Origin of the sequence: Cognatishimia sp. WU-CL00825 (assembly GCF_040364665.1) — a bacterium.
Taxonomy (GTDB): domain Bacteria; phylum Pseudomonadota; class Alphaproteobacteria; order Rhodobacterales; family Rhodobacteraceae; genus Cognatishimia.
In genome coordinates, this window is the sequence record NZ_BAABWX010000001.1 from 1 (window position 1) to 57,671 (window position 57,671).

At 50.0% G+C, this 57,671-nt stretch carries 53 protein-coding genes, 1 tRNA gene and 2 pseudogenes (1 of these 56 running past the window's edge); 36 read left to right on the forward strand and 20 right to left on the reverse strand.

Annotated features, from left to right (window positions below; all coding sequences use genetic code 11):
- The first annotated feature begins 377 nt into the window (after positions 1 to 377).
- Positions 378 to 1,135, forward strand: a pseudogene (locus ABXG94_RS00005) (IS3 family transposase).
- A 103-nt stretch (positions 1,136 to 1,238) separates the two neighbouring features.
- On the opposite strand, the gene ABXG94_RS00010 reads toward ABXG94_RS00005, so the two are convergent.
- The gene (locus tag ABXG94_RS00010) at positions 1,239 to 2,132 is read right to left on the reverse strand and encodes a LysR family transcriptional regulator (protein WP_353531596.1); all 894 of its coding nucleotides are present in this window, start codon (positions 2,130 to 2,132) and stop codon (positions 1,239 to 1,241) included.
- A gap of 189 nt (positions 2,133 to 2,321) precedes the next feature.
- Between ABXG94_RS00010 and ABXG94_RS00015 the strand changes: the two genes are divergently transcribed.
- The 6 genes from ABXG94_RS00015 to ABXG94_RS00040 all read left to right on the forward strand — a co-directional run bounded on the left by ABXG94_RS00015 (position 2,322) and on the right by ABXG94_RS00040 (position 10,172).
- Positions 2,322 to 3,563 (forward strand): ABC transporter substrate-binding protein, encoded by a 1,242-nt coding sequence (locus ABXG94_RS00015; protein WP_353531597.1) that lies wholly within the window; start codon positions 2,322 to 2,324, stop codon positions 3,561 to 3,563.
- Positions 3,564 to 3,566: 3 nt separating this feature from the next.
- Entirely contained in the window at positions 3,567 to 4,523 is a 957-nt protein-coding gene (locus tag ABXG94_RS00020) for a carbohydrate ABC transporter permease (RefSeq protein WP_353531598.1), read from the forward strand.
- A complete protein-coding gene (locus tag ABXG94_RS00025; protein ID WP_353531599.1) occupies positions 4,513 to 5,355 on the forward strand; it encodes a carbohydrate ABC transporter permease in 843 nt (280 codons plus the stop codon). The genes ABXG94_RS00020 and ABXG94_RS00025 overlap by 11 nt, the downstream gene beginning before the upstream one ends.
- Positions 5,352 to 6,896, forward strand: coding sequence for a sulfatase-like hydrolase/transferase (locus ABXG94_RS00030; protein WP_353531600.1), 1,545 nt, complete (start codon positions 5,352 to 5,354; stop codon positions 6,894 to 6,896). The genes ABXG94_RS00025 and ABXG94_RS00030 overlap by 4 nt, the downstream gene beginning before the upstream one ends.
- Position 6,897: 1 nt before the next feature.
- Positions 6,898 to 7,950: an ABC transporter ATP-binding protein gene (locus ABXG94_RS00035; RefSeq protein ID WP_353531601.1), complete on the forward strand. Its 1,053-nt coding sequence runs from the start codon at positions 6,898 to 6,900 to the stop codon at positions 7,948 to 7,950.
- A 686-nt stretch (positions 7,951 to 8,636) separates the two neighbouring features.
- Positions 8,637 to 10,172 carry a sulfatase gene (locus tag ABXG94_RS00040; RefSeq protein WP_353531602.1) on the forward strand — a complete coding sequence of 512 codons (1,536 nt, stop codon included), beginning with the start codon at positions 8,637 to 8,639 and terminating at the stop codon, positions 10,170 to 10,172.
- A 110-nt stretch (positions 10,173 to 10,282) separates the two neighbouring features.
- On the opposite strand, the gene ABXG94_RS00045 is transcribed toward ABXG94_RS00040, so the two are convergent.
- Both ABXG94_RS00045 and ABXG94_RS00050 read right to left on the reverse strand, forming a co-directional pair.
- Positions 10,283 to 11,287: a transketolase family protein gene (locus ABXG94_RS00045; RefSeq protein ID WP_353531603.1), complete on the reverse strand. Its 1,005-nt coding sequence runs from the start codon at positions 11,285 to 11,287 to the stop codon at positions 10,283 to 10,285.
- A 13-nt stretch (positions 11,288 to 11,300) separates the two neighbouring features.
- The gene (locus tag ABXG94_RS00050) at positions 11,301 to 12,227 is read right to left on the reverse strand and encodes a transketolase (protein WP_353531604.1); all 927 of its coding nucleotides are present in this window, start codon (positions 12,225 to 12,227) and stop codon (positions 11,301 to 11,303) included.
- A 93-nt stretch (positions 12,228 to 12,320) separates the two neighbouring features.
- On the opposite strand from ABXG94_RS00050, the gene ABXG94_RS00055 reads away from it, so the two are divergent.
- From ABXG94_RS00055 to ABXG94_RS00105, 11 genes are all read left to right on the forward strand, one after another.
- Entirely contained in the window at positions 12,321 to 14,639 is a 2,319-nt protein-coding gene (locus ABXG94_RS00055; protein WP_353531605.1) for a molybdopterin-dependent oxidoreductase, read from the forward strand.
- Positions 14,640 to 16,148, forward strand: coding sequence for an FGGY-family carbohydrate kinase (locus ABXG94_RS00060; RefSeq protein ID WP_353531606.1), 1,509 nt, complete (start codon positions 14,640 to 14,642; stop codon positions 16,146 to 16,148).
- A 13-nt stretch (positions 16,149 to 16,161) separates the two neighbouring features.
- Complete coding sequence (locus ABXG94_RS00065) at positions 16,162 to 17,223, forward strand: zinc-binding dehydrogenase (RefSeq protein WP_353531607.1); 1,062 nt, start codon at positions 16,162 to 16,164, stop codon at positions 17,221 to 17,223.
- Positions 17,216 to 17,881 (forward strand): class II aldolase/adducin family protein, encoded by a 666-nt coding sequence (locus ABXG94_RS00070; protein WP_353531608.1) that lies wholly within the window; start codon positions 17,216 to 17,218, stop codon positions 17,879 to 17,881. The genes ABXG94_RS00065 and ABXG94_RS00070 overlap by 8 nt, the downstream gene beginning before the upstream one ends.
- Before the next feature lies 1 nt (position 17,882).
- A complete protein-coding gene (locus ABXG94_RS00075; protein WP_353531609.1) occupies positions 17,883 to 18,863 on the forward strand; it encodes a sugar-binding transcriptional regulator in 981 nt (326 codons plus the stop codon).
- Positions 18,864 to 19,069: 206 nt separating this feature from the next.
- On the forward strand, positions 19,070 to 20,104 hold the full coding sequence (locus tag ABXG94_RS00080; RefSeq protein ID WP_353531610.1) for an ABC transporter substrate-binding protein: 1,035 nt from the start codon (positions 19,070 to 19,072) through the stop codon (positions 20,102 to 20,104).
- 55 nt (positions 20,105 to 20,159) lie between these two features.
- A complete protein-coding gene (locus tag ABXG94_RS00085; protein WP_353531611.1) occupies positions 20,160 to 20,882 on the forward strand; it encodes an ABC transporter permease in 723 nt (240 codons plus the stop codon).
- A complete protein-coding gene (locus ABXG94_RS00090) occupies positions 20,882 to 21,637 on the forward strand; it encodes an ABC transporter ATP-binding protein (protein WP_353531612.1) in 756 nt (251 codons plus the stop codon). Before ABXG94_RS00085 ends, ABXG94_RS00090 begins: the two co-directional genes overlap by 1 nt.
- A 314-nt stretch (positions 21,638 to 21,951) precedes the next feature.
- Positions 21,952 to 22,704 (forward strand): 5-oxoprolinase subunit B family protein, encoded by a 753-nt coding sequence (locus tag ABXG94_RS00095; RefSeq protein ID WP_353531613.1) that lies wholly within the window; start codon positions 21,952 to 21,954, stop codon positions 22,702 to 22,704.
- Positions 22,701 to 23,726, forward strand: coding sequence for a 5-oxoprolinase subunit C family protein (locus ABXG94_RS00100; RefSeq protein ID WP_353531614.1), 1,026 nt, complete (start codon positions 22,701 to 22,703; stop codon positions 23,724 to 23,726). The genes ABXG94_RS00095 and ABXG94_RS00100 overlap by 4 nt, the downstream gene beginning before the upstream one ends.
- Positions 23,726 to 24,484 (forward strand): LamB/YcsF family protein, encoded by a 759-nt coding sequence (locus tag ABXG94_RS00105; RefSeq protein ID WP_353533971.1) that lies wholly within the window; start codon positions 23,726 to 23,728, stop codon positions 24,482 to 24,484. The genes ABXG94_RS00100 and ABXG94_RS00105 overlap by 1 nt, the downstream gene beginning before the upstream one ends.
- 63 nt (positions 24,485 to 24,547) lie before the next feature.
- Here ABXG94_RS00105 and ABXG94_RS00110 read toward each other — a convergent pair whose 3' ends face one another.
- From ABXG94_RS00110 to ABXG94_RS00145, 8 genes are read right to left on the reverse strand one after another with little or no spacing between them, the layout of a single operon-like run.
- Positions 24,548 to 25,198, reverse strand: coding sequence for a DsbA family oxidoreductase (locus ABXG94_RS00110; protein ID WP_353531615.1), 651 nt, complete (start codon positions 25,196 to 25,198; stop codon positions 24,548 to 24,550).
- 58 nt (positions 25,199 to 25,256) lie between these two features.
- Positions 25,257 to 26,186, reverse strand: a complete 930-nt coding sequence (locus tag ABXG94_RS00115) for an AEC family transporter (RefSeq protein WP_353531616.1) — start codon at positions 26,184 to 26,186, stop codon at positions 25,257 to 25,259.
- Positions 26,187 to 26,194: 8 nt separating this feature from the next.
- Complete coding sequence (locus ABXG94_RS00120; protein WP_353531617.1) at positions 26,195 to 26,995, reverse strand: MBL fold metallo-hydrolase; 801 nt, start codon at positions 26,993 to 26,995, stop codon at positions 26,195 to 26,197.
- Entirely contained in the window at positions 26,992 to 27,798 is an 807-nt protein-coding gene (locus ABXG94_RS00125; protein WP_353531618.1) for a TatD family hydrolase, read from the reverse strand. Before ABXG94_RS00125 ends, ABXG94_RS00120 begins: the two co-directional genes overlap by 4 nt.
- Positions 27,799 to 27,800: 2 nt before the next feature.
- Positions 27,801 to 28,919, reverse strand: a complete 1,119-nt coding sequence (locus ABXG94_RS00130) for a DNA polymerase III subunit delta' (protein WP_353531619.1) — start codon at positions 28,917 to 28,919, stop codon at positions 27,801 to 27,803.
- A complete protein-coding gene (tmk, locus tag ABXG94_RS00135; protein ID WP_353531620.1) occupies positions 28,916 to 29,545 on the reverse strand; it encodes a dTMP kinase in 630 nt (209 codons plus the stop codon). The genes ABXG94_RS00130 and tmk overlap by 4 nt, the downstream gene beginning before the upstream one ends.
- Positions 29,542 to 30,711, reverse strand: coding sequence for a D-alanyl-D-alanine carboxypeptidase family protein (locus ABXG94_RS00140; RefSeq protein WP_353531621.1), 1,170 nt, complete (start codon positions 30,709 to 30,711; stop codon positions 29,542 to 29,544). The genes tmk and ABXG94_RS00140 overlap by 4 nt, the downstream gene beginning before the upstream one ends.
- Before the next feature lie 26 nt (positions 30,712 to 30,737).
- Positions 30,738 to 31,607 carry an SPOR domain-containing protein gene (locus ABXG94_RS00145; RefSeq protein WP_353531622.1) on the reverse strand — a complete coding sequence of 290 codons (870 nt, stop codon included), beginning with the start codon at positions 31,605 to 31,607 and terminating at the stop codon, positions 30,738 to 30,740.
- 196 nt (positions 31,608 to 31,803) lie between these two features.
- Between ABXG94_RS00145 and ABXG94_RS00150 the strand changes: the two genes are divergently transcribed.
- The 10 genes from ABXG94_RS00150 to ABXG94_RS00195 all read left to right on the forward strand — a co-directional run bounded on the left by ABXG94_RS00150 (position 31,804) and on the right by ABXG94_RS00195 (position 42,751).
- Positions 31,804 to 31,893 (forward strand) — tRNA-Ser (locus tag ABXG94_RS00150).
- Between the two features lie 148 nt (positions 31,894 to 32,041).
- On the forward strand, positions 32,042 to 33,226 hold the full coding sequence (locus ABXG94_RS00155; protein WP_353531623.1) for a tyrosine-type recombinase/integrase: 1,185 nt from the start codon (positions 32,042 to 32,044) through the stop codon (positions 33,224 to 33,226).
- Positions 33,219 to 34,082: a hypothetical protein gene (locus ABXG94_RS00160; RefSeq protein ID WP_353531624.1), complete on the forward strand. Its 864-nt coding sequence runs from the start codon at positions 33,219 to 33,221 to the stop codon at positions 34,080 to 34,082. The genes ABXG94_RS00155 and ABXG94_RS00160 overlap by 8 nt, the downstream gene beginning before the upstream one ends.
- A gap of 116 nt (positions 34,083 to 34,198) precedes the next feature.
- Positions 34,199 to 34,411: a MerR family transcriptional regulator gene (locus ABXG94_RS00165; protein ID WP_353531625.1), complete on the forward strand. Its 213-nt coding sequence runs from the start codon at positions 34,199 to 34,201 to the stop codon at positions 34,409 to 34,411.
- Positions 34,411 to 34,830, forward strand: coding sequence for a hypothetical protein (locus ABXG94_RS00170; RefSeq protein WP_353531626.1), 420 nt, complete (start codon positions 34,411 to 34,413; stop codon positions 34,828 to 34,830). Before ABXG94_RS00165 ends, ABXG94_RS00170 begins: the two co-directional genes overlap by 1 nt.
- Positions 34,831 to 34,937: 107 nt before the next feature.
- Positions 34,938 to 35,960, forward strand: coding sequence for a tyrosine-type recombinase/integrase (locus ABXG94_RS00175; protein ID WP_353531627.1), 1,023 nt, complete (start codon positions 34,938 to 34,940; stop codon positions 35,958 to 35,960).
- Between the two features lie 131 nt (positions 35,961 to 36,091).
- On the forward strand, positions 36,092 to 36,337 hold the full coding sequence (locus tag ABXG94_RS00180; RefSeq protein WP_353531628.1) for a hypothetical protein: 246 nt from the start codon (positions 36,092 to 36,094) through the stop codon (positions 36,335 to 36,337).
- A 382-nt stretch (positions 36,338 to 36,719) separates the two neighbouring features.
- On the forward strand, positions 36,720 to 37,217 hold the full coding sequence (locus ABXG94_RS00185) for a GNAT family N-acetyltransferase (protein ID WP_353531629.1): 498 nt from the start codon (positions 36,720 to 36,722) through the stop codon (positions 37,215 to 37,217).
- Positions 37,201 to 37,800 (forward strand): hypothetical protein, encoded by a 600-nt coding sequence (locus ABXG94_RS00190; RefSeq protein WP_353531630.1) that lies wholly within the window; start codon positions 37,201 to 37,203, stop codon positions 37,798 to 37,800. Before ABXG94_RS00185 ends, ABXG94_RS00190 begins: the two co-directional genes overlap by 17 nt.
- 13 nt (positions 37,801 to 37,813) lie before the next feature.
- On the forward strand, positions 37,814 to 42,751 hold the full coding sequence (locus ABXG94_RS00195) for an SPM autocatalytic domain-containing protein (protein WP_353531631.1): 4,938 nt from the start codon (positions 37,814 to 37,816) through the stop codon (positions 42,749 to 42,751).
- 523 nt (positions 42,752 to 43,274) lie between these two features.
- Here the strand turns inward: ABXG94_RS00195 and ABXG94_RS00200 are convergent.
- From ABXG94_RS00200 to ABXG94_RS00215, 4 genes are all read right to left on the reverse strand, one after another.
- Positions 43,275 to 43,865: a tyrosine-type recombinase/integrase gene (locus ABXG94_RS00200; protein ID WP_353531632.1), complete on the reverse strand. Its 591-nt coding sequence runs from the start codon at positions 43,863 to 43,865 to the stop codon at positions 43,275 to 43,277.
- A gap of 338 nt (positions 43,866 to 44,203) precedes the next feature.
- Positions 44,204 to 44,647, reverse strand: coding sequence for a helix-turn-helix domain-containing protein (locus ABXG94_RS00205; protein ID WP_353531633.1), 444 nt, complete (start codon positions 44,645 to 44,647; stop codon positions 44,204 to 44,206).
- Between the two features lie 6 nt (positions 44,648 to 44,653).
- Complete coding sequence (locus ABXG94_RS00210; RefSeq protein ID WP_353531634.1) at positions 44,654 to 44,860, reverse strand: helix-turn-helix domain-containing protein; 207 nt, start codon at positions 44,858 to 44,860, stop codon at positions 44,654 to 44,656.
- 122 nt (positions 44,861 to 44,982) lie between these two features.
- Positions 44,983 to 45,489, reverse strand: coding sequence for a hypothetical protein (locus ABXG94_RS00215; protein WP_353531635.1), 507 nt, complete (start codon positions 45,487 to 45,489; stop codon positions 44,983 to 44,985).
- A 127-nt stretch (positions 45,490 to 45,616) separates the two neighbouring features.
- On the opposite strand from ABXG94_RS00215, the pseudogene ABXG94_RS00220 reads away from it, so the two are divergent.
- Positions 45,617 to 46,803: pseudogene (locus tag ABXG94_RS00220) on the forward strand (IS3 family transposase).
- Positions 46,804 to 46,985: 182 nt separating this feature from the next.
- Here ABXG94_RS00220 and ABXG94_RS00225 read toward each other — a convergent pair.
- The 4 genes from ABXG94_RS00225 to ABXG94_RS00240 form a co-directional block, all read right to left on the reverse strand.
- Positions 46,986 to 47,945, reverse strand: coding sequence for a PDR/VanB family oxidoreductase (locus ABXG94_RS00225; protein ID WP_353531636.1), 960 nt, complete (start codon positions 47,943 to 47,945; stop codon positions 46,986 to 46,988).
- An 11-nt stretch (positions 47,946 to 47,956) separates the two neighbouring features.
- Positions 47,957 to 48,190: a hypothetical protein gene (locus ABXG94_RS00230; protein ID WP_353531637.1), complete on the reverse strand. Its 234-nt coding sequence runs from the start codon at positions 48,188 to 48,190 to the stop codon at positions 47,957 to 47,959.
- 66 nt (positions 48,191 to 48,256) lie between these two features.
- A complete protein-coding gene (locus tag ABXG94_RS00235; protein ID WP_353531638.1) occupies positions 48,257 to 48,796 on the reverse strand; it encodes a 3-methyl-2-oxobutanoate hydroxymethyltransferase in 540 nt (179 codons plus the stop codon).
- 25 nt (positions 48,797 to 48,821) lie between these two features.
- A complete protein-coding gene (locus tag ABXG94_RS00240; RefSeq protein WP_353531639.1) occupies positions 48,822 to 49,835 on the reverse strand; it encodes a sterol desaturase family protein in 1,014 nt (337 codons plus the stop codon).
- A gap of 559 nt (positions 49,836 to 50,394) precedes the next feature.
- Between ABXG94_RS00240 and ABXG94_RS00245 the strand changes: the two genes are divergently transcribed.
- The 5 genes from ABXG94_RS00245 (at position 50,395) to ABXG94_RS00265 (ending at position 55,507) form a co-directional block, all read left to right on the forward strand.
- The gene (locus ABXG94_RS00245) at positions 50,395 to 51,387 is read left to right on the forward strand and encodes a taurine ABC transporter substrate-binding protein (RefSeq protein WP_353531640.1); all 993 of its coding nucleotides are present in this window, start codon (positions 50,395 to 50,397) and stop codon (positions 51,385 to 51,387) included.
- Positions 51,388 to 51,476: 89 nt separating this feature from the next.
- Positions 51,477 to 52,283, forward strand: coding sequence for a taurine ABC transporter ATP-binding protein (locus ABXG94_RS00250; RefSeq protein WP_353531641.1), 807 nt, complete (start codon positions 51,477 to 51,479; stop codon positions 52,281 to 52,283).
- Positions 52,280 to 53,545 (forward strand): ABC transporter permease, encoded by a 1,266-nt coding sequence (locus tag ABXG94_RS00255; RefSeq protein ID WP_353531642.1) that lies wholly within the window; start codon positions 52,280 to 52,282, stop codon positions 53,543 to 53,545. The genes ABXG94_RS00250 and ABXG94_RS00255 overlap by 4 nt, the downstream gene beginning before the upstream one ends.
- Positions 53,546 to 53,696: 151 nt before the next feature.
- On the forward strand, positions 53,697 to 55,010 hold the full coding sequence (locus ABXG94_RS00260) for an NAD(P)/FAD-dependent oxidoreductase (protein WP_353531643.1): 1,314 nt from the start codon (positions 53,697 to 53,699) through the stop codon (positions 55,008 to 55,010).
- Positions 55,011 to 55,132: 122 nt separating this feature from the next.
- Positions 55,133 to 55,507 carry a cupin domain-containing protein gene (locus tag ABXG94_RS00265; protein WP_353531644.1) on the forward strand — a complete coding sequence of 125 codons (375 nt, stop codon included), beginning with the start codon at positions 55,133 to 55,135 and terminating at the stop codon, positions 55,505 to 55,507.
- Between the two features lie 5 nt (positions 55,508 to 55,512).
- Here the strand turns inward: ABXG94_RS00265 and ABXG94_RS00270 are convergent, their stop codons facing one another.
- Positions 55,513 to 56,295: an IclR family transcriptional regulator gene (locus tag ABXG94_RS00270; RefSeq protein WP_353531645.1), complete on the reverse strand. Its 783-nt coding sequence runs from the start codon at positions 56,293 to 56,295 to the stop codon at positions 55,513 to 55,515.
- Between the two features lie 198 nt (positions 56,296 to 56,493).
- Between ABXG94_RS00270 and ABXG94_RS00275 the strand changes: the two genes are divergently transcribed.
- The gene (locus tag ABXG94_RS00275) at positions 56,494 to 57,489 is read left to right on the forward strand and encodes a dihydroxyacetone kinase subunit DhaK (protein ID WP_353531646.1); all 996 of its coding nucleotides are present in this window, start codon (positions 56,494 to 56,496) and stop codon (positions 57,487 to 57,489) included.
- Between the two features lie 2 nt (positions 57,490 to 57,491).
- Positions 57,492 to 57,671, forward strand: partial view of a dihydroxyacetone kinase subunit L gene (locus ABXG94_RS00280; protein WP_353531647.1) — the 5' portion only. The gene runs 423 nt beyond the window's last position; 180 of the gene's 603 nt are visible here — the first part of the coding sequence; its start codon is at positions 57,492 to 57,494; its stop codon lies off the right edge, out of view.

Here is a 57,671-nt window from a genome sequence, read left to right on the forward strand (position 1 = left end):
CAAAGAGCGAACTAACGGTACAAACCAGACGCGCTGTTGACTGCGCAAGGTAGGCATTCCCAAAAGAGTGAGGACTACGCCGAATGACACGAACGAACCAAAGCTGCCGATCGTGCGAAACGCGACTAACGCTGCGTGGAAGTCGTCAGTATAAGCAGGAATTGTCTAAGTCCGCTTTATGAAGGTGATATCTATTCTCAAGCGGTTGTGCTGCCTTAGAAAATAGCGCTTGAGAATCTGAACAAATTGCAACGTTTAAGGTGGGAAGCTTAACGTTAATGTGCAAATAGGCACACTTTTTTGCAATAATGTGAATTGGCCCAGCAAATTCGAACAGATTGCTAAGATGTATCCAACCTTGAAGACAGGATACACAAATGACGAAGAGACGCAGGTTTTCAGATAAGTTCAAAGTTACGGTGGCGCTCGAAGCGCTGCGTGGTGACAAGACCGCGCAAGAAATAGCAGCGAAGCGCAAGGTTCATCAGACCCAGGTGACGACATGGAGACGGCAGGCCCCTGATGGGCTGACAGACGTATTTTCCGACAATGCTAGGCGAGCGGAAGACGACGAGGCTGAAGTCAAGGAGCTGCATGCGAAGAATGGAAAGCTGCCGTTTACGCGCCCGAACCATGTTTGGTTCGGCGACATTACCTACATTCTAGTGCGCCGTGGGGTCTTGTTCCTGGTGGCAATCATGGACTGGGCGACGCGCAAAGCACTGTCAGGGCCGCTGTCGAACACGCTGGACACCAGTTTTGTGTCGAGGCCTTGCAAGAGGCTATCGCAGAATACGGGAAGCCCGAGATTATGAATACTGATCAAGGACCGCAGTTCACAGGTGCAGCCTGGATCACCACTTTGACTGAGGCAGACATCAAAAAATCGATGGGTGGGCGTGGCCGTTACCTCGACAACATCTTCATCGAACGGTTGTGGCGATCACTCAAACAGAAAGCCGTCTATCCGCGCGAATTGCAGGACGGGCTCCAATCCAAACGCATCGTGAAAGACTGGATCAGGTTCTACAACTCGGAGCGACCCCACACGGCCCTCGACACACGATCACCTGACTGCGCATTCTTGCAACACGCAAGGAGCTCAAAAGGCGGCATGAAACCAAACCAATTATAACTTAGCTAAGCCGCAAAACTGTTCGAGAAGATGGGACCACTTCAATTTGGTTGGTTTCATTTTGTGGCGTGCTGGCGAAATGGAAAGCTTTGTGTCTGTTTGATTAGCTTTTGAATTCTTGAACGAGTTCAATCAGGGTGCTGACGACATCAAGCTCTAAAGAAGATCGCCGGACGTAACCGCCAATAGGAAACCTATCCATTGTTGGATTAAGATCGACCAAACGAATGCCCCGTTGGCCGTAAGTTTGTGCCAGCTGGGTTGCGGCTGGTGTGATGAAATCACCGTCTGCGACTAGGTCTAAGCAAAACTCAAAGCTTGTTGTAACAACTTTAAACTCGGGGGAAGTCAGCCCATGGCGTATAAAGAATGTATCAACCATGCGGGTGGTAAGCGGGTCCTCTGAGTAGATGACCCACGGGTATTCCAAAAGCTGAGCGATGGATTGCGGTTTCTTTTGAGCGAGCGGATGACTTTCGTGAACCAAGGCCCCAAGGTCAACCGTTGTGACTGGAAAGGTGAAAAGTTCGTCTTCGTTTGGGTTGTCAGCCAGGGCTCCAAAAACAACATCCAATTCACCATTCATAAGGAACGGAAGGTTGCGCATGTGGACGTCGACCCGGAAGTCGAGCTTTAGGTCGGGGAACTTTTCGCGCAGTTTTTGATAGAGCGGGCGAATGAAATAGCTGCGTACAAATGGCCCCGCACCGATGCGAATGGTTTCTATTTGCCCGGTTTTGCAGGCATCAACGGCCTCTTTCGCCTGTAAATACTGCCGTTGAATACGCTTTGCATGGGCATATAAAGTGTGTCCCAACTCGGTGGGTTCCATGCCATGCGGGAGCCTTTGAAATAGCTGTCCGCCAAACTCATATTCCAAAGATTTCAATCGCTTAGTCAGCGACGGTTGCGCAAGCCCAATCTTGTTGGCTGCAGAGGTCAAATTGCCTGTTTCAACAACCTGAATAAAGGCCCAAAGGTTTTTATCAATAGCCAAAAGTAATACCTAATCCCCCAAAAAGCGATTATACTTTATACCAACAAAGTTCTAATTTTTCTATAGGAATCGAACACGCCGGTTCTTGGGGGACGGAGCCAAAACTCGGCGATCATTCCTTTTAAAAAAGGTTTTAGCCAAGCCATAGTTCGGCGAAAGGCTATCTAGTTTGTTTGTTGGGAGGACAACATGAAACTGAATTTGACGACAGCGGCCTGCGCTGCTCTGGTGACATATGCGACAGCAGCGACTGCGGCAGATGTCAAACTTAGGTATGCGATTTGGGATCAATCCCAGGCACCGACTTTGCAGAAAATTATCGACGCCTACGAGGCACACAATCCTGATATTGACGTCGAGTTGCAGGTGACACCTTGGGGTAAATATTGGACCAAGCTGCAAACCGAAGCGGGCAATGGTAACTTGCCAGACGTTTTCTGGATGAACCCATTTAACTTCCCGCTTTATGCGTCGAATGGTGTGGTTTTGCCGATTGACGATTTGGCAGAAAAATCCGGTTTTGATGTCGAAGTGATCCCACCGGTGATGCGCAATATCTATTCTTATGAAGGTGAACTGTTCTCTTTGCCTAATAATCGGGATGCAATTGTGGTTTGGTATAACAAGTCGATCTTTGAAGCGGCCGGGGTTGCCGAGCCCGTTGCCGGCTGGACCTGGGCAGACTTCCAAGATATGGCCGCGGCACTGACGGATTCAGACAATGGTGTTTGGGGAACCGCTGCATATTTGAATTTCCGTCAGGTTTGGATCAATACGATTCACCAAGCGGGTGGTTCTATTCTGTCTGAAGATGAGCAAACGGCATTGTGGAATACTGAGGCGGCCGCCGCAGGTGTGAAATACTGGGCAGAAATTGCGCAAGCAGGATCGTCGCCAACTGTTGAGCAGCTTTCTGATACTGACCAATACAGCATGTTCCTGTCAGGAAAGTTGGGCATGATTTATGCAGGATCTTGGTTGGGTGTCGGCTTTGCTGAATCTGAACTGGCCGCGAAAGGCGACATTGGTGTCGCAGTTTTACCCAAAGGTCCCATTAACGGTGCCGCGTCGACGTCGTCCTTGGGTAATATGATTGGTGCTTCTACAAAGTATGTAGATCAAGCCTATGATTTTGTTGAGTTTATGGGGTCTAAGGAAGCGGCTGCGATTTATACTAGCGGCGGCATCGCATTGTCTGCCTATCCTGAGTTTGACAAGAACTTTACCGCGTATTACGCGGATAAGTTTGATGCGACGCCGATCTCTGATCAAATTGGAGATGTCTTTGGACTGCCACGTTCTTTCAACTCACCTGAGTGGTTGAAGCTACAAAATCCAGAGATCGCACCGATCTTTAAGGGCCGTGTTTCGGTTGAAGAAGGCTTGGCTGATTTGCAAAAGGCAATGCAAGCTGCCTTGGACCGCGAATAACTCATGACATCGGTAACTAAACACTCCCAGCGCCCGGCCACTGCCGGGCGCACTCTTCGGGGGCGGTTCCATTTGTCGGAACGGACCCGAGAGGCCTTTACGGGGTATCTTTTGATCCTGCCTTTGTTCTTTGGTGTGACGATCCTGTTTTTCTATCCGATTGCGCGATCTTTTGAGCTTTCGTTTATGAAAACCGGCATCTTTAGCGGCGAAACATTCGTGGGCTTGGATCAATACAAACGTCTTTTTAATGATCCACAAATGTGGGTCGCGACGCGCAATACGTTCTTGTATGCCGCTGTCGCTTTGCTTGAAATTCCCTTGGCCGTGTTTTTTGCAACCTTGTTGCACTCAAAGAACCTGCGGTTTTTATCTGGCTACCGTGTTCTATTCTTTCTTCCTGTTGTGACGCTGCCCTCTGCGATCGGTATGATCTGGGCGCTGATGTACAACGGTGATTTCGGCATTGTTAACCATATCACAGGTGTTTTTGGAGCACCGAAAATCTCATGGCTGACAACGCCTTATGTCGTCATCATCGCGGTTGCTTTTGTGGGCATCTGGATGGGCCTTGGCCGTAGTATCATTCTTGTTTTGGCGGGGTTGCAAACCGTGCCAAAGGAGCTGCACGAAGCGGCAGAAATTGACGGGGCAGGCCCCGTTCGGCAGTTCTTTGATGTGACGCTGCCGATGATATCACCGACGGTGTTTTTGGTTGCAGTGTTAAACGTCATCGCTTCGATGCAGGTGTTTGATTTGATTTTCATCATGATCAACCCTGACACAAACCCAATCTACAGAGATGCGCAAACGCTTGTGGTCTATTTCTATGAGATCGGTTTCATCGACTCTAACCGCGGATTTGCGGCGGCGATCAGCATTATTCTTCTTGTGATCATTATGGCCATCACTGGCCTGCAATTCTGGCTTCAGCGCAGGTGGGTGAATTATGACCGCTAAATCTCGCAGTCAATCCGATAAACACAGGTTGATGCTTGTGCATGCGATCCTGATTATGGGATCGGCAGTTATGGTTTTTCCATTCATTTGGCAAATCATGACCAGCTTCAAAACATCGCCAGAGGCGCTTTTGGTGCCGCCAAAGCTATTGCCTGCGGCCTTTCAGTTTAGCGCTTATGAACGTGTTTTTGCCCGTATTCCGTTTTGGGACATGTTCTATGTTTCTGTTTGGTCTGTTGGCGTGCGCACAATTGCGCAGGTTATCTTTTGTTCGATGGCGGGTTATGCCTTTGCGCGGCTGCGCTTTCCGTTCCGCAATACACTTTTCATCATGTTGCTGGCTATCATGATGGTGCCGCGCGAGATTTATTTGCTGCCACAAACCGAAATCATGAAGGCTTTGGGGTTGCTGGATACCATTGCCGCTTTGACCGCGCCGGGGCTATTTAGCGCCTTTGGAACATTCTTGATGCGCCAGTTCTTCTTGACGCTTCCTATGTCACTGGAAGAAGCCGCGCGAATTGATGGTGCAAGCCGCATACGGATTTTCTTTGAAATCATGTTGCCACTGGCAAAGCCCGGCATGGTGGCGCTGGCAATCTTTACCGCGCTTTGGTCCTGGAATGAACTTCTATGGCCCATCGTTGTGAACTCTGATCCATCAAAGTTGAACCTTGCGGCGGGTATTTCCAGCCTTGCAGGGACGCGAACAATCGACTTTCCGATGATGATGGCAGGGTCGTTGATGGCGCAGTTACCGATGATCTTATTGTTCATTGTTTTGCAAAAACGCTTTGTTGAAGGCATTGCAACGTCGGGGCTAAAGGGATGAATAAAAATCCAAATATTCTGATCTTTATGACCGATCAGCAGAATGGGCGCACGATCTCTGGCCAAAGCCATCACCGTGCCAAGACCCCCCATTTGGACGCATACCGTCAAAAGGCGGTGTCCTTTATCAATGCCTTTTCGCCGTCACCGCATTGTTGTCCATCGCGGGTTAGCTTTTTTACCGGGCGATATCCATCAGAACATGGTGTTTGGAATAACGTGAATGTTTCCAACGCGTTGACCCGTGGGCCACGTGACAAAACCCCCTTTTGGTCAAACGACCTAAGGGCTGCGGGCTATGACCTTGCCTTTGCTGGGAAATGGCATGTTAGCAATTGGCAAACCCCGTCAGATTACGGTTGGCAAGAGCTTTTGGTGACATCGCCGGGCTTTGGAAGTGGGCTGTCGCTTGAGGCGCAGCGCGAAGAAGCGCGCAGTCGTGAGTTAAGTGTTTTTGAGGGGCATGAGCCACATACTGGTTCGCGTCGTCCGGGCGAGGTTATTCGCCCCGGTTGGCCGGGGTATTTGCATTATGGCACCGCGCAAGATCCATTTGGTGATGGTCAAGTCGTCGAGAGTGCAATCCATCACATGCGCAGCAAGCTTGCCAACAAAGCTGATCCCTGGTGCATGTATGTTGGCACGTTGGGACCACATGACCCTTATACGCCACCCCAAGAGTTTTTGGATTTGTATGATCCTGCGGACATCTCATTGCCACCTAGTTTCAATGATACTATGGATGATAAACCGGGGCTGTATTCGCGCACGCGAGATAGATTTGATCAGCTGACACAAGACGAGCACCGCGAGGCATTGCGGCACTACTTGGCATTCTGCAGCTATGAAGATGCTCTGTTCGGACGATTGTTAACGACCCTAGAAAAGACCGGGCAGGCCGAAGATACGATTGTTTTGTATCTGTCAGATCATGGTGATTATGCTGCAGAGCATGGGCTTTGGGGCAAGGGGTTACCGTCGTTTCAGTCTGCCTATCGTGTTCCACTGGTAATTGGCGGACCAAATGTTGTCAGGGCTCGTCAGGGCCAGGTATGTGAGCGTCCTACGTCGCTAGTGGAGTTAGGCGAAACCATCAAAGAGCTGGCTGGTGTGTCTGCTCAATCGCAGGAACTAACGCAGTTTTTGACCCAAGCTGATCCCTTGGTCACATCACAAAGCGACGTTTTTTTTCAGTCAAACGGAAACGAAGCTTATGGCGTTCAACGGGCTGTCATGAGTGATGGCTGGAAGTTGGTTTACAACATGTTTGACCATGACGAGCTTTATAATCTGAACGACGACCCGGACGAGGTGCTTAACCTGCTTGTAAAGCCTAAAGGCCAACGTGAGTTGGGCCGTGGGCCACTGGATGTTATTCCGAAGGACCTGCATTCGGTAGTCGAAGCGCTTTACAAGAAGCTTTGGACTTTTGGGCTTTCGCATAATGATGAAAATATCAACGACTACATTCTGACGGCTCTTGCGCCATTTGGCCCAGGTATTGCCCAAAGAGTTTCGTCAACCAAGGGAAATGGGACCTGAAATGTCTGAAATTCGAATTTCCGCCTTGAAAAAGAACTATGACGATGTCGAAGTGATCCATGGGATTGATGTTGACATCAAGGATGGTGAATTCGCCGTTCTTGTTGGGCCATCTGGTTGTGGGAAATCCACATTGCTGCGCATGATTGCGGGTCTCGAGGACGTCAGCTCGGGTGTAATTTCTATTGGCGATACTGTGGTAAATGACCTTGCGCCACGGGAGCGAAATATCGCGATGGTGTTTCAAAACTACGCGCTTTATCCGCATATGACTGTGGCCGAAAACATGGGCTATGCGCTAAAGATCAAGCGTATACCAAAACCCGAAATTGCCATTGCAGTGAAAGAAGCTGCCGAAATTTTGGGCTTGGAAAACTTGCTGGGACGTCGTCCAGGGCAGTTGTCAGGTGGGCAACGTCAAAGGGTTGCGATGGGGCGCGCGATTGTACGCGCACCAGAGGTGTTTTTGTTTGATGAACCTTTATCAAATCTAGATGCCAAACTGCGGGTGAAAATGCGTGGTGAAATCAAGACGTTGCATCAGCGTTTGGGCACAACCATCGTCTATGTGACGCACGATCAAATCGAAGCCATGACCATGGCCGATAAGATAATTGTGCTTGATGGCGGTCATATTTCTCAAATGGGCACGCCGCTTGAGCTGTATGATCATCCGGCGAACAAGTTTGTGGCGACATTCATTGGGTCGCCCTCGATGAACATCCTTCCGGCGACGGTCATTGATAATAGTTCGCTGCGCTTGGCAGATGGGCAGGTTTTGGCGCTGTCCAATACTTTGAGCGCGGGCACAGAGTTGGAATTGGGCATCCGGCCAGAGCACATGCATCTTGCGGCGGATGGGTTGAACGCCAAGGTCACGTTGATCGAGCCAACGGGTGCTGAGACGATGATCTCTGCGTCTTTGGCGGGGCAGCCTGTGCTCCTTACCGTTTCTGACAGAGTTTTGATCGGTCCGGGTGACATGACGTCGATTACAATTGAACCAGAAAACACGCACTTATTTGATCCTCAGACAGGACACAAATTATCCTAAACGCTCCTGCAATGGGTGATCTCCCCTTCGTTGCTGGAGTGATAAGAGGCACCGGTTCTGAGATTACGGTGCCTCTTTTATAGTGGGGATTGGAGGAGGGATCAGACGGTATCCATATTTTTTGACTAGGAAGATTCTGACCAATGTTTGATGATATGCTGGAGAAGTCTTTGCCTGAAGGGCTCGTTTTACGTGGGAAAGCTGAGGAGCAGGCCAAAGGTGCAGATCTTGGCCAGTTACATTTTCTATAACCGCCAACGCTGCACTGATTTAGCAATGGTATAAAGGGCAAGGGTATTATGTGATTGGCTGTGGGGGATTAGAGGTCGATGTTCTTTTCTCGGGTTTGCGTGGGGCAGGCGTGCTGAGGAATTCATAAACCAGCTCAATGATCCACGGCCCCTACACTTTGCACAGGGGTGGCAATGCCCGGACGCTTGCGAACGGAATGGCGCGTTAACGAGCGCTTGGGGAGGCACAATCTGCGGAATGTCCAGTATGGTACTTCCAGCTAAGGGCCTGTAAGCTGATGAAGTTTTTCTACGCGCGAAAACAAATGGGGTTTGAGCCGCTAAGCCAGTGATTTTTATGGCACATGCAATATATCAATTGTAAATTTTTATGACTTTTGTTAAGTTGTTGTGGCCATTCGGCAAGCTAATATCCAAATCCCACGGAGGAATATGATGAATATCATCATGGTACTTGTTGATAGTTTAAACAAAGATTGCCTCACCACTTATAATCCCAAAACAAATTGTCGTGCGCCTAATGTGCAAAAGCTTGCTGACCGTGGGCATGTTTTTGACGGTCATTTTGTTGGCAGTCTGCCGTGCATGCCCGCGCGCCGTGAAATCATGTCGGGGCGCAAAGAATTCTTGTGGCGCCCTTGGGGCGGCATGGAAGTTTTTGATCCGCGCATGCCCAAAGAGATCGCCAAGACAGGTATGAATACGGCGATGGTTACAGATCATTATCATTATTGGGAAGAAGAGGCGAATGGCTATATGCAGGGCTTTCAGAACCTGCAACTGGTACGTGGGCATGAAGTTGACGGCTGGAAAGTGCCCGATGCTAACGTTGAAGATCCGCCTTGGGTGAAAAATGTCATGAAATACCGGGCAGCAGAACACATTCGTCAATACGCGGCCAATGTCAAAGATTTCAAAGGTGAGAAAGATTACTTCGCACCTAAAGTGTTTCAAGGTGCCATGGATTGGTTGGATGACAACGCCGACAAAGGCCCGTTCTTTTTACAGGTCGAATGCTTTGATGTGCATGAACCGTTTGAAGTGCCCGAGCCCTATGCATCTATGTACACAGATGGCGACAAAAATGATTTCAATATTTGGCCGCCTTATCAAGTTTATGAGGATCTGGAGCGTTTCATGAACGAAACCTCTTCTGAAGAGCTCGATTTTCTTAAGTCTCAATACATGGGTAAGGTCACCATGATGGACACTTGGCTAGGCAAGTTCATGGCGAAAATGGATGAGATGGACCTCTGGGACGAGACAATGGTGGTGTTTACCACTGATCATGGGCACGACTTGGGCGAGCGCAGAGCTTTTGGCAAGCAATTCCCTCATTATGACAGCCATGCCAATATCCCAATGATCGTTTGGCATCCCAAACATCAGGGCAAAGGGAAACGGGTCGCTGGGTTAACGCAAACTGTCGATCTATTCGCAACATTGATTGAAGCGGCAGGAGGGGAGATCCCCAAGGCCAATCGTCATGCAAAATCGTTTTTGCCGATGGTGACAGAAAACGCAGATAGTCCGCACGATGCATTGTCTTACGGGACATTTGGGCAGGGTTTATGCGTCACGGATGGTTCGTACACTCTTTTCAGGGCTCCAGTCGAAGGCAAACCGCTTTTCACTTATTCAACGGCGATTTTTCGGCCTCTGATTGTTGATAATCCGGTGGATGGTCGCGTTGGCAAGCCGCCTGAAACGCCAGCGGAGCAGGGTATGTTTGATCCATCGGTTGACCTGCCGCTTTGGAAAACACCGATCAAAATTGACCCGCGCACCTATGATTGCTTCCTATATGATCGCGTCAATGATCCAGGACAGGTTGAAAATTTGTGGCAAAGCGATCCGGAGCAGAAAAAACGGATGCTTGGCTTGGCCCGCAAACTGATGGATGATGAAGGGTATCCGGAGGAACAGCTGGATCGTTTGGGTATGACTGATGCTGACCTCGAAGCGGCATAAACAACTTGGGGCCTAGCAGGCCCCTTTCCACCTAGAAAATTGTTTTTTAAACAGAAAAGCCGCGTTCGATAAACGAGCGCGGCTTTGGTTTGGCGAGAAAGTTCGGCTTTTTACAGAGCTTCGGCCTTCACCAGGGAGTGAACGTCTTCGACTCGGGCAGAGTCGAGGTTTTCTTCAGAAATACCGAATTCCTGCCCCATCAGGTCTTCGATACCCCGCACCATTGCCAAAGCATCCAGGCCATAGTAGCGCATGAGATAAGGTCGTGATCCGCCATGGGCATAGGTGTCATTGAGGCCCAAGCGCACCAAACGTTTGCCGACACCTGCATCTGCCATGGTTTCAGCGACTAAGGATCCGATGCCGCCTTCTGTTACATGGTTTTCTAAAGTGACAACACCATGTTTGACCGAGCCAATGTGGTCGAGCAATGCCTTGGAATCAAATGGTTTAATCGTATGAAGGTGCAAGTGCCGAATAGAAAGGCCAGCGTTTGCCAAGGCAGAACGCGCGCGCATCGCTTCTTCGGTGCATATGCCCGATGTCACGACCAGGATGTCATCACCGGTCGACAATTCACGCATTTCGCCAACTTTGATCGGTGTTTCAAACAATCGTGGGACTGACCCTCGCAAAACCCGACACCAAACCGGGCCATCAATGCTGTCGGCTGCTTCACAAATGCTCTCGACTTCGGTCGCGTCACCCGTCTCAAGGATTGTCATGTTTGGGATGGATCGCATGACGCTTATGTCTTCGATTGACTGATGGGTCATGCCGCCTGGTGTTGTCACGCCCGGTAGAAAGCCCATTAATCGCACTTTGCGGCGCGGATAAGCGATTGACGCCATGAGCTGATCATAAGGGCGTCGATACATGAACACACCGAATGTGTGGATAAAAGGACGGAAGCCGGCCAATCCCAAACCGCCAGCGAAGCTGAGCATATTTTGTTCGGCCATGCCCAATGACATGAATTGTTCTGGGTGTCGGTCACGAAAGCCGTCGATCTCGCAAGACGAGGTTAGGTCGGCTGACATGCACAAGATATCAGAATTCCCAGCAGCAAACTTCTCAAAAGCTGATGCGTAAGGGCGGGATACCATTTCTACCATGATCGATGCCTCCTTAATGTGTATAGTCAATTGGTTCGACGCCAAGATCTTTGGCAATCGATGAATTCATGCGAGAGCGTTCATCCTCGGATTTAAAACGCACGTAGTGCAGACGGGGGAATCTCTCTTCCAAGATCGACATAGAGTGGAAAGGGTTTGTGCGCGCCAAAATGACTAGTGGCTTGCCGTCATGCTTTTCCTGCACAGCGTCACGCATAGCATTGACGTCGTGACCATCAATTTCGATGCAAGCTGCTCCGAAGTTTAGGAATTTGCTCCTGATGTCACCAACTTCCATCACACTTGACATTGCGCCGTCACATTGCTGATCGTTGACATCCATAATGGCAAAAAGATTGTCGATACCATGATGTGAAGCCGCCTGAACCGCCTCCCACGTTTGACCTTCTTGGACTTCGCCGTCGGACATAAAAACCCATGTGCGACCTGGTTCGCCGCGCAGGCGACGCCCGTAAGCCAATCCAGCACCGGTCGAAAGGCCGATACCCAAAGTACCATTGTGAACTTCCATGCCAGGCGAATGTTCTGCGCCAATCATTTCGACACTGGAGCCATCTTTGTTAAACATTTCAAGGCCTTCTGGGGCCATCCGTCCAGTCTCGATCAATGTCGCATAGGCCACGAGAGCATAATGCGCAGGCGCAATAAACAAGCGATCAAATTCGGGGGTCGCGGGTCCATTGTATCCTGCACCGGTGTGGTAATCTGGGTTAGAGGGGGACGGGACGCCTTCGAAGGGCTTGGGGATCATTGGCAATGTTGGGGCACCAAGCTTGAGCTCCTCATTGTATAGCCAGGCAAGTTGCTCTCCGGCGGAGCAGGCCTGTGACAGGTAGCCACCATTGTTGCGCATTGAATGCTCAAAAACGCGACGTCGTATTCCCAACGCAACTTCTTCTGTGGTCTTTTCATTGCGCATTGCGCGGACCTCCTCATAGAAATGATGAATTTGTTGTTGTTCATTGAGGTATCATATGACACAATATTTTACAAATGTAAAAGTGGAAAGCATATGACTTTGGCGAAATACCCAGCCTTAGACAAAATGACGGTAGCCCACTGGGGCGCTTATTGCGTGCGTGACAAGACGCAAGGCGAAGTGTTGTCAGATAACCCAGAAGATAGCGCGCCGTCTTTAATTGGCACCGGATGGCTAAGTGCTTGTCTTGATGCTTCGGTGCGCATTCAAAAGCCAGCAATCCGTAAAGGTTGGCTGGAAGGGGATCATGGCGAGAAACGTTGTGACGATTCGTATGTAGAAGTCAGCTGGTCGGATGCTATCCGATATGCTGGGGACGAAATTGCGCGCGTGATTGATATGCATGGCAACAAATTCATTTACGGGGGGTCATATGGTTGGGCCAGCGCAGGCCGTTTTCATCACAGCCAATCTCAACTTCGACGATTTCTAAATTTGACGGGCGGCTATGTGGCGGCGCGTGACACCTATTCGCACGCAGCCGCCGAAGTAATATTTCCTCACATTCTAGGCATGAGCAACAAGCAAGTGGAGGAAGGGCTAACAAGTTGGCCTTTGATCGCTGAACACTGTGAACTGTTTCTGGCTTTTGGTGGCGTTTCTGGTCGCACGGCGCAGATTGCGTCAGGTGGGACTTGGGATCACGAGGTCGAAAATTGGTTACAACATGGTGCCGATAACGGCATGCAAACAATCTGCGTTTCCCCACTCAAATCTGATTTAAATGCAGTGCAAAACACAGAATGGCTCTCAATTCGTCCAAATACCGACGTTGCCTTGATCCTCGCTCTTTCTTACGAGCTCATCCAGAATAATTGGCATGACCAAGGATTTTTGGACCAATACACTTCCGGGTTTTCTCAATTCAAAGCATATGTAATAGGCCATTCTGATGGTGTTCAAAAAACACCTGAATGGGCGGCCACGATCTGTGATGTTTCGCCTAGCGTTATCCACGATCTGGCGAAAAGGCTCTCACAGAGCCGCACTATGGTTTCTGTCGCATGGGGTCCCCAGCGCGCTGACCACGGAGAACAAGTGGTTTGGGCTGCGCTTGCATTGGCCTGTTTGCTTGGACAGATCGGGCAACCGGGTGTTGGGTTTGGATTTGGATATGGATCAACAACTCCTCCTGGGCGCCCCAAACGGTTTATTAGTTGGCCATCGGTGCCGCAGGGTAAGAATAAAGTTAAAGACTTCATTCCCGTAGCACGCCTGTCTGACATGCTGTTATCGCCCGGACAACCTTATACTTATGACGGCGAAACACGGATCTATCCAGATATTAAGCTGGTATATTGGTGTGGTGGAAATCCATTTCACCATCACCAAGATCTGAACCGATTGGAGCAGGCCTGGCAGCAACCAGAAACGGTTATTGTGCACGATCACAGCTGGACCGCGACTGCCAAGCGCGCTGACATCGTCCTGCCCGCGACAATGGCACTGGAACGCGAAGACATATTCATCAATCGTCGCGATCCAAACCTGGTCGCGATGCGGCAAGCAGTAGATCCATTTGGTGAGGCTAAGAATGACTTTGAAATATTGAGAGATCTTTCAAGACACATGGGATTTGAAAAGGCATTCACCGACGGCAAAACTGAATCGCAATGGCAAGAAGAGATCTGGAACAATTGCCGGATAACTGCGCGCGAAAACGGATTTTCTTTACCTGTGTTTCAAGATTTCCTCGCGGAAGGGCGCGCAACGGTGCCACAAAACGCGCAGACACGGGTACTATTGGATGAGTTTGTCAAAGATCCAGATCAAAAGTCTCTAAAAACTGAAAGCGGGAAAATCAGCTTGTTCAGTGACAAAATCGCCCAGTTGAAGCTGAGTGACTGTCCGGGCCATCCTTGTTGGATTGAACCGGTGGAATGGTTGGGGCAAGCGTTAGATGGCGCGCTGCATTTGATCTCAAACCAACCTGCCACCCGCCTGCACAGCCAGCTTGACAACGGAATAACCAGTCGCGACAGCAAAGTTAAAGACCGCGAAGTCTGCACGTTACATCCAGCGAGGGCGCAAGACCTTGGGGTGTCTGATGATGATATCATTAAAGTATTCAACGACCGTGGCGCTTGTCTGGCAGCGGTTTCAACGTGCGACCAAATGCGTGCCGATTGCATTGTTCTTCCGACGGGCGCGTGGCTTGATATTCAGGATACCACACAAGGGCGCATGGATGTGCATGGCAATCCAAATATGCTGACTGTGGACAAAGGCGCTTCGGGTCTGACGCAAGGCAATATCAGTCATACTGCGCTGGTTTGGATCGAAAAATGGACGGGTCCTTTGCCAGATGTCAAAGCGTTTCAAGCACCGTCATTCACCAAGTTAGGGAGTTAGATGTCAGACGATATTTCACGGCAAAAACTTTGGTTGGGCATCGATGTTGGCACAACAGCTGTCAAGGCAGCTGCATATTCCGCTGATGGTGTTTGCAGGGCCTTTAGCGATGCGCCCAGTCAAGTTGCAGCAACACGTGCAGGTCACTCAGAGCAAGATATGGACGGTGTGTGCAACAGCGTTTTTGCTGCAATTCGCGATGTGGCGTCGCAAGTCGATGCCGACATGATCCAAAGCGTTGGCATAGCTGCGCAAGGGGACGGGTTTTGGGCCATTGATGCCCATGGCAAGCCGGCTCGAAATGCTGTTCTCTGGAACGACACCCGGGCGTCTACGGTGTTATCTGCCCTTTCGCAGAAAGATAGCGCTAAAATTGCACGTGCTTGTCATACTTCAATTTGGCCGGGCACATCTGGTGCAATTTATAGTTGGCTTAAACAATTCGCACCTGAAGATACGGGGCGCGTCGAAAAAGTGATGCATTGTGCTGGTTGGATTGGCTTTAACCTGACCGGTAAAGCAGCTGTTGACTTTTCTGACGCCTCGATTCCGTTTTTGGATATCAAGACACGAGTTTACTCGAGCGCAGCAATCCGTGCTCTTAGGGCGGAGGATTTGCAGCATAAATTGCTTGCACCACAATCCGCAGAGACTTTGTTAGGGTCAGTGACAAACGAAGCTGCAGCGCACACTGGATTGCGCGTGGGAACAGCTGTTTCCGTGGGAACATTAGATCTGTCGGCGATGATCGTCGGTATGGGGATGGATCAACCCGGCGACACAATGATGATTTTGGGTACAACTGCTGTGGTCAATATACTGACTAACAACATAACGCCTTCTGATCACCCAGTTGGCGCAACGGTTCTGCATGCAAATGGAAAGATCTTTACGCGCGTTCTGGCTCCAACCACTGGGGCAGCTGCCTTTGATTGGTTTTGTGGCTTGCATCCACAAACCTTGGGCGGCGAGACCTCTGCCGAAATTGCTGGCAAGTTAAATGCTTTAGCGCGAAACGTACCACCTGGAGCTAACGGGGTTACCTTCCTCCCGCATTTGAACGGAGAACGCGCGCCCTTTGTTGCACCGGAAGCCTCCGGTGCGTTTTTTGGTCTGCGTGCGGTCAATACCAAAGCAGATATGGGGCGAGCGGTGATGGAAGGTACTGCCTTTAGCTTGCGTCATTGCTATATTGCAGAGCGTGGGCATCTGCCAAAGATGCCAATTCGGCTGACCGGCGGCGGTTCTAAGAACGCGCTTTGGTGCCAGATCATTGCTGACATTATGCAGACCCCGATCGAAGTTACTGCGGCCTCTGACCATGGGCTTTGGGGTGCGGCGTGTCTTGGGGCTGCGGCCCGGTCGCAATCCAGCGCCTGCACACTTGCCCGGCGACATGAAAGAACCACAACCTATTCACCAAACCGAGAAAATGCGGCGCTCTACGACGCTGCATTTGAAACATATCTTACCCTCTCCCAAGCGTGCCAAGCACTGTGGGTGCAATGATAAAGGATCGAAGATGACCCAGATGATGAAAGCTGCAGTCTATCACTCGCTTGAAGATATTCGACTAGAAGAGCGGCCTGTACCTGAAATTGGAGCCGAGGAAATTTTGTTAAGAACGCTTGCTTGTGGTCTTTGTGGCGGTGAAACCATGGCGTGGTACAAAAAGTCTGAGCCAAAAGTTTTAGGTCATGAGCCCATAGGAGAAGTGGTCAAGGTTGGGAGTGAGGTGACCGACTTCAAAGTCGGTGATCGGCTTTTCGTCAACCATCACGTTGGGCGCGTTGACAGCCACCTTTCACGTCGCGGGCATTTTACGCGTGACCCGTTTTATTCGTCCATGAAACTGGATCCAGGTGGCGTTTGTGAATACTACCGCGTCACTGCTCAGCATCTGCGCATGGATGCGCACAAGTTGCCAGAAAGTGTTTCGACAGAGGCAGCGGTCACAATTGAGCCTTGGTCCTGCGTTTTGTCAGGCCTTAAGGTTTGCAACATTCAACCGGGTGATACAGTCGCAGTCGTTGGCGCGGGCTTTATGGGGCAGGGGTTTGTGCATCTGGCACCGCTGTTTGGCGCGGGAAAAGTGGTGGCACTCGATTTCTCAGACTGGCGCTTGGAGAAAGCAAAGGAATTTGGGGCAACTCACACAATTAACCCGAAGACCGAGGATGCCGTGCAGGCCTTGAAAGCAGTCAACAATGGGCGTCTTGCTGATACCGTGATCGTTATTGCGCCTTTCCCACAGGCCTGGGCTGACGCTGAAAAACTTGTCGAAGTTGGTGGGACTATGCATCTTGGAGCCCCATTGGCACCGGGAACTGATTGGGTGCGTGATGGCAGCCGTGCCTATTTCGACCAAATCACAATTACGTCTCGCTATAGTTCTGACCATACCGACACCTACAGCTATATTCGTTTGCTCGAGTCCGGACGCATTATGGCAGAAGAAGCTATTTCGCATCGTTTTGAAATCGAAGATAGCGCTGAAGCGTTTGAAATGCTGCGTTTGGCTGAAAAGTCACTGAAAATCGTCGTTTACCCCCATGGAATTCCAGAGGAAATGAAAAATGCTTGAGGCGCTGAAAAAAGAAGTCTGTGAGCAAAATCACGAACTTCCGGTCAACGGGCTTGTGGTCGGATCCGGGGGGAATGTCTCTGGTCGTGACCCAGAGACCGGTTATGTTGTGATCAAGCCATCAGGTGTGAAGTTTAAGAAACTCACGGCTGACACGATGGTTGTTGTAGATATGGAAGGCAATATTATCGAAGGTGCCCAAAAACCATCTGTTGATACAGGTGTTCACCTGTACATCTACAAGCATCGGCCAGATGTTTTTGGCATTACACACACGCATTCTCCTTATGCGACATCCTTTGCAGCACGCGGAGAACGCATACCCGCTGTATTAACGCCGATCACACATATGCTGGGTCGAGATGTCCCATGTTCGCGCTATGCGACCCCTGGCGAAGTGGATACTGGCCAGGCCGTCGTCGAGGCATCGGACGGCGGCTATGCCGCGCTTGTTCAGGCCCATGGTGTGTTCACAATGGGCAAGTCAGCAACCGAAGCAACGTCGATAGCGATGTATCTTGAGGAAGCGGCGATGACCACTCATCTGGCTATGTGCCGTGGGGCAGTAAAAGAGTTGCCTCAGGAAGAAATTGATCGATGCTTCAATTGGTTCCGTAAGAACTATGGTCAATCGGGGCAGAAAAAAGTAAACGAGTAATATGCGTTCAGACAGTTCCAATCGTTTAACAGATAAAGATGCCCAACTCGCAAACGTTGCGATTTTGTATTACGGCGAAGGCCTGACGCAAAGTGAGATCGCAAAACGCATGGGGGTCTCACGGCCAACAGTTGTGAATATGTTACGGGACAGTCGAGAACGCGGTATTGTTGAAATTCGGGTCGATAGCGAAGTTCTCTCTAGTTCGTCATTGTCGCGCGCGCTCTGTGCAAAGTTTGATTTGCAAGATGTCTATATTGCGCGTGCCCGCGAACCCCAAAAGCGCAAGTCTGAACGCAGTGAATTGCTCTCGCAAGTAGCGCGCGTCGCTGGAATGGCCATTCAAGATATTGTAAGTTCAGGCGATACTGTTGGTGTTGCCTGGGGCGAAACCATCAAATCCGTGTCTATGGTGATGACCCGCAACAATCTACACGACGTAACTGTGTGCCAGATGATCGGTTCTATGGTGTCTGATCGTGTTCCAACGTCCGAAGATTGTGCAATTCGAATAGCAAACTACCTAAATGCGGAATGTTACACATTGCACGCACCTGCTGTTTTGTCTTCGGCGAAACTAGCCGAGCAAATAACATCGGAACCAACAATTGCCGCGCAGCTTTCGCGTCTTAGATCGCTGGACGTCGCGATTTTTTCTGTAGGAAATATTCGACAAGACACGCATCTGGTAGCTGCTGGAATAGCGAGCGGCGAAGAGCTTGATGCTGCCGTTGCCTCTGGAGCAAATGGCATTGTGTGCGGGCGCTATATCGACCGGTCCGGCCAAGCCCTTGGATTGCCACCGGAAAATCGTTTAGTTGCCATCGAAATTTCGGACCTTCGGGCAGCAAAGAAAAAGTTTCTTGTGGCTGCGGGTGACGATCGTTTAGACGCGGTTCACGCTGCGATTATGGGCAAATTGGTGACCCATCTTTGTATCGATGAGGCTTTGGCTGAACTGTTACTGGCACATAGCGAGTAGCACAAAGATCCATGACATTTACGCAGGAACGGCGAGATCAAACCAGTTTTCTGGTCTTGCTGGGTAAGAGTGCGGCTATTAATGCTCCGTTTCTTTCCTAATGACAAAACATTTGACAAATGTAAAGATTAGCCGTTAACCTCTTTACTAACCGCCGATCCGAGGAGAGGTGGGCGATACACATAGAAATCCATAGGGAGGATGACATGTCGAATTCGAAGGTTAGCTATATTTCGCGCCGCAATATTCTAAAGGGCGGAGTTGCTGCAGGTGCGGCGCTTGCGGCTCCAAACTTCTTTGTTGGCAAGGCGCATGCCGCAACTGAAAAGCTAAAGATTGGGATCATCCCAGCCTATTCCTTTGGGCTTTATTGGCTAGTGCAGGATCAGGGTTTCGCACCTGGCGTCGAGATGGACTTTAGCGTGTTCCCTTCTGGTCCACCGGCCATCGAAGCAATGGTTGGCGGCTCTGTTGACGCAATCACAGTAGGCTCTGTTCCCCCGCTGGCAGCGATGGCACGTAAAGTCGCGGATTTCCGTGAAATTTCGATCTGCGGCGATGCATCGGGGCTTTTCACCATCGTTGGTGCGCCGGGTCTAAGCTCTCTCTCGGATCTAGAAGGTAAGAAAATTGCTGTAACCTCAGGTTCAAACTTTGATTTCTTTCTGGGCGTCGCACTAGAGCAAGCTGGTCTTGCTGATATGCCGCTGACCCGTATCAATATGGAGCCAATTGACGCACAAGCAGCGCTTATTGCTGGCGCTGTTGACGCAACTGTTCCACTTGCGACATCTCGGAAATTGATTTTTGACAAATTGCCGGGTGCCAGCATGCTTGCAGATGGCTCTGCCATGCCAATTGATGCCCGTCCTTCTATCATGGATGTGTTCATGACAACGCAGCAGACAATTGATGCCAAGGGTGAAGCCCTGACGCAAGCCGTTGCCGCGTTCCACAACGAAGCCGTCGGCATGTTGCGCGAAGATAATGACGCTGTTGTGCAGCGCATGATCGCATGGCAAGAAAGTGTCGGCCGCGCGGGTGTAACCGCACCAGAGGTCGAGCCGCTGCTAAATGGTTACTTCTATTTCAACACAGAAGAAATCAAAGACGTTTATCAGCGCGGTGTCTTGAACAAAGCACTTGCCGTTCAGTCTGAGTTCTTGGTTGAAAATAAACGCATTCCAAATATGCCAGACCTTGATGCACTGGTAAGTGACCAGATCGTAAGCAAAATCTAAGATGAAAATTCTCGATATCTTATCTTCAAGGCGCCTTTTATTAGGAGCCTTGTCGGTGGCGGTGGTCTTTGCGGCCTATGTTTGGCTTACCAATCGGCCAGACAACAACCCAGCGTTGCTGCCGCCGATTTCGGACATCGTAAAGTCCTTTTTTGTGAATCTTGAATCCGGCAATCTCATGGCCGCGCTGGGCGCAAGTCTATTTCGTATTTTTATGGGCTTCTTTATCGGAACCACCGCCGCGCTAGTTGTTGGGTGTTTGGTTGGTTGGTACAAAACCATCGAATTCCTTGTGGATCCACTGATCGAAGCCTTGAGACCAATCCCGCCGCTCGCATATATTCCAATTATCATCATTTGGTTTGGCATCGACGAGTTCAGCCGAGTGCTGATCATCTCGATTGCTTGCTTTATGGTCTGTGTAGTGAATGTGATCGCTGGTATGAAAAATGTTCCGCAGGTCTATGTTGATGCAGCATCGACGATGGGTGCCAGTCGCTTTCAGGTCTTCCGGACAGTCGCGGTACCTGCTGCCACGCCATTTGTGATCACAGGCTATCGCATTGCGCTTGGGGCCGCTTGGACGACCTTGGTTGCCTCAGAGCTCTTGGCTGCGCAGAACGGACTTGGGTTCCTGTTGCAAGAAGGTCGGCGGTACTTCCTAACCGATCAAGTTATGATGGTTATCGTGATTATTGGATCATGTGCCTTTATTATGGATCGGGTTTTTCGCCGCATCCAAGCCTATCTAATGCAATGGTCAGAGGCGCGTGAGTGATGCCAGAAATCTTAGTAGACAATCTAAGCCACACTTTTGGCAAAGGCAGCGAATCTGCACTGACGGTGTTGGAAGGGATCGATCTTAAGTTTGAATCCGGCAGCTTCAACACCATCATCGGCACGTCGGGTTGTGGTAAATCCACATTGCTCAAAATGATGGCGGGCCTGTTTGATCCATCTGACGGCGAAATGACTCTAGATGGTTCGGTCATTCAGGGAACTGATCGCCGACGCGGGATGGTTTTTCAGCAAGACGCGGTTTTCCCTTGGATGACTGTTGCGAAAAATATTTCGTATGGACCGCGTCTAAGAGGGGCCTCTAGAGCCGACCAACGTGAAATCGAGGCCAAATGGACCGAAGCAGTTGGTCTGAAAGGGTTTGAGGACCGTTGGCCACGTGAACTCTCGGGGGGCATGCGCAAGCGAGTTGATATTGGCCGGGTCTATGCAAATGACCCAGATGTGCTGTTGATGGACGAGCCCTTTGGAGCCCTAGATGCTCAAACCAAAGAACGTATGCAGTCTGATTTGCTCAAAACTTGGAGTGAAACAAAAAAGACGGTGGTCTTTGTGACGCATGACATTGAAGAAGCAATTTTCTTGTCAGACAAGATTGTCGTGCTATCAGCCCGACCCGGTCGCGTGCATCACATTGAAGAGGTTCAATTGCCAAGACCACGTACGGATGACATGCGTCTTACCGACGAATTCCTAGAAATAAAACGACGATTATGGGCGATGTTGGATCATTAAGGTTTTGGCCGCGTTGCAAAACGCGGCCATTTTTTTTGGACGATCAACAATTTTGGGGTCTAGCATGTTCAGTCTATCACTCTAAGTTTGCCTATGTCTAAAGTATCTAAAAGATACGGTAGTTTTTGTCCTGAAATCCAAAGATTCTTGATTTAGTCTTGTAAAAACGCGTTGGTTATCAGGTGTAATTTTTCCAAAGCTAAATATTATCGAGTGGTTGAAGGATGTTTTGCTTAGTTTGAATAATTGCTGCAATTACGTTGACAAATTGTAAGCGTTTTGTAAGTTAAGTTTGAAACTAAGATTGTAGAGTAATGACAAGAGCTGATCACCAAGAGACACCACAGATCCTGCGGTTTGGCAGCAATTCCCTGATTGTGCGCTTTGGGTTGCAAGCCTCTGTTCAGATCACTGGCGCGGTGCGCGCCTTTTTGGATGCTATAGAGAATGCAAATTTCCCCTGGGTAGAACAATCAGCCGGGTCGTTGGCGTCGGTGATGATCGACTTTGATGTCGAACAAATCACCTCGCTAGCTGCTCTGAAGGCTGTTGAAGGTCTTGTTTCAAAGCAAAATTGGCTAAATGCGGAACGGCCACCGGCAACGCGCCGATGGCACATCCCGGTTTCATTCGGAGCGCAATTTGGACCCCAACTTGCTGAAGTGGCAGCCTTGGCTAACCTGAGTGAGGCCCAAGCGGTGACAGAGTTGACGGCTGCAGACATCGAAGTTTTGACAATTGGTTTCGCCCCGGGTCAACCCTATCTCGGACTGTTACCAGAGCATTGGAATATGCCACGGCAATCTACGATCAATCCTCAAGTTCTAGCGGGATCTTTGGTTGTCGCGGTACGACAATTGGTATTGTTCAGCGCTGAAAGCCCAACAGGGTGGCGGCATATTGGACAGAGCGGTTTTCGACCATTTATGCCGCAACGAGATGAACCAATATTGTTGCAAGCTGGCGACGTCGCGCGCTTTCACGCCGTTTCTTCGACAGAAATGCGCGATCTTCTTTTGACCAACCCCCAGGGGCTTGGCGGTGCCTATTGCGAGGCGATATCATGAGTGCTGAGTTGTTTATCAAACAAGCAGGACCAGCGTTGTCCATCCAAGACTTGGGACGCTCAGGTCACATAGCTCAAGGTGTGTCGCGGGGTGGGGCGATGGACCGATTGGCGTTACTTGAAGCAACCGCGCTGTTGTCGGCGGTTGATCCTTTAGCGGCCATCGAAATGGCGGGCCTCGGCGGAACTTTCAACGTATCAAGCGCAACACGGTTTGCGCTGACAGGCGCACCAATGCGGGCTCATATTGATGGAGTGGAAATCAGTTGGAATGGCACCCATCGACTAGAAGAAGGTCAAGAGCTTCGCATTGGAAGCGCTAGGCAAGGGGTTTACGGATATCTAACTTTTGCTGGCCAGATTGATACGCCTGAAATCCTAGGAAGCCGCGCAGCGCATTTAAACGTTGGGCTTGGGGCGACGCTGAAACCAGACGATGTTATTCCTCTGTGCGCAGATCCCGACCAAAACGAAACGCTGATGTGTCTACCTTCAGATCCGCGATTTCAAGGCGGCGTTTTAAGGGTTATGAACGGGCCGCAAACCGAACTCTTCTCAATCGAAACACGACAAAGTTTATGCCAAACTCAGTTTGTGCGTTCCAATCAGGCCAATCGGCAAGGTATCCGGCTTGACCATCCAACGGAGCGATTTCAAAGCGATTTGGCGGCTGCTCTCGCCTCGGATTTTGTGCTGGCTGGTGACATTCAGTTAACTGGTGAGGGCATTCCATATGTTCTGATGGCTGAATGCCAAACGGTTGGTGGTTACCCTCGTATCGGAACGATCATTCCGCAAGATTTACCTAAACTGGCCCAAGCACCCGCCGGCACACGCATTCAATTGCAGTTTCTTCCAGAGAATGACGTTCAGGTTGATCGCTATTCTGAAAGACGTATGTTGGCAAAACTGCGTGCTCTGGTTACGCCACGTATTCGTGATCCAAAGCGTATTCAAAACCTGTTGAGCTATCAATTGATAAGCGGTGTCACAGCGGGCGACGACTTGGAAAGGACTGAATGATGAAAGTACAGGTCGATTTGAACGCTGATATGGGCGAGAGCTTTGGGCCATGGAAAATGGGCAATGATGCTGCTTTACTAGATTTGGTAACTTCCGCAAACATTGCTTGTGGTTGGCATGCTGGCGATGCGGACATCATGGCGCAAACCATGGCTATGGCGGTCAAAAAGGGTGTGAATATTGGGGCTCATCCCGGATTTTCCGATTTGCAAGGGTTTGGGCGCCGGCGGATGTACCTGTCACCAGAAGAGCTGGCCAATCTGGTTACCTATCAACTTGGCGCGGCGCAAGCGATGGCCAAGGCACAGGGTGGCAAAGTTCATCACCTAAAACTGCACGGCGCGTTGTCAAATATGACATGTGAAAACCAGATGATGGCCGAAGCCTGCTATACTGCGGCGCTACGGATACAACCTGACATTACAATTATGGCGCTTGTCGCCACCGAACAGCAAAAAGCTGTGGAAAAGCTGGGCTGTCACTGGGTCGGTGAAATTTTTGCAGACCGAGCATACAATGATGATGCAACACTGGTTGACCGAAAGTTGCCAGGTGCCGTGATCCATGATGCTACGCTTGCTGCAAATCGTATCAAAACGATGATAAAGAGCCAGGCTATTATTACAGAGAGTGGAAAGAAAATCGCAGGCAAAATTGATACTGTTTGCCTTCATGGTGACGGCCCCACAGCGGTGCAAATGGCGCAAACCCTTAGGAATAGCTTGACCGAAGCGGGAATTTTTGTGCGCCCCTTTTAAGGCAATGGGCCAGCTGTTGTTGGTTCAGGCAGATGCGTTGAAAGAAGACAGCTGTTCTGGTTCTTAAGCCTTTTCTGGCACGCTTTCTTGCAACACGCGCTGCAAGATCTTGATGTAGTTTTCTACACCCTGTGCTCCTGTCACCAAGTGTTTGCTATCAAAAATCATGGCAGGCACGCCAGTAATCCCGCGGGATTGCCAGAACCGCTCCATTTCGCGCACGACATGAGCATAACGGTTTTCAAGCAATACAGCACGTGCTTCGCCACGATCGAGGCCAACTTTACCGGCTTCGTCAACCAACACTTCGATCTCGGACATGTCTTTTCCGTCTGAAAAATAAGCCTCAAACAGCGCTTGTTTGAGCGCGTGGGCAACCCCGTGTTCGCCAGCCCAGTGCAACAATTGGTGCGCTTGGAAGGTGTTGTATATGCGGCTCTCGGGATTGAACTTGAACACAAAACCCAAATCCTCTCCGAGAGAGGAGAGGCGACCACGGACCTCTGCGGATTGTTCAGGCGTCGAGCCATATTTTTCGGCAAGATGCTCTGCCAAATCTTGCCCGCTGGCCGCCATATCAGGATTAAGTTCAAATGGATGCCAATAGATTTCGGCCGTGATTTTTGTTGCAGTCAAAGCCTGTTCAAGTTGCTTGAAGCCAACGATGCACCACGGGCACATAATGTCCGAAACTATATCAATGCGAAGGGTCATTCTTACCTCATATTCCGTCGCATTTAGATGGTGACGAGAACGCCAAAATTCAAGCGTATTAGCCAAGTATAACCAGCCACAGCGAAGCTGATATTATGGTAAATCCGGTCGCAAAAAGCACGCTACTCGCAGCAACGCGCATGGCGCGACCATAAAGGCTGGCAAATAGGTAAGAATTAATACCAGGTGCCACCGCCGCCATAATCACCACGGCTCTTAGGTTCTCTTGCGACAACTGCAAAGAGGTGCCGATCAACAGCGCAATTGCTGGATGAATGATAAGTGACACGAAACAAATGAATAAAACGGTCTTTGTGTCGCCCTCTGGTTTGTAGCGAAATAGAATACCGCCAATTGCAAACAACGCGACTGGAAGCGCAGATTTTGCGATCAGCGAAAAGCTATCGACGATAGGCCCTGGCAAGGTAAGACCAGAAAGGTTGACGAAAAATGCGGCCAATATCGATAGTACTAAAATATTGCGCAAAAGGCCTTTTACAACAGTACGAACCGCGCCCAAAACCGACCTTCCGCGTGCCTTCACCGTTTCCATTGCGGTGATACCAATGCTGTAACAAAATAAAGAGTGCATTGAAACAATTGCGAAATTTGGGGCGAGACTATGCGCTCCAAACGCCCGTTCTGCGATGGGTAGGCCAAGCATAACTGTGTTGGAGAAGAAGCAACTGAAGCCAATAGAAATGCAATCTTCCCAATCCCTGTTAAACAGGTATCTAGCACCCAGAACGCCAATCAGGAAACAAGCGAACGCGCCAGAATAAAAGCTTATGAACAGGTCTGGGTTGAAACTGGATGAAAGATCCAAGTCTGAAATCGCAACGAACAGCAGGCAGGGCACAGCGAAATTCGTGGCAAATTTCATCAGTGCGTCAAAGTGGGTGTCAACAAGCCAGCTGCGCCAGTTGGCGACGTACCCAAGACCGACGATGATAAAAACCGGCAGGACAATACTTATGATTTCCTGCATGTTGGCGACTACAGACTATAATTTAGGCGCAGACCATCAAAGGCTGGCTGGATATGGTTTTCCGTTTCCCCCGCCAATTCTTCGTAATCCAAATCAATGTGCATATTGGTCAAAACAGCGTTTTTGGGTGCCGCTCGTTTGATCCATTCCAGCGACCGCTCAAGATGGGCGTGGGTAGGGTGCGGTGTGCGACGCAGCGCATCAAGAATCCAACATTCCAGACCCTCAAGCTTCGGCCAGACGTCATCTGGTATCTCAGAGACGTCAGGCAAGTACAGAACATCACTCACCCGAAATCCCAAGGCATCAATCGTACCGTGCTTGATTTCAATTGGGTCCAAAATAATGTCACCGCCAGCCCCAGAGATGCAGAACTTGCCTTGAATGGTCTGCAAATCCAGTATCGGAGGATAGGGAGAGCCTTCGGGCTGAACAAACGCATAGGCAAAACGGCTGAGCAATGCCTCTTGAGTAGGACTGTCTGCCCAAACAGCTACGCGCTGGCGCATGTTGAAAACAATCATGCGCAAATCGTCGATGCCATGCACATGATCGGCATGTGAATGCGTGTACACGACACCATCCAGCGCACCAATATTCTCGCGCAGTAATTGGTGACGCATGTCAGGCGAGGTATCGATTAAGACAGTTGTTTTGCCGTTTTCACTTTCCCGCTCGATTAAAAGGGAACATCTTGTGCGCGCGTTCTTGGGGTTTGATGGGTCGCAGACCCCCCAATGTCCACCTAGGCGGGGCACACCACCCGACGAACCGCATCCCAAAATTGTGAATGTGAGGGTGTCTGTCATACAGGCTCTACCTGCTGGACCGTCTTGCTAAAAAGGCGTTCAAAATTTGCCTGTGATTGGGCCGCGAACTCTGCGTATTCCATTCCAAACACATCCGCCCCCAAGCGCGCAGTGTTTGCTGTAAAAGCCGGTTCATTGCGTTTGCCACGATAAGGCATCGGGGCCAAGTACGGCGCGTCGGTTTCAACTAGAACGCGGTTCACGGGTGCGGCAGCAAAAATATCGCGAACTTCTTGGCTATTCTTGAACGTGGCGATGCCTGACATCGAAAGATAAAAGCCCAAATCTAAGCATGTCTTAGCCAATTCGGCCCCTGAACAATAACAATGCATGACGCAGCTATAGGCACCATTTGCAAATTCGCCAGACAATATGCGCGCCATATCATCGTCGGCGGCGCGAGCATGAATGATCAGTGGTAAGCCTGTTTCGCGCGCTGCTTGGATATGAACCAAAAGCGACGCTTTTTGAACTTCGGCGCTCTCTGCTGTGTAGTGATAATCAAGTCCACTCTCACCGATGCCGACAAACTTTGGATGTTTTGACATTTCTATCAGCTCATCAACCGTTACTAGAGGTTCCTCGGCGGCACTCATGGGATGCGTGCCGGCCGCATAAAACACTGGCTTATAGGCTTCGGCGATTGCGCGTACCTTTGGCTCGTTTTTTAAACGTGTGCAAATGGTCACCATACGCGTCACACCAGCGGCGGCCGCGCGATCAATGATCGTGTCTAGTTCGCCCTCAAAATCTGGGAAATCCAAATGACAGTGGCTGTCGGTGATAAATGGCGGTTGGGTCATATCTATTGTGCAGCAGTTTGTTGAATCTTCCAAACCGTATCCAGCACAAGGGCTGCAGGGTCAAGGTTTACCGACTTGCCGTGGCGGCTTCGTGATGTGATCTGCTCTGCCACGTCAGCCCAAGCACGCGCTTTGTGCATCGTTGGGGCGAGTTGCTTAAATATCCGAGCTTCATTCGGAGCGGCTTCGATTTTAGGTGGTTGCCCGGTTGCGCCCGCTCGGGCCATACGCACAAGAAAAAGATCAATCAGATTTAAAATTTGCTCAAATTTGTCAGATGACCCGCGCTGAGCCGCAGAGTCAGCCAGTCGCAATGCGCGCTGGCGGTTAAGTTGTGGCAATTCCGCAAAAAGACTGACCAGTTCAGCGTAAACCGACAGTCCGCCGGACTGCGACAATAAAATGGCGTCTCCGACAGAGCCGCCCGAAAGTTCAGACATGGCCGCGGATTCATCTGTGTGAACATCCGCCTGTGCTAAGGCCAGACCCATTGCATCATAATTCAGTGCAGAAAACCGAAGTTCGCGACAACGCGAGCGTATTGTTGGTAGCAATCGCGAAGGTTGGTGTGAAATCAACAAAAGCGTTGTGTCTGCTGGCGGCTCTTCAAGCAGTTTTAGCAAAGCATTCGCCGCACTCACATTCATTTCATCAGCTGCGTCAACAATCACAACGCGCCGGCCACCATCCGCAGATGAAAGCGTGAAAAAAGCTTTGAGTTTGCGGATCTCATCAACGGTAATTTGCGATTTAAGCTTTTTAGTCTTCTCGTCATAAGGCCTGCGCACTGCAAACAAACCAGGCTCTGATCCAGCCAGAATGCGTCGAGAAACTGGATGTTCAGGATCCACTTTCAAAGACTGCGCAACCTGAGGCGCATCTGCAAACATGCCGCCTTTATCCGCCTTTGGAGTTGCGAGCAGAAATCGTGCGACCTGCCATGCAAAAGTTGCTTTTCCAACCCCGCGTGGTCCCGTAAGCAGCCATCCATGGTGCAGTCGGTCGGCGTTGAAAGCCTCCAGAAACATATGCTGTGCCGCATCTTGCCCAAAGAGCGTTGCGGTCTCTTTCGGATGTGGGGCACCTTCGATGCGATCGGCTTCGGGTATGTCCGCGCTCATGTCAGAAAGTCCGACACGACTTTGGATATGTCTTTGGCAACTTCGTCCACTGCGCGGTTGCCGTCTACTAATCGGAATCTTTGGTCATATTGCCGCGCTAGGTCCAAAAACCCTTGGCGCATTTTGTTCTGCAATTCTAAACCAAAATCTTCAAATCGTTCCTCTTTGGTCTGGCGACCTTTGGCGCGCGCCAAGCCAAGAGCAGGATCCATATCAACAAGAATTGTCAGGTCAGGTTCCTTGCCAATCATCAGCGCGTGTAGCTGATCAACTTTGTTGCGCAGGTTCCCCCGTGAGAGCCCTTGATACATTCGCGTGCTATCTGCAAATCGATCACAAATCACAATTTGACCATTTGCCAAGGCGGGTTCGATTGTGCGTTCCAAATGGTCACGCCGTGCAGCCGTAAACAGCAACAGCTCTGTTTCTGCAGACCAACGATCTGGGTCGCCCTCTAAGACCAAGGCTCGGATCTCTTCAGCGCCCTTTGAACCGCCTGGTTCGCGGGTCAATACAACGTCATGTCCAATATCCATTAAATGCTCGGCAAGCAAGCGGGTCTGGGTTGACTTCCCAGACCCGTCGATGCCTTCAAACGTAATGAATACGCCTTCATTCTTCTTCAAGTCGCGTCCTTCGCATTCATTCCGAACTGGGTCATCAGCACAGTTATTGCTGTGCGCATTTTAACGGTAAACCCGCCCATTGAAACATCTGTTTCGGCCACCAGCGGTACGCGAATTTCAGGAAGATCGACGGGGCGAATTACCAAATCAGCCAGCTTATCGCCTTTTTGAATTGGCGTTTTTAAGGGGCCGTTATAGACAACTTCGGCATCGATTTTGGTCTGCCCAATGACAGGTAACAATACGTTCACATCAGATTTGGTAACCAGACCGACGCGTGGAACCGCGCCGCGCCAGACGTCTGCTTCAGCAATACGTTTGCCTGCAGGTAGCAATTTGCGCTCGCTGAATTGCCGAAAGGCCCAATTCACAATTTGTTCGGAAACTTCGGCGCGTGCCTTTGCGCTTTCCATGCCAGATACCGCAAAAATCACCCGGCGCTGATCGCGTTTCGCTGACCCTACAAGACCATAGCCTGCTTCGTTGGTGTGACCGGTTTTTAAACCATCCGCCCCGATATCCAGTTTCAACAGAGGATTTCGGTTTTGCGTGTTCTGTCGAGCGCGGCCGTCGAATTTGAACTCTGTTTCGGAGAACATGGGATAAAATTCAGGAAAATCGTTAATCAGCCGACTGGCAAGCAACGCCAGATCACGCATCGACATTCTATGTCCGGGCGCAGGCCATCCATTCGAATTAACGAAGGTTGAATTTGTCATACCCATTTCACGTGCGCGCAATGTCATTTGCCGTGCAAACCCCGCCTCAGTACCATCAGGGCTCAGGGTTTCTGCAATCACAGCGCAGGCATCGTTCCCCGATAAAACGATAATCCCACGCAACAGATCAGCAACTTTGATGCGATCCGTTGTGTCCAGAAACATCGTTGAACCGCCATAGCTCATGGCGTGTTGCGAAACTGGAAGTTTTTCTTCCATTTTCAAGCTGCCTTTGCGCACCGCTTCAAAGGCCATGTAAAGCGTCATCAATTTGGACATCGACGCGGGCGGCAACGCTTCGTCGGCATTTTTTGACATCAAAATCGTGCCCGTGGTCTGATCTAACACAAAGGCAGCCTTGGCCCGGGTTTCAAACGCATGGGCAGGGTATGCTAAAACCGCAGATGCCAAAAGCGCTGTGATCAGGCGTTTTCCTGCTTGCAACATTACACAAAACTCCTTTTGGGCATCATTTAGTGGGTGACAGCATAGGCATCGGTGAACCCGGTTTTGTGAATCTTCTTGACCAAAGCACTGCGTTCGGCGGATGAATTTGCCGGTCCAACCAGAACACGCCAAAAAGTTTTACCCTTGCTCGTCTGTTCTTTCACTGTGGGCACCATGCCAGCGCTGCGCATCTGCGCGGCGGCCCCTTTGGCATTGGCTTCGACACTAAAGATACCGATTTGTACAAAGGCCTTACTTAGTTTGCTCGTTGAGGCGGATTTTGGTTTTGCTGCCGCTTCAACTGCCGGGGCAGGGAGGGGCTTTTTGTCGGCTTTTTCAATAGCTGAAGAGGCCGCTGCGATAGGATCAAGTGTACTCGTTTCAACCTGATCCGCAGCTTCTACAGTGTCTTCAACCGGCATTTCTAAGGGCGTTTCTTCACGGCGTAATGCCGTAACCTCCAACTCGATCGGCTGCCCTGCGAGCATGGACAATGCGGCGGCGGCATCAGACGAAAGCTGCAAACGGGGACCAGGAATAGCGCGTTCTCTGCGGAATAGGGCTCCAATGACAAATTTGCCATTTGCCTTATTGCGGATGATCACTCTTTCCGGATCTGCTACATCCGGATGCGCAACCCAAACGCCGCCCAGACTTGGTCGGCCATCCCATAGACCTGCTTCTGCAACGCTAAACACCTCCGGAGCTTCTACATCTCGCTCCACAAATTTGGTGCTGGTTTGCGCAGATGCTTCATTTGTGGCTTCTGCGTTTGGCTTTAATAGATTGAAATCACTCAATTGTTCGCAAGCGCCCAAAAGCGCAAGACTGGTGATCATCAGAACCGCGCGGCCGAAGTGAGCTGTTGAGTTTTGTTTGGGACCAAATGTAATCATGACGTGCCCTTATGCCTGAAACTGCACCGATTTTTCGGTTGTGCGCCTTTGCCTTCATTATGTTGGGCATCAGCCTTTATTTCGGCCAGTCTAGCGGGTGCAACCCGCCGTGAAAAGCACGTGCTGCTGGATCGGCGAAAATTCCCCAAATTTCTGCTTTAAGAATCAAATCAACCACCGTAATCAGTGTCACGTCGGAGAAGTGGCAGAGTGGTCGAATGCACCGGTCTTGAAAACCGACGAGGGTTAACGCCCTCCGTGGGTTCGAATCCCACCTTCTCCGCCAGTATACCATATCGTTGGATGATAATAGGTCGCCTTGGACGACCTTTTTTCTTTTTTTGTATGGGGTTGAGGCAAGTGACGTTTGTCTTGAGTTTCTTTCGATGATGCTTATATTTGTTCCTTGAGTGGTATGAAATGTGGTATTTTAGGTGGCCTTGTCTGGAAAGCTGACAAAGAAACTGGTCGAAAACCTAGGTGCTGGTCGGCATGGCGATGGCGGCGGCCTATATCTGGTGGTTGATCCATCTGGTGCGCGGCGTTGGATTGTTCGGGTTGTAGTGAAAGGTCAGAAAAACAAGAAAGGTGCGCCGTTGCGTACCGATTTTGGTTTGGGCGGTGCTGATGTCGTGTCATTGAACCAAGCGCGTGAACGGGCGTTGGAATATCGACGCATGGCCAAGCAAGGGCTAAACCCACGTTTCAACGCACGGAAAGAGGTGCCAACCTTTGAGGAGGTGGCGCAACAGGTTCATATTGACCGAATGCCGATTTGGAAGAACGCCAAACATGGGCAGCAATGGATCAATACCCTGCGCGATTATGCTTTCCCCAAGATCGGGCGAATGCCTATTGATGCAATCGACCAGCCTGAGGTGATGATGTGCCTTGCGCCGATCTGGACCGGGAAGCACGAAACAGCAAAGCGGCTGGCTCAACGCATTAAGACAGTATTGGACGTGGCGCGATCTAAGGGTTTCCGGTCTGGCGAAAACCCCGTCACGGCGATCAAGGATGCGCAAGCATTGCCTAAAGTCAAAGCCAAGGTGAAGCACCATAAAGCGATGAGCTGGAATGATGTGCCTCAGTTCTATGCTGACCTTAAATCCCGTCCCTCAATGGCGGCAAAGGCGTTGATGTTCACGTGCCTTACAGGATCAAGAACAAGTGAAGCGCTGGGTTTGCGTTGGGAAGAGCTAGACCTTGAGGCGCGGCTGTGGACTTGCCCGGCGGAGCGGATGAAGGGCGGGCAAGAGCACCGTGTCCCACTCACAGATGAAATGCTGGCGACCATAGAGCCGTTAAAGGCCATGAATTCAGAATATGTGTTTGAGGGGCAGAAGCGGCACAAACCCTTGTCGAATATGGCCATGCTTATGCTCTTGCGCCGTATGCAGGTTGAGGGCGTCACGGTGCACGGTTTTCGCTCGACCTTTCGCGATTGGGCCTCAGAGGTGGCAAACGCGCCGCGTGAGGTGGCAGAAAAGAGCTTGGCACATCAAGTCGGCTCAAATGTTGAGCGTGCCTATGCGCGGTCCGATTTGCTGGACAAGCGGCGGGTGCTTATGGAGCGCTGGTCACAATTCGTGTCGGGCACTGGTGACAAGAATGGTTGAACCGTCCACAGTTCTTGAGATTATTGACTATAATAGCTTTCCCAAGCCGCTAAGTGTTGGGGCCGTCGGAATGGTTTACGGAAAAATCACTAACGGTATGACGACTAATTTCTTCTCAGAACTGATCTATCCCTTTCACCTAGACGCCAATGGCTATCCGTCAATCGGCATTAAGTTTGCGCTCGATGCTATCCGATACAGTGCAACGTCAGAGGTATTAGTCGCTATTCAATACTTGCAGGGTCACGGTTGGTTTGAGCGCGAAGTTGAGTTTTTTATAAATGGTTTAGACCCTTTTGATGAAATTCAAGCGAATGGCTGGAAAAGCGAAAGAGGGTCTGACGAAGAATGGGGAACCTCTGAAAGAGTAGATATGGCGTTCTACCTTGAGGACGTTGTGAGTGAGTTGGAGGAGGAGGGCAAAGCGCTTTCTAAAGAGTGGTACTATGCGAAAGTTTCCCAGCTCTATTTTAGCGACATTGAGATGCCTGACGTGGCAATGACCATAGGAATATTGCTTGCTCAGTTATGGTGGAGGGTTGATCTTGGAGGCGTGGCTGAACGGGGCCAAGCAAACTCTGAGGCACTGCAAAAAGCTAATTCGGCTCGGAAAGAGCGGTCCAAAGTTCAATCTGAGGACAGAAACAACGTTATTTCTCAGTACTGGATAGAAGCAATGGCGGAATTTGGCGCGGAAACAATGCGGAGAGACAGCAACGCAGCACAAGCTATTTATGCGATTGCCATGCGGAAACGGCCCAAAGAGCTTTTGATCAAAGCCACGGGTGAGGTGATCGGGGTCGAGGCCATACGAAAACGCATTTCAGCACTTAGGAAGCTCAATAAAGTGGGATAGAATGGCGGTATTTCCCATTCTGGTATGCAAGGGCGTTATATCCCAATAGGGAAAGTGTATCCCGCAAAATCGTCCATTACCAAGAGGCAGCGTAAAGTTGTTAAGAGGAATGAACGATGGCAAACCTATTCGAGCAAGACCGAAACTACGTTCTTGGCGATGATGAACTAAGCATCATTGGTGACCGCGATAAGCTGGCGCAATGGCGTCACAAAGGTATGGGGCCAGTATTCTACAAGCTAGGCCGGAAGATCATCTATCGCGGCGCTGATCTTAATGCATGGGCGGAGGCTCAGCGCGTTGAGCCTTCCAAGGGCGGGCAGCTCTGATGGCCAAGCGTGTCTCAATACGCAAGATCGGAAAACACCGCCTCTATAGCTATGAAGAAGCGGGCGTAGCGCTGGGCGTAACGCGCCATACTGTGCGCTCATGGCGATCCAGTGGATTGCAGGTGATGACGGCAAGCACCCCACATTATATTCTGGGCGCTGAATTGATCCGTTTCATCAAGCATAAACAGGCCAAGAAATCCGTCAAATTAGCCTTGGATCAAATGTATTGTTTTAAATGCAAAGCGCCGCGTAGGCCGCTTTGGGCGATGGTCGATTACATCCCTATCAATGACGCAAGAGGACTGATCACAGGGCTTTGTGAAGTGTGTGAAGGGGACGTACAGCGGTTTGTAGGTAAGGGCGACTTGGGTAAATTTGGCCAGATTTACGAGATCACCAGCAAGGGCGTGTCCTGAGCCTATACGAACCCCTCAAGCCCAGTTCAAAACCACACTCTGAGCAGCCCTGCAAATCATCGCTAAATGCTGGTCCAAAAAATCGTCCCAAATGAAAGGAATCCAAGATGAGAAAAGTTGTCGAAGAAAACGAAAGGATGAAGCGCAAATATGTCTTCGACCTTGAGCAAGCGGATGGGTTGGATGCTAAGTCTACAGACAAGATTCTGGCGGCGATCTTGAAGTTTGAGCAATCCACAGGGTTCAAGCCATTCAAGAAATTCCATATCGACCAAGCCGCCAAATTCAAAACCCACCTTTTCAAAGCAAAAAATCAACGCGGGCAACCCTTGAGCCATTCGACGGTGGACGCCACCCTATCACTGGTGCGCAAGTTCTTTCTTTGGTTGGCGGGGCAGTCTGGTTACAAAAAGGCCCTGACCTATAGTGATACGCGCTACTTCAATAATAATCGCAAGTCGGCACGGATTGCACATACCGCCAATGAGAAACAAAGCCCGTCACTTGAGGCCGCCTTTCACGCTTTCCAAGCCATGCCCGACGCAACTGAGTTCGATAAGCGCAACAAGGCTCTGTTTGCGTTCTTTATGCTGACAGGCGCGCGCGTGGGGGCTGTGGCATCCCTTAGGCTCAAACATATCGACCTGTTTCATGGCAAGGTGTTCCAAGACCCGCGTGAAGTGAATACAAAAGCGGCCAAAACTATCGACACAACTTTCTTCCCCGTTAATCCGGCCTATCTTGAGTGTTTCACGGCTTGGATTGATTTTCTGCGCACTGAAAAGTTCTTTGGCGATACCGATGCTCTGTTCCCCAAAGCCCAGATGGGGCTGGCGAAAACGGGTGGCTTTCAAAATGTTGGTCTGTCGCGTGACCCATTTGCCACCACCGCCCCACTAAACAAGATCATCCGCAATGCGTTTGCGATGGTGCAACTGCCGCATTACACGCCCCACGCCTTTCGAACGACCCTGATCAAGATGGCGAATGACCGATGTGCAACTGTAGAAGAGTTCAAGGCATGGGGCATGAACATCGGCCATGAAAATATGGCGGTCACGATGGGGTCATATTTGCCAATTCCCAATCAGCGTAAAGAAGAGCTGATCAAGAATATGAAGTTGGCGTAGGGCTTTGGCTGGGATTGCCCTATTGCAAACGGCGCGTTGAGATTTTGAAAAATCAAACTGTGGGATTGAAGCGAAGCCAAGATACAGACGCAACTCCTGACTGAGATAATTTTGTTTTTGGGACGGTGCTTGTGCAGATAGATGACTTCATTGAGCGCTGGGCGGGTTTTGGCGGTAGCGAGATGGCGACTGCGCAGCCCTCTGTCATTGATTTGACTGAACTGCTAGGTGTGCTGCGCCCTATTGTATCCGACAAATATGGTGATTTTCTCGATTACCGTTATGAGCGTCCTGTTACTGAAACCCACATAAGCCGCAAGAAAAACAGGCGCATCGACGTTTATAAAAACGGTCACTTCACACTTGAGGCAAAGTAGTTTGTCTCACCTGATGCCAAGCCAGCGGGCCGTGGCAAGCGCGGCACGTCCAAATCCGGTGATACAATGCTGAAAGCCCGCAATCAGGCGGATAATTTGTCCGAGGTCAGAGCCAATGGGTCCAAGTAGGCATCACGGAGCAGTTTGGCTTTTTCAGGAACACCGTAGATCGCATTCCCTGCAATCCGGAGATCACCTTAGCCTTTAGAGCCTTCGGGCTGGCCGTGGGCGGGTTGCAAGCCGCAAAACAACAGCGGAATCTATTGTCATCGCGCGGAACAAAAAGGTATTTCACAAATTTAACTACCGTATTGCGGCAACGCGAAAAACTTGGCACAACGTTAACGAATATTATCGGGTGGAAAATTTGGATCAAGTGACTTTGACACAAAGCGCAAAAGGCGCATCGGTTTCATTTAGGCTGGCAAAGGGGGAAACTGACCTTCCTGCCATTTTGGCATTGGCCAAAGAAGCGCATGAAGAAAGCCGGTTTGGATATATCCCTTTTAGTGCGGATAAAGTGCGTAAAATTGCACGGTCGGCTTTCAAAGACACAAAGCGGCATGCGGTCATGATTGCCAGCAAAGGCAAAACGCCTGTTGGCTTTGTCTATTGCTCTGTTGGGGAGTATCACATTGGGAAAGGCGTTTTGATCGCGACGATCCACAACATGAATGTGTCAAAAGATGTTCGCGCATCGCTGGCAGGAGGGCGCATTGCTTTAGGTCTGTTTAAGGGCGTTGAAAGTTGGGCAAAAGCCCGGAATGCCCAAGAGGTCTTGTTTCACGTGACATCCGGCGTGAACCTTGCAAGCGCCCACAAACTCGCAAAACGTATCGGGTTTCAATTCGTAGGAGGTAGCTATGTTAAGGGCTTCTAAATTAAGAAAACAGTTGGGGCGCGAACTTTTAATCGCATTGCTGCTAAGTATTGCCTCAATAAATAGCGTGCATGCGGAAGGAAACATCAAAACTACTGAAGCGGCAGAATTGTGTGTTTCATACACAAAAGAAAATGCTGTTCAAGCTTATTGCGACGGCACTATTCACATCAAACCTGTCACCGATGAAAATGATGGGACGAAAGTGGGCCTTAATATTGTTTACAAAATTGGCAAAGATACATCGACTAACATTCTCGACTTAAAAAAAGTTAGTGAGGATACGCGCTTACCGGTCGATATAAAAAATGACTTAAGCACTCTAAATCAAGTCATTGCGAATTGCGAAACTATAAAATGTGCGGAAATTAGATCACAAATTTCGGACGTACTGCTGATCAAAAATTTCCAGAAATTCCAGTCAACCAAAACAGCGGTAGTCCCAGTGATCCGTAACGCCTTTCTTGTTTGCAATGAGCGAGCGCAGTTTTTCATTCTTGAACCTGATCCGCGTATTCAAGGAATCTTTGGAGCTTCATCGCTCTACTTTAGCCCATCAATTCCAGCTGTTTGTACTTATTAAGGCCTCCTAATTTATGTCTGATACAATTAACTTTAATTTGACAAATGATACCGAAACAAATGCATATCTTGGAGTAATTCAAGGTGTTCAAGACGATCTGAAACTAATTTCAGGTGGGTCTCTAATCACTAGAGGTATTGCGCCACATCCGGATGACCTTCACGTCGACCCGATTGGAATACTTGCTGCACTTGAAACCTATCCGCTCGTTCATGATTTCATAATAAATCCTGACGAGGCTACAAGTTTTAATCTTCAATTAACAGAAATTGAAAGCTTAATTGTTGAGGGGACTAATTCAGGACTAAGTCAAGCCAACAAGCACGAACTGATTGAAAGAATCGACATTCTTCTTGCTGACGGAACAAACAGTTTATTTGGAGGTTTAACCGTAACTACAACGCTTGAAATTTCGCTGAAAGCTGTAGCCGAAGGTCTCAAGAATGGTTTGACCCTTCAAGAAGCTATCATTGATGCAAATGACGAGACCGTAAATGTAGAGCCACCCAAATGCTTCCCAGCGGGTACACCTATCGCGTTGCTTGATGGAAAGACCAAGCCCATTGAGGACATTTCCGTCGCAGACACAGTTCTGGCATTTGATCCACTTATTAATGGCGGACGGAGTGATTTCTCTCCGAAAAAAGTCGTTCGCCTATATGAAAACGTTACCCAAAGTTTCGTGCGTCTTGATTTTGATAACAAAGAAGAACCGCTTTTTGTAACTCCGGGTCATAGCTTTCTTGATGAAACCGGAGCGTTTACAAAAATCGGTGATTTGATGCGTCTTTCCGGAGGCCATGTTCGCCTTATCGATGAAACCGGGAGCGTGATCGAAGCCCACGCAGAAATTATAGAGTTTTCCGCAGAAACAGCGGACATGTTCGCGCGGGCGTCCACAAAATCTATGACAGTCGATGGTGCATTGGCCTATCAAGCAGACGTCGTTGAAGGATGGAAAACCTATAACTTCGAAGTCGAGAATTTTCATACCTATGTCGCAGGTGGTATTCGCGTACACAATGACTCGGGCACTTTGGGCCTTATCGGGAACAACATTAATAGCTTCCTAGATAAATTTGGTCTTGTCGGAGACGCCGTTGGAGATTTTGTTAGCGGGTTGTTCCACGCTGGTGGTCAATTAATTAATGGTTTAGGCCAAGCGGCCCATTCTATCGCAGAAGGTTTCAGTCATGCGTTTGATAAGTTCTCACAAGGCGACATTATTGGCGGCGTCATGGAAGTTGGAAAAGGTATCGGTAACGCAATAATTGATCTGGCAACAGGTATTGGCAACGCTATTGGTGAAATAGGCAAAGGAATTTCTAATACTATTAGCTCAATTCTTGGGGAAAACGATGCTAACGATGGCGATGGCAAAGACAACGGAAAGCCCATCATATTGGATATGGATGGCGACGGCATTGAAATTGACGTTAATGGCGAAGTCAATTTCGATATGGACGGCGATGGTTTCCTTGAGAACACCGCTTGGGTCAGCGCTGATGATGCATTCCTTGTTATCGACCTAAATGCAGATGGCACTCGCGGTGCAGGCGATGGTGTGATTGACCAAACCAAAGAGCTCGTGTTTACGAAATGGCTCGATTGGGATGGCGCGACCGATCTGCAAGCCTTAGCAATCTTTGACAGCTCAGAAGAAATGGGTGGCAACAACGACGGAGTGCTTGACCATAATGATACTGTTTGGTCAGAATTGCGGGTCTGGCAGGATAGCAATTCAAATGGTATCGCTGATGCAGGCGAATTAAAGACACTTGCTGAACTTGGCTTTGAGCAGATCAATTTAACCTATGATGACGGTACAGGGTTCTCAGATCTGAGCAACGATATTACAATATTTGGGAGCTCGTTGTTAGGAACCGCTTCGTACACGCGAAATGGTGAGATCATTGTCGGAGGCGTTGGCGACGTATCACTAGCCTATGATGCGCAAGGCTGGCGTCGTGTTGAGACCGACACGGGCTACACTATTGAGTTCGAGAACGGTGAGTCGCTGCACTATGAGGTGATGGATGGTTCTGGTTGGCACAATGTTGATTTGGTCGCCGATAATCTTGACGGTGTGACCGGGGATGCCAGAAACAACTCACTTCACGCAATTGACTATACCCGTTCCGTGCAAATCTCGGGAGGCGACGGCAACGATACGATTACCGGTGGCCAAATGGACGATGCGCTGTCGGGCGATGCTGGCAGCGATGTGTTGAATGGCGGCGGCGGGAATGACCTGCTGTTCTTTGACGAATTTGACACCATTGATGGTGGCAGCGGTTACGATACAGCTATCTATAGCGGGGACGGCACGACTGGCCTCAACATCAACCTAGTCGACCGGTCCATAGAAGCCATATACGGCAGTGACGCCGGAGATAATTTCACCGCCTTTGGTGGCAACACAAGTGTGTCAATCAACGGCAAAGGCGGAAACGACACCATTTTTGGTTCACACGAAAGCGATTACCTTTCTGGCGGAGACGGCGACGACAGCCTGAATGGTGCGATTGGTGCAGATACCCTTTTGGGGGGAGACGGCAACGACACGCTTATTGGGGCAAAGGGCAGTGACCTCCTGATGGGCGCGGACGGAAACGACAGCCTTTCTGGCGGTGAAGGTGACGATGATCTTTACGGCGGGGATGGCGACGACACTTTGATCGGCGGAGTGGGTGACGATTATCTTGTTGGTGGCGCTGGTGCAGATATTCTCAACGGCAACGATGGTGACGATGTCATTTTGGCAGGGGAGGGTGACGATACAATCACAGACACCCAAGGTGTGAACTGGATTGAGGCCGGGGATGGCGACGACGTTATTACTCTTGGTGATACGGCAACTTACGGAACTGTTTTGGGCGGCAAAGGCAATGACCGGATTGTGTTGCAAGGTCTGGCCAGTGACTGGAGTTGGGTCACTTCCAACAATCCAGATGCACCCAGCCAGCGAACACTCTGGAACGGAACTGTAACATTCGACATTGTTGATATTGAACAGCTTTCTTTCACAGGGGGTGGCCCAACCCTCACTTTTGCCAATATCGATACGAGCTTGGATACGTCAGCAAGTTTTATCAGTTCAAGCGACGCAATCCAGTTTGCTTGGCTTGATGCAAACTGGTGGACAAACGATGCGCCGGGCAATGGCCACGAGCTGTCAATGGGTTTGTTTGGTTCTGGCACGTTCACAGGCGATGCTACAGATGAAGTTGTGACAGGTGGCATTGGAACGGACGTAATTGACGGTTTGGGCGGAAACGATACCATCTTTGGTAATTCTGGGTCTGATATCCTTTTGGGAGGCACCGGAAACGATTCCATTGATGCTGGAAGTGGCGGCGACACACTACAAGGTGGCAATGGAATCGATACTTTGTTTGGTGGCGATGGTGACGACGTGGCGACCGGTGGTGACGGGAATGACATTATCCACGGTGACGCTGGTAATGATGCTTTGAGTGGTGATGCCGGGGATGATCTACTGGATGGCGGCTGGGGAAGCGACACGCTTTATGGCGGACTAGGCGCAGATACCCTGAAAGGTCAGCGCGGCAACGACAACCTGAATGGCGGCGATGGCGATGACAGGTTATATGGATTTACAGGTAACGACCAACTCTTTGGAGGCAATGGAAATGACGTCCTAAAAGGCGAAGACGGATTTGACGCGCTTTCTGGTGGTGCAGGAAATGACACATTGCAAGGTGGTACAGGTGACGATTGGCTTGTTGGTGGCGCTGACGACGATCTCTTGGAAGGCTGGACCGGCAACGACATCTTAGATGGGGGCGCTGGTGCGGACAATATGGATGGCGGTGATGGTGTAGACACAGTGTCCTATCAATCCGCCCTCTGGGGAGTTTACTTCTGGCTTGATAATTCAGATGCAGGAAACTTCACCGGGGACGCGCTTGGGGACGTTTTTGCTAATATTGAAAATGCGCGGGGTTCCAATTTTGACGACAAAATTTACGGAAGCAACGCTGCAAATACGATCTGGGGAGATGCAGGTAACGATACTATCTATGGCCGTGCTGGACGTGATGAACTCTTTGGTGGTCAGGGTAACGACACGCTTTACGGCGGTGATGCACATGACCGCATCGACGGCGGTGAGGGCGACGATGTGCTCTTTGGTGGTGACGGTGGTGATCAACTAATAGGAGGCGACGGGATCGATCGTGCTCAATACAGCCTGTCGCAATCAGCATTAACGGTAGATTTGCAATATTCGAACCTAAATACGGGACGCGCCATAGGCGATACCTATGAGGGTATCGAGAACCTACTAGGGAGCCAATACTCTGACGCTTTGCGCGGCGACGAACACGACAACCATATTTATGGTGTGGATGGTGCAGACACGCTGCACGGGCGAGAAGGAAATGACACGCTGGAAGGCGGCAATGGCGATGATGTCCTCGTTGGCGGTGCAGGGGGTGATTTCCTAAAGGGCGGCGACGGAATAGATCGTGCGACCTATGACACAAGCGGTTCTAGTTTCATCGCAGATTTGCAGTTTGCACAGTTCAATACGGGGCATGCTCAAGGCGACACCTATGAAAGCGTCGAAGACCTAGTTGGTGGGGACGGCCACGACGATTTGCGCGGCAATCAAGACGACAATTCCATTTGGGGCGGCGCAGGCAACGACCAAATTCACGGCCGGTTGGGCGACGACACGCTCTATGGTCAAGCGGGCGCTGACAATTTCTATTTTAGTGCAGGCTGGGGCCAAGATCAGGTTGCTGATTTTGAGGATAATACCGACACCATCATATTTCAAAACCTTGGCCTCACCGATGTTCAAGACGCTCTTGGCCACGCAACACAAAGCGGTTCTGATGTTGTGTTTGATTTTGGTGGTGGGGATACGTTCACCGTTCTCAACACTACGCTTTCTGCACTTTCAGACGATATCTTGGTGATGTGACCTTTCTCTTTTCTGTAGAGCTGCCCCAGCCGGGTGGCTCTACTCATTGAGAGAAGTGACCGAGCTAAATTAGTATCACGTCTCAGAAACACCTATTCTTTTGTGTTGTTGCGTATTTAGTGCAATTGGATCTGCGCTTCTTTTGCTTCCACAGTGCTTCTACCTCTTTTTGGGACACTAAACGCAAGAAGCACCCGTTGGGGTGCTAAGTATTTGTTTTGTTTGTGTAAGTTTGGTTGCGGGAGTAGGGTTTGAACCTACGACTTTCAGGTTTGGTAGTTGAATGTTGGAAAGCCCACATGGTCATGCCAAATTCCCAAGTGTGGTATTTTGTGTGGTATTTATTTTCATATGAGCTTTTTTATCGTTCAATAACTGTAGGTTAAGGTAATTTAGAGGCGGACACCTTCTCCGCCATTTTGGTTGCATAAGTCATTGTTTATGCTATTTTTTATTGGCTGATCAGGCTAGTGTTCCCACATTTGTTCCCACGCAAGACCTTTGCTCGGTTAAGAATTTCAAATCAATCTTCCCCTGTAATCAAACGCCGTTGATCGTTGCGGCTGATTTGTCCATAGCTACGTAATGTCGTTAGAATGTCAGTGTGGCCAAGGTTTTGCGAAACCGTGACCAACTCGGCAACCGACCCACAATTTGTTGCAATGTGGAGGGCAATCATGTGCCGGAAAGCGTGGGGGCCATAACCGGGCAGCCCAGCAGCCTCAAAGGCTGAATTGACGATTTTACGGACAGGTTCGGTCGTTTTCCAATGCGTGGGTGTGAAGCCTATATTAGTGAAGCCGGTGTTTGATTTGGCCTTGAGCGCAGTGGCGGGAAAGAGTGGATCGTCGGGGCTATAGAGCGCAACTTCGTCAAGGTATGTTATCCATGCCGCCATAGCGTCTTCGGCTTCTTCGAAGTCCTTGGCAAAGAATGTGCAAATATGTTTGCCAAATTTGGTCGCTACTTCGCGAGGGTTTTGGGTGACGGACTTTTCGTTTAAGTCCACATGTTTAATTTTGAGCGACGTCAGTGCGGCGACACGAACCCCGGTTAAGCACAACATCGCGAATACTGCTTTATCGCGCATCTGGCGTGGTGTGGCGCTGGGCATTCTTTCCAAAGTGCGGCTGCTTTTCGATCTAGGGATTTGTCTGATAATTGATCGGAGAGTTTGCGATACGTCAGGAACGCACGTTTTATGCGCTCGTTTTTTTCCTTCGGTGCTTTGGTCATGTTCAGACCTTTTTTACTGGTGGCATGTGGTTTTTTGCGTAGAGTTTTGTTAAAATCGAAAGCCGAGATAGTGCACCATTTGCGCATCACTCGACGCCATTTATGAGGTCAAAATTTCGTTCATTTTCGCGCGTAAAAAGGCTGCCAATTGCTTTTGGCTTGAAGTGGAAACCTAGGGGGATGTCTGTCCACCACCTTAATGTCGATTCAGGGAGGTTAATCTGCGGTGCTGGATTCGGTGGTTTCAGTACCGTTTTGAACGGTTAGATCAAAAACTTTGTGCAGAAACGGCACCTGTGCAATCGAAACGGGTTTGTTCATGATAGTCTCGCGTACTTCACAGATGGAAGTGAGTTTTGCTCGGTTGTTTCTTATTTCGCATATAACGAACCCACCTTCCGGTTTGCGCTCGGTTCGACATTTCAAACAGTAGAATCCATCTTGCGCTATCTTTGCCTTGCGTGTTTTGCGCTGGGCTTTGATGAATGCAAGTAGCGCGTCCCTCCGCACCAAAATTGGGCGCTCGCCCTGCATTGCTGGAAGTCTCTGTTTGATCCATGAGCGAACGGTGCGGTCTGAGACGCCGGTTATTCCAGCCGCCTCTTCAATGGTGTAGCTATAGACCGACTTGATGCCACTTATTTTTGCTGCTTTGGGCATAGTGGCTCACCCTTCATTTTTCGCAAGCCAGTCGCGAATTGCATAAACCCGAATAAGTCGACGGGTGCCGATCTTGATGCTTGGCAAATCACCCTTTGCAAGTGCTGCATAAAGCGTTGTGCGCCCAATTCCGACAAGCCGTGCGGCTTCGTCTGGTGACACGGCGATGGGGTGCTGTGAGTTTTCGGGATTTAGATTGGGATTCGTCATCATTCGATTTCCTTCAATTGTGTTCATAGGAACGATGACGGATTGAAGTTGGATCAAAATAGCAGGCTAGTTTTTGACCAGTTATTGGCCACTTCTAAATTTGCTCAGATACCTTTTAACTGAGCCTAGTGAAGGTGCGGATTTTTTGGGTAACGCTTTTGGAACTCCAGTAACCCCAATGTAATATGTCGATCCAAGTCGGTCTTGTTGGGCAAGGTCGTCGTGTTCGGTGAATTTAAAGTTACTGTTAGGGTTTTACGTCGCTTTCCCTCAACGGCCCTTAGAACAATTCGGATGGCTGCCCCAATGATCGTCCACCCCTTTGCTTTCAGAGGCGAATGATCAGCAAATTGTTTATCCAGAAACTGATAAATTGTTTCACCCTGTCCCCGACACTCAAAACGGGAAAAACCACCACCAGGGAAATAGAAATTCAATGATGAAACTTCGATAGATTCGATGCCGTCTGCAGGCTCTACCGCGAAATCGGGGGCGCTGCGAAGATTGTGCAGCAATACGTTGCGGCGCGGGGCCTCAACCCGTGCGTCGTTTTCTGGGGTAAAGTTTTTTGCAAAGGCTTTGGCGTATTCATCGCGAACTTTATTACCGCCTTTCGCACAAATCTCGATCAAACGTTCCTGCGCATCACATGCAATACCAACTTCCAAAACCTTCTGCACTTACGGTGCGTTCCAACGTGTGAATAGCCCCTAGAATTGTAGACGCTTTCTTCCCTAATTTTGAGGCAAGGAGGCCGTTATGGGGAAGCCAAATTTCAGTGAAGATTTCAAACGTGATGCGGTGCAGCAAATCACGGTGCGTGGATATCCCGTTCGTGAGGTTTCAGAACGCTTAGGCGTCAGCACACACTCTCTGTACAAATGGATGAAGATGTATGCGCGGGCCGCGTCACAAGCTGCATCTGTCGATCATGAAGCGGAGAACCGGCGGCTCAAACGAGAGCTGGCAAGAATGACTGAGGAGCGCGACATATTAAAAAAGGCCGCAGCGTACTTCGCGAAGGATGCAGAATGAAGTACGCGTTCGTGGCGGAGCATCGCCCGCAGTTTTCGGTGCGTGCGATGTGTCGTTGCCTCTGCATTCATCCCAGCGGGTTCAATGCATGGATTAAGGACCCGTTAAGCCACCGTGCGCGTGAGGATGCGCGTCAGACGAAGCTGCTCAAAGAGGCGTGGCAAGGTAGTGGAAAGGTCTACGGCTATCGCAAACTACATGATGATTGGGTCGAACAAGGTGAGACCAGTTGCCCTAACCGCGTTGCTAGGCTGACCCGTCTGGCAGGTATCCGCGCTCAGATCGGCTATAAGCGCAAGCCTGGGAAGTATAGTGGCAGACCATCTGTTGTGGTCGATAATACGCTGGATCGGCAGTTTGAAGTAGCCGAGCCGGACCCGGCTTGGGTCTCAGATATTACATACATAAAACCTACGAGGGCTTCCTGTATCTGGCCGTGGTCATCGACCTCTACTCGCGTCGTGTTATTGGCTGGGCCACGCAATCACGCCAGCCCACAGACCTTGTGCTTCAGGCACTTCTCATGGCTGTTTGGCGACGCAAACCCAAGCATCCTTTCTTGATCCACACCGGTCAAGGTTCGCAATATACGAGCCGAGATTGGGCGGCGTTTCTGCGAGCCCAAAACATCAAGCATTCGATGAGCAGACGTGGAAATTGTCATGAATGAGACCTTGTCCGCCATTGGTCCGAGGACAGCGGTCGAATGCTGTCGCCGAGAGCTTCTTCAACCTGCTCAAACGTGAGCGCATTCGTCGTCGAACATACAAAACCCGCGAGCAAGCCAGACACGACGTTTTCGACAACATCGAATGTTCTATAACCCGAAACGCAAACATGCCAGAAACGGAATGCTGTCGCCTCTCGACTTCGAAAACAGACAGCGCAATGTGAACCAAGAAGGTGTCTAGGAAACTAGGGGTACTTCAGACCCAGGCAAGGACAAACGACCTAAACAAGCAGAATTTGCTCATCCAGTCACCAAGAATGAGCGGCTAAAAGTGCACACTCGTTAGTGTTTTGGATCAAGCCGCTACACTTTGGAGCGCAAATGTTTGTTTTCTCATTGTCTGCGACGAATGTAGATTGCACCTCAAATATCGATCACAAGCCGCTCTCCCTTGGCGCGTGACACGCACAGACAAAGTTTGTCACCACGCGCGCGTTCTTTTTCGCTGAGAAAGCTGTCTCTGTGTTCTGCTTTTCCTTCGATAATATCTGTTACACAGGTACCACAAACGCCCTGTTCACATGAAAATGCTGCGTTAATGTCATTGGCCTCAAGCACATCAAGAATGGTTTCATCTTTGCCCACCTCAAGCGCAATTCCGGAGCGGGCGAGCTCAATTGTGAATTTTGAGGTTGGTAATCCTGCAAATGCAGGGTTGGCAGCAAAGCGTTCAAGCTTGACCGCATCGCTAGGCCAATGCTTGAGCGCTCGGGATTCCGCGGCTTCCATAAATACGCCGGGACCACACATATAGACTTGGCCGCCCCGCTTTGGTGCACTTAGAATGTGATCAAGCGCATCGCCCGTTTGTGCGGGATCTAACCCTTCATGAAACGTAACGTTTTGCGCATAGTCACCAGAGACCAAACGTTTTCGAAATGCCGTGTGGGTTTCCGCGCGAGAAAAATACTGCAGTTCAAACGGTATTCCCAGTTTGTACAAGCGGTCTGCCATTGCAATGATAGGGGTGATACCAATCCCAGCAGCCAACAGAATGGCATAAGACGCCGCTTCATCTAGGTGGAAGTTGTTGCGCGGGCTGCCGATTTCCAGTCTTTGACCAACCTCGACCTTTGTGTGCATCAATTCTGATCCGCCGCGAGAACGTTCCTCATGCTTAACCGCAACCATCAAATGGCGGCGGTCCTCCGGATCGCCACAAAGCGAATATTGCCGAATAATCCCTTCGCCACAATGTACATCAATATGCGCGCCTGGCGCGTATTTTGGAAATTTGAACAAGCCCGTTTTGGCAAGCAGAAAGGAATGTACCCCCTCTGCTTCACGTTTGATTTTGGCCACTTTGACATTTATCAGTGTCATGTTGATCGCCTTTACTGATGTACTGGCTGCAGTTTATCTAGGCCTTCGCGAAGTTTTTCCAATTCGATGGCTGACATTGAAACCGACGTCTCTTTATCTGGGAAAGACCCATCCATCACTGCAGCCCGATAACCTGCAAGCGCCTTTGAGCGCTCGGCTTCGAGTAGCTTGCGGATTGCTCCGACATCGCCAAAGGCTTTGGCGTGGCGAGGAGCGTTCTCGGTGTCACCGCTCAGGTCAGACATATAAGATAGGATAATGTCCCCAGATGCGCCGGCACCAATAGTTACGGTCACAAGCTTGGAGTGTTTTTAGATTTCAGCAAGCGCTTCATCAGCGACGCATTCAACTTCGCAAGAATAGGCTCCAGCCTCCTCAAGGCGGCGAAAATCCTGCAATAGGCCAAGGGCTTCGTCTGCGGTTTTACCAACTGTGCGCAAACCGCCAAATTGGGTTGCGCGCGCCGGAAAAAGACCGGTGTGGCCCTGAACGCTAATCCCTTCGCGCGCGATCCGTTCAATTGTAGTAAGGCCACGTGGAGAATAGATCGCATCGGCACCCTTTGCCATGGCGTCGATAGCGCCTCCGAGAGCTTCGTCTTCGGTCACATATTGGCGCATGTATTGCGCCGCAGTGATGAAAATATGGGGCGCGGCATTGCGAATTTCTGCCACAGTGCCGCTATCGACCGTTAAGGTATCGATATTTTGCTCTGCGGCGGCAGCCGCTTCGGATGCGTCAAAGGCGGTGACCTGGGTCATACGTTTTCCCTGAGCCTTATTCTTGATAAGACAACCGACCGTAAGATGACGCTGGGCGATTTGACCGCCGTAAGTATAGATATGTTTCATTTTGATGTGCTTTTTTTGGGGGGGGTTATTTGGGGGCAAAGATCAGTTTTTTCCGAGCGCGGATGCGTTGGGTCGCTTCGACTGTTCCATCGTGAAAACTGCCGAACCAACGGTCTAAGGGGATTTCTTCAGAGCCATAATTGCACTCAAAATAGCGATGATGCAGTTGGTGATGAAAGGAACCGGCATTGACGGATTCCTTGTTTCGAACAATGAGCTTGTCAAAGCCTGCGTGAGAAATCAAAGCGCCTAGGCTGAGCGAGAACATATGAAACATCACATGCAGAGGGTGGGTTGGTAAAATCAGGTGGATGATGATGCTTGAGAAGTAGAAGAAGCTTTCAACCGGATGCATTGCCAAGCCTGACCAAGGGCCGACATTCACATTGCGATGATGCAGGTGATGCACATTTTTAAACAGCCAAGGCATATGGATAAGACGGTGGATCCAATAGAAATGAAATGACTGCCAAAACCTCAGGACAAAAAAGAAGGCTACAAACCAGACTGGTGAGGCACTAATGCTACTAAGCGTTGGTGCCCATCCATTTGCAGCAAAAAAGAAATAGAAGATATTCCACGCCGTGAGTGCGACAACACCAGAGGTAAGCGACCAGAAAACATTGTCCCATACTTGGTCGCCAAAGGTGAAACGAGAGCTCTTTTCCATTGGTCGAACATCAAATTTCAGGCGCATTTTCTGACTGGCAAACACATATAAATAGACGTGCAATGCCGAACCTAGAAATATCACGGTTCCAAAAAAAATGGCTGCGATTTGCAACATCCAACTGGCGTCTAATGACTGCATATCGCTTGAACTTGGCAAAAGGAACGCCACTGCCAGAAGAGCAAATACCAGATGGTTCACAGGTGGAGAAAGCTTCAGCCACGTTCCAAACAGCCAAGCTATCGTAGCTTTTGGCTTTGGAGGAATGTCAAATACGGGTGACATCGCAATTGGCAGTTTGGGATGGTAGTTCCATTCCTTTGAGCGACCCGCAGGGACGCTGTTTTGATTGGTTTCCTTTGATTGCATTTTCCGGCTTACTCCTTCTAACGCGAAGGGACGTGCAAACCCTCCTTGCCTGTTTCGTAATTCAAAACATTTATTTAATTATGTAAAACAAATTTGAAGTGGTCAATCACATTGGCTAAAAGAGCAAGATTTCAGTCTATCATGTTGAAATTAAATAAATATTTCTAGGTGGTTAAACTGGTTGCCTAAAGAAAGTGGGTGCCGGCACTTGTTCACTTCTTAAAGTGAATCGATTTTTGAGTGCCTTTTTGCGAGGGAAGAATCGCTTTTCTCTGCTGGATTTGTCGCAAGCCGTCCGGCCTTTTTTTGGTGCAAATCTGAAATTTTCGACATTCGTTGCGTCACCCAATAGGTGTGCCCGCACCAGGTTAGATGTTTTTCACTATTAAAGTCATACGCTTAGATGGAAGTGGCAAACCTAAATGTTCAAAGGAAGGAGACAAAAAATGAATAAGTATTTTTCCATTGACGAATATCAACTTCCCCCACTATTCTCGTAATGCAAAATAAAAGTTTTGTAATATAAAACTTGATACCAGCTAAGAACAGGGAAAACAAAATGTTTAAAAAAACTTCAACCTCGATCCTTGCGGCGGCGATTGCTGCTGTTTCTGGAACTGCGGCTTATGCAGAAGAACTGACCGTTGCTTATTTTCTAGAATGGCCAATGCCGATGATGGCGGCCAAAGCTACGGGTGCTTACGAAGAAGCACTTGGCATGAAAGTGAACTGGGTTTCCTTTGAAACCGGCACAGCGATGAGCGCCGCGATGGCCTCTGGAGACGTTCAGATCGCGGTTTCCCAAGGTGTGCCGCCGTTTGTAGTTGCCGCATCTGGTGGCCAAGATCTTCAGGTTGTCGACATCGCGGTCAGCTATTCAGACAATGACAACTGCGTTGTGTCCTCTTCGTTGGAAATCGACAAAGATTCTGCAGGCGAGCTTGCGGGCAAAAAAGTGTCCGTGCCTTTGGGGACCGCTGCGCATTATGGCTTTCTGCGCCAGATGGCCCATTTTGGCATTCCAGTAGACTCACTTCAGGTTGTCGACATGGCACCACCAGAAGGTGCAGCGGCCCTGAGCCAAGGCGCGGTTGACTTTGCATGTGGCTACGGTGGTGGTTTGTCTCGTATGAAAGAGCACGGCAATGTTCTGCTGACTGGTGACGAAAAAGAAGAACTGGGCATCTTGGTGTTTGATGTGACTTCTGCGCCTGCCTCTTACATCGCAGAGAACGGCGACGTAGTTGCCAAGTTCCTGGCTGTGACTGCTGCTGCGAATGAAAAGTGGTATGCAGACGGTAGTGACGAGCTGTTGAAAGTTATTGCAGACGAAGCAGGCTTAGATCTGGCTGCTGCGCGCGCCGCGATCGACACCATGAAAATGCCTTCGGTCGAAGAGCAGCTGTCGGGAAAATGGCTGGGCGGTAACGTTCAAACCTTTATGAAGGGCGTTGCCGAAGTATTTGTTGAGGCTGGTTCTATCGATGCCTCTTTGGAAACATACGAAGGTGCCGTCAACACCGGCCCACTGATGGCCGTCAAAGACATGTAAGTCCGACTTGGTGCGAGGGGTCTTCCCTCGCGCCAATCCCGCTGCGCCCAAAGATAGCGCGGCTCCTTTCATAAAAAAATAGGTGGGGAATGACTGGACTTTCGATCCAAAATTTATCCATGCGTTTTGATCTGCCCGATGGTGGTGCGGTGCAAGCGTTGCAGGATGTCTCTCTGGACCTCAAAGCCGGAGAACTTTTAAGCGTATTGGGTCCTTCGGGATGCGGTAAAACAACTTTGCTTAATATCGTAGCGGGCTTTCTGGCCCCAACGGGCGGTCAAATGACCTTGAATGGCAACACAATTGCCGGCCCAAGCGCGGACCGCGGCATGGTGTTTCAAAAAGGCGCTCTTTTTGAATGGATGTCGGTGCGTGACAACGTCAGTTTTGGCCCACGCATGCAGGGTCAACGCGAATCTGACTACCTCCAAGAGGTGGATCATCTGCTCGAAGTTGTGGGTCTGCAGGACTTTAAAGAAAAGGCGATCTACGAACTTTCCGGTGGTATGCAGCAACGGGTGGCCCTTGCACGTTGTCTGGCAAACCACCCGGATGTCATCCTGATGGATGAACCTCTTGGCGCGCTTGACGCTCTGACGCGCGAAAAAATGCAATCGTTGGTTCTGAAGCTTTGGAAAGAAACCGGCAAAACCATCATTCTAATCACGCACTCGGTTGAAGAGGCTTTGTTGCTTGGGGAACGCCTGCTGGTCATGGCTCCTCGCCCTGGCCGTATTCACAAAGAATACCGTCTTCCATTTGCGGATCTAGGTGTTGATGCGGATCTGCGTGAAGTCAAAAAACACCCTGACTTTGGTGTGAAGCGCGAAGAAATTCTCAGCATGATCTGGGACATGGAAGAAGAAATCATGGGCCGTTCGGAGGATTCAAAATGATTCCACTCCTGATATACGTCGGCGTTTTTGTTGCCTCCTTCTATCTGGTGACAAAGCTCCAAGGCGCGGGCATCCGCGATTATACCTCTTTAAAAACCGTGACATTTGGCGATGAAAGCGCCGTGCGTCCGAACCGGATTGCGGGCGTCGTGTCTATCGCCACAATCTTTCTGATCTGGGGCATTTTCACCGGCTCTGGTATTTTACCAAAATTCCTACACGCGCCCGCACCCTTTGAGGGCGTCGCCGAGTTTACCTATACGGTGCAAGCCGAAGATGGCGCATCTGATGACGCGATGGTGCGTGTTGTGGTGCATCCTCGTGACAAAACAGCTGAAAAACCCGTTGTGCCCGAAGGCGAGGGTTTTGCAAAAAACGATTCAGCTGTGGTGGCCCAATGGCGTACCATTTTGATCCCTTGGGACAAAAATGACGAGCTGACGCGCAAAGACGGGGCCAAGATTGTTGCGATCAATGGTCAGCCGGTCACTCCTGGTGACACGGTAGACACTGAATTTGGTCCCATCACTTTGTCCGACAAAGGCACGCCGAATTTTGCACCAGAACGTGGTTTGCAAATGGAGCCGCTTTATCTGCCAGCACCGGAAACAGTGTGGACCCGGTCAGTCAAGATCTTCAAAGAAGGGTTCCGCAATTTTACAATCTGGGAGCATCTTGGCTTCTCATTATACCGAGTTATCCTTGGCTTTGTGCTCGGGGCGGTTGTGGGTGTGCCGCTTGGCTATGCCATGGGTCTGAGTAACTGGTTTCGCGGTTGGTTTGATCCGATCGTGGAGTTCATGCGCCCGGTTCCTCCCTTGGCCTTGATCCCCTTGGTCATCATTTGGGCAGGTATTGGCGAATCCGGCAAGATCATTCTGCTCTTTCTTGCAGCGCTTTGGATTATGGCGATTGCCGCCCGATCGGGTGTGTCTGGGGTGAACATCAGTAAAGTTCATGCCGCCTATTCATTGGGGGCCAGCAGATGGCAAATCATGCGTCACGTGATTATCCCGAACTCTCTACCAGAGATATTTACCGGCGCGCGTGTGGCTATGGGCGTGTGCTGGGGCACTGTCGTGGCCGCCGAACTTGTGGCCGCCGAACAGGGGGCCGGCATGATGATCATGACCGCCTCCAAGTTCCAAAACACCGATATCGTCATCATGGGCATCGTTCTGATCGGCGTGATCGGCTTTGGCATCGACATGATGATGCGATGGGCAGAACGCCACCTCGTGCCTTGGAAAGGCAAGAGCTAAGGGCAATTCTCTGGCGGGGAATACTCCCAGCCCGCCAGAGAAAACTTTGCATCATCAATTGTTTGATGTTTAGCGGACCGGCGAAATTTTTTGCGGTCCAAACTTTAACCACAGAGCAAACAGAGATTTTGCGAAATCAAATGAGCACGGTATGATCACCAACAGCTTCAATCCTCAGAGCATAGATGAGGTACATTGGCGTAGAACAGCTGCGAAACGTCCGAATGCAACGGTGCTACGCGACAAGATCGAAGTTGATTTTGCAATCGTCGGTGGCGGGCTTACAGGATGCCGAACTGCCATCGGACTTGCTGAAGCCGGTGCCAAGGTTGCTGTTTTAGAAGCCCATGACATTGGTTTCGGAGCATCGGGTCGCAGCGGTGGACAGTGTAATCCGATTTGGCGTGCTACCCCTGACGAGCTGAGAGCCAAATTTGGTGAGGATCAGGCGGCGCGGCTTATTAAGGCCACCCTTGGTTCAGCGGACGCATTGTTTGACGATATTCGCAGCTATGAAGTTGACTGTGATGCCGAACAGAACGGATGGGTTCAGGCGGCACATTGCAAGTCCGCTAAGAAACGCCTGATTTCATTGGGCGAAGCCTGGAAAAGCGCTGGCGCACCGATTGAATTCCTCGGAAGAGAAGAGACACAAAAGGTCAGCGGGTCATCGGAATATGGATTTTCGCTGTTTCACAGCAAAGGTGGACACGTTCAGCCGCTGTCTTTGACCTATGGTTACGCGCGTGCCGCAGAACGCTTGGGCGCGGTGTTGTTTGAGAATTCTAAAGTTACCTCGATGCAGCGCGTCGGCGACAAATGGGCGGTAACAACGCCGACCGGTCAAGTTCTCGCAAAGCAGGTGATTTTGACCACAAATGCGCACACAAACGGGCTGTGGCCCGGATTGCAACAAACCTTCTTCCCGATGGTTAGTATTGCTTTGGCAACAGAGCCGCTTTCCGACGATTTGCAGCAACAGGTTTTACCGAATGCGGTTACCATCGCTGATTCGCGTCGAGCCATATTTTTCGCAAGATATGATCGTGACCGCCGCTTGATTTTTGGGTGCGTCGGCAGCACTGACAAAGCCGCGGCTCTTGGTGGCATTGGTCGGCTTCGCAACGGACTACATCGTGTTTTCCCGCAGCTAAAACAGACCAAGATCGAAACCGCTTGGGCGGGGCGGATCGCAGTAACAACTGAAATGATGCCGCATCTTCACGAGCCTGCGCCTGGCGTGATTGCAGCATTGGGCTTTAGCGGACGCGGGATTGCCATGACGTCTGTGATGGGGCGGGCGCTTGCTAAGCGCGCAATGGGTGGGCCTGACGATGTTCTGCCATTCCCTGTTTCGCCAGTCAGTCCGATTCCATTCCACTGGGGCACCAAGAAAGTGCTGCCGTTAGGCGCCCCGGCAATGTCCCTCAGGGACAAATTGGACACGCTATTTGATCCTCTTTGATCTTCTGGCGCGAACAAAATTTTTTCTACCCCTAACTTGTCGCCGCCAACAAGTTTGGCGACAGCGTGCTGGTTTCACTCCCGTGGTCCAGCACGTTTTTTTACTCTCTGAAAGGAACGCGAATGAGCCTTATCTTGTTTAAAGATCACCACGCTGAAGCTGTTGAAAAAGACATTCAGCAGGACATTCTTGCGGGCAGTCCGAAGCAGTTCTCATGGTTGATGTATGATGTCCATAAGCAGTCAATTCGGTCTGGAATTTGGGACAGCACAGCCGGAAAGTTTACCGCGGTAATGGATGGAATTGTTGAATTCTGTTATATTCTCGAAGGTGGCGCGACAATCAAAACCGGCGACGGAAATTTATATGACGTTGCCGAAGGTGACGCATTTGTCATGAACAGTGGCCTAGAGACTGAATGGACCGTTGATACCTATATCAAGAAGCATTTTGTCATTATCAACATCAAGGATCTGCCCGTACATCAGGGTAGCTAAGAGTTTTAGCGATCGCGCAGGGTCTCAAGATCCGGCGCGGTTCCGCCGATCAAACGCGTCACGCGCTCTGCGGATGCCCGCAGCTCACCAGACCAGGACGTCAGTTCCTCTAGGGAATGCAAAGTGTCCACCGTCCAGATATTTATGACTGCAATTGGCTCGCTAACATAATTAAATATCGGCGCAGAAATACCCATAAAGTGTTCGTATTCCTCACGGTCGTTCGTGGCAAAGCCGACCTTCCTAACCTCTGCAAGTGCCTCAATAAAAGCATCCGCATTGTCAATTGTGCGATCAGTATATTTTTTGAATGTATAGCCATCAATCTTGGATTGAATAATCTTGTCTGGAAGGAATGCCATCATGGCTTTGCCAGAAGCAGAACAGTGTACCGGTTCACGCATACCCGGATGTTGGACTGGCCCCATCGAGCGGCGGGACTCTAGTACTCTAAGGTAGACAACCTCCATGCCATTGGGCAGGCCAATCGTCACGTTTCCCTCAAACAGTGAATGCAGGCGCATCATTTCGTCAAGCGCTACGGCTTGAATATCGTAGCCACTGTAGGCATTTCGCACGAGGTCAAATATCTTGGTGCCTACGAAATAGACCTTTCGATGATCATCGTAAGTGATCAGTTTTTCTTCGGTACATATGGTCAAAAGCCGGTGGATGGTGCTTTTGTTAAGTCCGCTTTTAACCACCAACTCCGAAAACGTCAGGGGTTTACGTGTCTCACTTACAATCGTGAGAAGGGCCAATAATTTCGTGACAATAGAGCTTTGCATTTCCCTGACCTATTTCATTTCGAACTTTGCATCAAGCGGGCTGATCCCGTCGATTGACATGTAAAAAGAATTCAAATATCCATATTGCGGTACTTTAGTTTAGCAATATGAAACTAATGGAGAGTTAACAAAGGGCAAGAGCTGTCAGGACTTCAGGTCAGTTGATCTGAGGGCAGTAACGCCTGAAGAGGAAGTGCGATGAAGAAAATCATGAACGATGCCGTCAACTATGTTGACGAAACACTTGAGGGTCTCGAAGCAGCGCATCCCGATGTTTTTCGGATCGATGGAGAAACGCGACGTATGCTGAGAAAACCGATTGCCAGCACAGACCGCGTGGGCGTCGTGTCAGGCGGTGGGTTTGGGCATCTGCCAATCTTTGCCGGTTACGTTGGAGAGGGTTTGCTTGATGCATGCGCTGTCGGAGATGTCTTTGCCTCGCCGGATATGAACCCGATGTTGGAGTCCATCAAAGCAGCTGACGTTGGTAAGGGAGTGCTTTGCATTGTCGGCAATTATGGCGGAGACAAAATGAACTTTGCCATGGCCTGTGAATTTGCGGAAATGGAAGACATTACAGCGCGCCAAATCATCGTCAATGATGACGTTGCAAGTGCTGGCGCTGACGAAATCGAAAAGCGCCGCGGTGTTGCTGGTCTGGTTTATGTTGTCAAAATTGCAGGGGCGGCGGCGCAGGCTGGAAAATCCCTTGATCAAGTATATGCAGTAGCGGATCGCGCGCGTGGCAATACCCGCACGATGGGCGTTGCGCTTGGCTCCTGTATTGTGCCTCAGGCCGGGAAACCGACCTTTGAACTCGCTGATGACGAAATTGAAATCGGAATGGGCATTCATGGCGAACCAGGTGTTTGGCGTGGCAAGAACAAGCCTGCTGACGAGCTGGCGGCCGAATTGTTGGGTAATCTGACAAGCGAGTTGGATATCAAGAATGGTGACCGAGTGTCCGTGCTTGTGAACAGTTTGGGAGCCACGCCGTCCGAAGAGCTTTATATCCTCTTCCGGGCCGTCAACCGCATCCTTGCTGATCAGGGCGTAAAGATCGTGATGCCACTTGTTGGCAACTATGCGACTTCCATGGAAATGGCCGGCGCATCAATTTCAATCTTGAAACTTGACGACGAGCTAGAGCAGCTATTGGCCGCTCCTGCGACAAATCCATTTTGGGGGAACTAACTTTGGGACTAACAACTGCAACTCTGCGCACCGGTATCGAAAAAATTACTGCTAAAGTCGAGCCGATAGGCGCGCATTTGAACGAATTGGACGGTCGCTTGGGCGATGGTGATCTTGGGGTCACCATGGTGAATGGCTTCAATAATATCGCAACGATTTCTGATGATTTGCCTGAAGATTTC

Coding starts and splice junctions, on each gene's coding strand:
- ABXG94_RS00015 (WP_353531597.1), top strand. CDS start 2,322: ATGAAACTGAATTTGACGACAGCGGCCTGCGCTGCTCTGGTGACATAT.
- ABXG94_RS00020 (WP_353531598.1), top strand. CDS start 3,567: ATGACATCGGTAACTAAACACTCCCAGCGCCCGGCCACTGCCGGGCGC.
- ABXG94_RS00025 (WP_353531599.1), top strand. CDS start 4,513: ATGACCGCTAAATCTCGCAGTCAATCCGATAAACACAGGTTGATGCTT.
- ABXG94_RS00030 (WP_353531600.1), top strand. CDS start 5,352: ATGAATAAAAATCCAAATATTCTGATCTTTATGACCGATCAGCAGAAT.
- ABXG94_RS00035 (WP_353531601.1), top strand. CDS start 6,898: ATGTCTGAAATTCGAATTTCCGCCTTGAAAAAGAACTATGACGATGTC.
- ABXG94_RS00040 (WP_353531602.1), top strand. CDS start 8,637: ATGAATATCATCATGGTACTTGTTGATAGTTTAAACAAAGATTGCCTC.
- ABXG94_RS00045 (WP_353531603.1), bottom strand. CDS start 11,287: ATGGTAGAAATGGTATCCCGCCCTTACGCATCAGCTTTTGAGAAGTTT.
- ABXG94_RS00050 (WP_353531604.1), bottom strand. CDS start 12,227: ATGCGCAATGAAAAGACCACAGAAGAAGTTGCGTTGGGAATACGACGT.
- ABXG94_RS00055 (WP_353531605.1), top strand. CDS start 12,321: ATGACTTTGGCGAAATACCCAGCCTTAGACAAAATGACGGTAGCCCAC.
- ABXG94_RS00060 (WP_353531606.1), top strand. CDS start 14,640: ATGTCAGACGATATTTCACGGCAAAAACTTTGGTTGGGCATCGATGTT.
- ABXG94_RS00065 (WP_353531607.1), top strand. CDS start 16,162: ATGACCCAGATGATGAAAGCTGCAGTCTATCACTCGCTTGAAGATATT.
- ABXG94_RS00070 (WP_353531608.1), top strand. CDS start 17,216: ATGCTTGAGGCGCTGAAAAAAGAAGTCTGTGAGCAAAATCACGAACTT.
- ABXG94_RS00075 (WP_353531609.1), top strand. CDS start 17,883: ATGCGTTCAGACAGTTCCAATCGTTTAACAGATAAAGATGCCCAACTC.
- ABXG94_RS00080 (WP_353531610.1), top strand. CDS start 19,070: ATGTCGAATTCGAAGGTTAGCTATATTTCGCGCCGCAATATTCTAAAG.
- ABXG94_RS00090 (WP_353531612.1), top strand. CDS start 20,882: ATGCCAGAAATCTTAGTAGACAATCTAAGCCACACTTTTGGCAAAGGC.
- ABXG94_RS00095 (WP_353531613.1), top strand. CDS start 21,952: ATGACAAGAGCTGATCACCAAGAGACACCACAGATCCTGCGGTTTGGC.
- ABXG94_RS00100 (WP_353531614.1), top strand. CDS start 22,701: ATGAGTGCTGAGTTGTTTATCAAACAAGCAGGACCAGCGTTGTCCATC.
- ABXG94_RS00105 (WP_353533971.1), top strand. CDS start 23,726: ATGAAAGTACAGGTCGATTTGAACGCTGATATGGGCGAGAGCTTTGGG.
- ABXG94_RS00110 (WP_353531615.1), bottom strand. CDS start 25,198: ATGACCCTTCGCATTGATATAGTTTCGGACATTATGTGCCCGTGGTGC.
- ABXG94_RS00115 (WP_353531616.1), bottom strand. CDS start 26,186: ATGCAGGAAATCATAAGTATTGTCCTGCCGGTTTTTATCATCGTCGGT.
- ABXG94_RS00120 (WP_353531617.1), bottom strand. CDS start 26,995: ATGACAGACACCCTCACATTCACAATTTTGGGATGCGGTTCGTCGGGT.
- ABXG94_RS00125 (WP_353531618.1), bottom strand. CDS start 27,798: ATGACCCAACCGCCATTTATCACCGACAGCCACTGTCATTTGGATTTC.
- ABXG94_RS00130 (WP_353531619.1), bottom strand. CDS start 28,919: ATGAGCGCGGACATACCCGAAGCCGATCGCATCGAAGGTGCCCCACAT.
- ABXG94_RS00140 (WP_353531621.1), bottom strand. CDS start 30,711: ATGTTGCAAGCAGGAAAACGCCTGATCACAGCGCTTTTGGCATCTGCG.
- ABXG94_RS00145 (WP_353531622.1), bottom strand. CDS start 31,607: ATGATTACATTTGGTCCCAAACAAAACTCAACAGCTCACTTCGGCCGC.
- ABXG94_RS00160 (WP_353531624.1), top strand. CDS start 33,219: ATGGTTGAACCGTCCACAGTTCTTGAGATTATTGACTATAATAGCTTT.
- ABXG94_RS00165 (WP_353531625.1), top strand. CDS start 34,199: ATGGCAAACCTATTCGAGCAAGACCGAAACTACGTTCTTGGCGATGAT.
- ABXG94_RS00170 (WP_353531626.1), top strand. CDS start 34,411: ATGGCCAAGCGTGTCTCAATACGCAAGATCGGAAAACACCGCCTCTAT.
- ABXG94_RS00175 (WP_353531627.1), top strand. CDS start 34,938: ATGAGAAAAGTTGTCGAAGAAAACGAAAGGATGAAGCGCAAATATGTC.
- ABXG94_RS00190 (WP_353531630.1), top strand. CDS start 37,201: ATGTTAAGGGCTTCTAAATTAAGAAAACAGTTGGGGCGCGAACTTTTA.
- ABXG94_RS00195 (WP_353531631.1), top strand. CDS start 37,814: ATGTCTGATACAATTAACTTTAATTTGACAAATGATACCGAAACAAAT.
- ABXG94_RS00200 (WP_353531632.1), bottom strand. CDS start 43,865: ATGCCCAGCGCCACACCACGCCAGATGCGCGATAAAGCAGTATTCGCG.
- ABXG94_RS00205 (WP_353531633.1), bottom strand. CDS start 44,647: ATGCCCAAAGCAGCAAAAATAAGTGGCATCAAGTCGGTCTATAGCTAC.
- ABXG94_RS00210 (WP_353531634.1), bottom strand. CDS start 44,860: ATGATGACGAATCCCAATCTAAATCCCGAAAACTCACAGCACCCCATC.
- ABXG94_RS00225 (WP_353531636.1), bottom strand. CDS start 47,945: ATGACACTGATAAATGTCAAAGTGGCCAAAATCAAACGTGAAGCAGAG.
- ABXG94_RS00230 (WP_353531637.1), bottom strand. CDS start 48,190: ATGTCTGACCTGAGCGGTGACACCGAGAACGCTCCTCGCCACGCCAAA.
- ABXG94_RS00235 (WP_353531638.1), bottom strand. CDS start 48,796: ATGAAACATATCTATACTTACGGCGGTCAAATCGCCCAGCGTCATCTT.
- ABXG94_RS00240 (WP_353531639.1), bottom strand. CDS start 49,835: ATGCAATCAAAGGAAACCAATCAAAACAGCGTCCCTGCGGGTCGCTCA.
- ABXG94_RS00245 (WP_353531640.1), top strand. CDS start 50,395: ATGTTTAAAAAAACTTCAACCTCGATCCTTGCGGCGGCGATTGCTGCT.
- ABXG94_RS00250 (WP_353531641.1), top strand. CDS start 51,477: ATGACTGGACTTTCGATCCAAAATTTATCCATGCGTTTTGATCTGCCC.
- ABXG94_RS00255 (WP_353531642.1), top strand. CDS start 52,280: ATGATTCCACTCCTGATATACGTCGGCGTTTTTGTTGCCTCCTTCTAT.
- ABXG94_RS00260 (WP_353531643.1), top strand. CDS start 53,697: ATGATCACCAACAGCTTCAATCCTCAGAGCATAGATGAGGTACATTGG.
- ABXG94_RS00265 (WP_353531644.1), top strand. CDS start 55,133: ATGAGCCTTATCTTGTTTAAAGATCACCACGCTGAAGCTGTTGAAAAA.
- ABXG94_RS00270 (WP_353531645.1), bottom strand. CDS start 56,295: ATGCAAAGCTCTATTGTCACGAAATTATTGGCCCTTCTCACGATTGTA.
- ABXG94_RS00275 (WP_353531646.1), top strand. CDS start 56,494: ATGAAGAAAATCATGAACGATGCCGTCAACTATGTTGACGAAACACTT.